The organism is Parviterribacter multiflagellatus, assembly GCF_056863265.1.
Genome location: NZ_JBXPIZ010000003.1, coordinates 331,363 through 388,613, shown reverse-complemented (window position 1 = coordinate 388,613; position 57,251 = coordinate 331,363). Strand labels below are relative to the sequence as shown.

The 57,251-nt window shown below is 75.9% G+C and carries 47 protein-coding genes and 1 pseudogene (2 of these 48 only partly in view); 17 read left to right on the top strand and 31 right to left on the bottom strand.

The window, feature by feature from the left end:
- The 4 genes in view from AC1UE5_RS08740 to AC1UE5_RS08725 are tightly spaced (at most 5 nt apart) and all read right to left on the bottom strand, a layout consistent with a single transcriptional unit that may run on beyond the window.
- On the bottom strand, positions 1-2,509 hold the 5' portion of the coding sequence (locus AC1UE5_RS08740; RefSeq protein ID WP_482922196.1) for a hypothetical protein. The gene continues 1,931 nt to the left of window position 1, outside the view; only the first 2,509 of its 4,440 coding nucleotides appear in the window; its start codon is at positions 2,507-2,509; its stop codon lies beyond the left edge, outside the window.
- On the bottom strand, positions 2,506-4,242 hold the full coding sequence (locus tag AC1UE5_RS08735; protein WP_482922194.1) for a hypothetical protein: 1,737 nt from the start codon (positions 4,240-4,242) through the stop codon (positions 2,506-2,508). The genes AC1UE5_RS08740 and AC1UE5_RS08735 overlap by 4 nt, the downstream gene beginning before the upstream one ends.
- Positions 4,239-6,275 (bottom strand): hypothetical protein, encoded by a 2,037-nt coding sequence (locus AC1UE5_RS08730; protein WP_482922192.1) that lies wholly within the window; start codon positions 6,273-6,275, stop codon positions 4,239-4,241. The genes AC1UE5_RS08735 and AC1UE5_RS08730 overlap by 4 nt, the downstream gene beginning before the upstream one ends.
- A 5-nt stretch (positions 6,276-6,280) precedes the next feature.
- A complete protein-coding gene (locus tag AC1UE5_RS08725; RefSeq protein WP_482922190.1) occupies positions 6,281-9,559 on the bottom strand; it encodes a hypothetical protein in 3,279 nt (1,092 codons plus the stop codon).
- A gap of 195 nt (positions 9,560-9,754) precedes the next feature.
- Between AC1UE5_RS08725 and AC1UE5_RS08720 the strand changes: the two genes are divergently transcribed.
- The 3 genes from AC1UE5_RS08720 to AC1UE5_RS08710 all read left to right on the top strand — a co-directional run bounded on the left by AC1UE5_RS08720 (position 9,755) and on the right by AC1UE5_RS08710 (position 13,887).
- Positions 9,755-11,698 carry a PKD domain-containing protein gene (locus tag AC1UE5_RS08720; protein WP_482922188.1) on the top strand — a complete coding sequence of 648 codons (1,944 nt, stop codon included), beginning with the start codon at positions 9,755-9,757 and terminating at the stop codon, positions 11,696-11,698.
- A gap of 243 nt (positions 11,699-11,941) precedes the next feature.
- Positions 11,942-13,264, top strand: a complete 1,323-nt coding sequence (locus AC1UE5_RS08715) for a substrate-binding domain-containing protein (protein WP_482922186.1) — start codon at positions 11,942-11,944, stop codon at positions 13,262-13,264.
- Positions 13,265-13,425: 161 nt separating this feature from the next.
- Complete coding sequence (locus AC1UE5_RS08710; RefSeq protein WP_482922184.1) at positions 13,426-13,887, top strand: hypothetical protein; 462 nt, start codon at positions 13,426-13,428, stop codon at positions 13,885-13,887.
- A gap of 1 nt (position 13,888) precedes the next feature.
- Here AC1UE5_RS08710 and ftsH read toward each other — a convergent pair whose 3' ends face one another.
- The 5 genes from ftsH to AC1UE5_RS08685 all read right to left on the bottom strand — a co-directional run bounded on the left by ftsH (position 13,889) and on the right by AC1UE5_RS08685 (position 18,584).
- Positions 13,889-15,781 (bottom strand): ATP-dependent zinc metalloprotease FtsH, encoded by a 1,893-nt coding sequence (gene ftsH, locus AC1UE5_RS08705; protein WP_482922182.1) that lies wholly within the window; start codon positions 15,779-15,781, stop codon positions 13,889-13,891.
- A 12-nt stretch (positions 15,782-15,793) separates the two neighbouring features.
- The gene (locus AC1UE5_RS08700; RefSeq protein ID WP_482922180.1) at positions 15,794-16,468 is read right to left on the bottom strand and encodes a hypothetical protein; all 675 of its coding nucleotides are present in this window, start codon (positions 16,466-16,468) and stop codon (positions 15,794-15,796) included.
- A complete protein-coding gene (locus AC1UE5_RS08695) occupies positions 16,465-17,010 on the bottom strand; it encodes an RNA polymerase sigma factor (protein WP_482922178.1) in 546 nt (181 codons plus the stop codon). Before AC1UE5_RS08695 ends, AC1UE5_RS08700 begins: the two co-directional genes overlap by 4 nt.
- A 36-nt stretch (positions 17,011-17,046) precedes the next feature.
- Positions 17,047-18,030, bottom strand: coding sequence for a hypothetical protein (locus tag AC1UE5_RS08690; RefSeq protein ID WP_482922176.1), 984 nt, complete (start codon positions 18,028-18,030; stop codon positions 17,047-17,049).
- 62 nt (positions 18,031-18,092) lie between these two features.
- Positions 18,093-18,584: a helix-turn-helix domain-containing protein gene (locus AC1UE5_RS08685; RefSeq protein ID WP_482922174.1), complete on the bottom strand. Its 492-nt coding sequence runs from the start codon at positions 18,582-18,584 to the stop codon at positions 18,093-18,095.
- A gap of 218 nt (positions 18,585-18,802) precedes the next feature.
- On the opposite strand from AC1UE5_RS08685, the gene AC1UE5_RS08680 reads away from it, so the two are divergent.
- The 3 genes from AC1UE5_RS08680 to AC1UE5_RS08670 all read left to right on the top strand — a co-directional run bounded on the left by AC1UE5_RS08680 (position 18,803) and on the right by AC1UE5_RS08670 (position 20,975).
- Complete coding sequence (locus AC1UE5_RS08680; RefSeq protein WP_482922172.1) at positions 18,803-19,018, top strand: RNA-binding S4 domain-containing protein; 216 nt, start codon at positions 18,803-18,805, stop codon at positions 19,016-19,018.
- Between the two features lie 110 nt (positions 19,019-19,128).
- Complete coding sequence (locus AC1UE5_RS08675; RefSeq protein ID WP_482922170.1) at positions 19,129-19,869, top strand: phosphocholine cytidylyltransferase family protein; 741 nt, start codon at positions 19,129-19,131, stop codon at positions 19,867-19,869.
- A complete protein-coding gene (locus AC1UE5_RS08670; RefSeq protein ID WP_482922168.1) occupies positions 19,866-20,975 on the top strand; it encodes an iron-containing alcohol dehydrogenase in 1,110 nt (369 codons plus the stop codon). Before AC1UE5_RS08675 ends, AC1UE5_RS08670 begins: the two co-directional genes overlap by 4 nt.
- Here the strand turns inward: AC1UE5_RS08670 and AC1UE5_RS08665 are convergent.
- Positions 20,950-22,032 (bottom strand): CDP-glycerol glycerophosphotransferase family protein, encoded by a 1,083-nt coding sequence (locus tag AC1UE5_RS08665; protein ID WP_482922166.1) that lies wholly within the window; start codon positions 22,030-22,032, stop codon positions 20,950-20,952. The genes AC1UE5_RS08670 and AC1UE5_RS08665 overlap by 26 nt on opposite strands.
- 90 nt (positions 22,033-22,122) lie before the next feature.
- On the opposite strand from AC1UE5_RS08665, the gene AC1UE5_RS08660 reads away from it, so the two are divergent.
- The gene (locus tag AC1UE5_RS08660; protein WP_482922164.1) at positions 22,123-23,568 is read left to right on the top strand and encodes a mannitol dehydrogenase family protein; all 1,446 of its coding nucleotides are present in this window, start codon (positions 22,123-22,125) and stop codon (positions 23,566-23,568) included.
- Positions 23,565-24,346 (top strand): annotated as a pseudogene (locus tag AC1UE5_RS08655) (HAD family hydrolase); the annotation flags it as partial. The gene AC1UE5_RS08660 and the pseudogene AC1UE5_RS08655, both read left to right, overlap by 4 nt.
- Here AC1UE5_RS08655 and AC1UE5_RS08650 read toward each other — a convergent pair.
- The 5 genes from AC1UE5_RS08650 to AC1UE5_RS08630 form a co-directional block, all read right to left on the bottom strand.
- The gene (locus AC1UE5_RS08650) at positions 24,313-25,020 is read right to left on the bottom strand and encodes a glycerophosphodiester phosphodiesterase (protein WP_482922162.1); all 708 of its coding nucleotides are present in this window, start codon (positions 25,018-25,020) and stop codon (positions 24,313-24,315) included. The pseudogene AC1UE5_RS08655 and the gene AC1UE5_RS08650 sit on opposite strands and share 34 nt — an antisense overlap.
- Positions 25,021-25,091: 71 nt before the next feature.
- Complete coding sequence (locus AC1UE5_RS08645) at positions 25,092-25,847, bottom strand: endonuclease/exonuclease/phosphatase family protein (protein WP_482922160.1); 756 nt, start codon at positions 25,845-25,847, stop codon at positions 25,092-25,094.
- The gene (locus tag AC1UE5_RS08640) at positions 25,844-27,163 is read right to left on the bottom strand and encodes a DUF4153 domain-containing protein (protein WP_482922158.1); all 1,320 of its coding nucleotides are present in this window, start codon (positions 27,161-27,163) and stop codon (positions 25,844-25,846) included. The genes AC1UE5_RS08645 and AC1UE5_RS08640 overlap by 4 nt, the downstream gene beginning before the upstream one ends.
- Positions 27,160-28,182: a sensor histidine kinase gene (locus AC1UE5_RS08635; protein WP_482922156.1), complete on the bottom strand. Its 1,023-nt coding sequence runs from the start codon at positions 28,180-28,182 to the stop codon at positions 27,160-27,162. The genes AC1UE5_RS08640 and AC1UE5_RS08635 overlap by 4 nt, the downstream gene beginning before the upstream one ends.
- Positions 28,179-28,859: a response regulator transcription factor gene (locus tag AC1UE5_RS08630; RefSeq protein ID WP_482922155.1), complete on the bottom strand. Its 681-nt coding sequence runs from the start codon at positions 28,857-28,859 to the stop codon at positions 28,179-28,181. The genes AC1UE5_RS08635 and AC1UE5_RS08630 overlap by 4 nt, the downstream gene beginning before the upstream one ends.
- A gap of 179 nt (positions 28,860-29,038) precedes the next feature.
- On the opposite strand from AC1UE5_RS08630, the gene AC1UE5_RS08625 reads away from it, so the two are divergent.
- Together AC1UE5_RS08625 and AC1UE5_RS08620 are read left to right on the top strand one after the other, a co-directional pair.
- Positions 29,039-30,484 (top strand): RNA polymerase sigma factor, encoded by a 1,446-nt coding sequence (locus AC1UE5_RS08625; RefSeq protein ID WP_482922154.1) that lies wholly within the window; start codon positions 29,039-29,041, stop codon positions 30,482-30,484.
- Between the two features lie 182 nt (positions 30,485-30,666).
- On the top strand, positions 30,667-31,653 hold the full coding sequence (locus tag AC1UE5_RS08620) for a Glu/Leu/Phe/Val family dehydrogenase (RefSeq protein ID WP_482922152.1): 987 nt from the start codon (positions 30,667-30,669) through the stop codon (positions 31,651-31,653).
- Here the strand turns inward: AC1UE5_RS08620 and AC1UE5_RS08615 are convergent.
- The 4 genes from AC1UE5_RS08615 to AC1UE5_RS08600 form a co-directional block, all read right to left on the bottom strand.
- Positions 31,643-32,842: a hypothetical protein gene (locus AC1UE5_RS08615; protein WP_482922150.1), complete on the bottom strand. Its 1,200-nt coding sequence runs from the start codon at positions 32,840-32,842 to the stop codon at positions 31,643-31,645. The two genes, AC1UE5_RS08620 and AC1UE5_RS08615, sit on opposite strands and share 11 nt — an antisense overlap.
- Before the next feature lie 97 nt (positions 32,843-32,939).
- On the bottom strand, positions 32,940-33,719 hold the full coding sequence (locus AC1UE5_RS08610) for an MBL fold metallo-hydrolase (protein ID WP_482922148.1): 780 nt from the start codon (positions 33,717-33,719) through the stop codon (positions 32,940-32,942).
- The gene (locus AC1UE5_RS08605) at positions 33,716-34,969 is read right to left on the bottom strand and encodes a PQQ-dependent sugar dehydrogenase (RefSeq protein WP_482922146.1); all 1,254 of its coding nucleotides are present in this window, start codon (positions 34,967-34,969) and stop codon (positions 33,716-33,718) included. The genes AC1UE5_RS08610 and AC1UE5_RS08605 overlap by 4 nt, the downstream gene beginning before the upstream one ends.
- 10 nt (positions 34,970-34,979) lie before the next feature.
- Entirely contained in the window at positions 34,980-35,651 is a 672-nt protein-coding gene (locus AC1UE5_RS08600; protein ID WP_482922144.1) for a hypothetical protein, read from the bottom strand.
- Between the two features lie 88 nt (positions 35,652-35,739).
- On the opposite strand from AC1UE5_RS08600, the gene AC1UE5_RS08595 reads away from it, so the two are divergent.
- The 3 genes from AC1UE5_RS08595 to AC1UE5_RS08585 are packed head-to-tail and all read left to right on the top strand — an operon-like array spanning position 35,740 to position 37,711.
- Positions 35,740-36,411, top strand: coding sequence for an AAA family ATPase (locus tag AC1UE5_RS08595; protein ID WP_482922142.1), 672 nt, complete (start codon positions 35,740-35,742; stop codon positions 36,409-36,411).
- Positions 36,294-37,073, top strand: a complete 780-nt coding sequence (locus tag AC1UE5_RS08590; protein ID WP_482922447.1) for an SDR family oxidoreductase — start codon at positions 36,294-36,296, stop codon at positions 37,071-37,073. The genes AC1UE5_RS08595 and AC1UE5_RS08590 overlap by 118 nt, the downstream gene beginning before the upstream one ends.
- Complete coding sequence (locus AC1UE5_RS08585; RefSeq protein WP_482922140.1) at positions 37,070-37,711, top strand: TetR/AcrR family transcriptional regulator; 642 nt, start codon at positions 37,070-37,072, stop codon at positions 37,709-37,711. The genes AC1UE5_RS08590 and AC1UE5_RS08585 overlap by 4 nt, the downstream gene beginning before the upstream one ends.
- Before the next feature lie 20 nt (positions 37,712-37,731).
- Here the strand turns inward: AC1UE5_RS08585 and AC1UE5_RS08580 are convergent, their stop codons facing one another.
- Entirely contained in the window at positions 37,732-40,932 is a 3,201-nt protein-coding gene (locus tag AC1UE5_RS08580; RefSeq protein ID WP_482922138.1) for an HtaA domain-containing protein, read from the bottom strand.
- A gap of 90 nt (positions 40,933-41,022) precedes the next feature.
- On the opposite strand from AC1UE5_RS08580, the gene AC1UE5_RS08575 reads away from it, so the two are divergent.
- From AC1UE5_RS08575 to map, 3 genes are read left to right on the top strand one after another with little or no spacing between them, the layout of a single operon-like run.
- Positions 41,023-41,565, top strand: coding sequence for a 2-hydroxychromene-2-carboxylate isomerase (locus AC1UE5_RS08575; RefSeq protein ID WP_482922136.1), 543 nt, complete (start codon positions 41,023-41,025; stop codon positions 41,563-41,565).
- Positions 41,562-42,623 carry a nitronate monooxygenase gene (locus AC1UE5_RS08570; RefSeq protein WP_482922134.1) on the top strand — a complete coding sequence of 354 codons (1,062 nt, stop codon included), beginning with the start codon at positions 41,562-41,564 and terminating at the stop codon, positions 42,621-42,623. The genes AC1UE5_RS08575 and AC1UE5_RS08570 overlap by 4 nt, the downstream gene beginning before the upstream one ends.
- Entirely contained in the window at positions 42,604-43,350 is a 747-nt protein-coding gene (gene map / locus AC1UE5_RS08565) for a type I methionyl aminopeptidase (RefSeq protein WP_482922132.1), read from the top strand. Before AC1UE5_RS08570 ends, map begins: the two co-directional genes overlap by 20 nt.
- 121 nt (positions 43,351-43,471) lie before the next feature.
- Here the strand turns inward: map and AC1UE5_RS08560 are convergent, their stop codons facing one another.
- The 10 genes from AC1UE5_RS08560 to AC1UE5_RS08515 all read right to left on the bottom strand — a co-directional run bounded on the left by AC1UE5_RS08560 (position 43,472) and on the right by AC1UE5_RS08515 (position 55,310).
- Positions 43,472-44,464: a glycosyl hydrolase family 8 gene (locus AC1UE5_RS08560; RefSeq protein ID WP_482922130.1), complete on the bottom strand. Its 993-nt coding sequence runs from the start codon at positions 44,462-44,464 to the stop codon at positions 43,472-43,474.
- Positions 44,461-46,020, bottom strand: coding sequence for a glycosyltransferase family 2 protein (locus AC1UE5_RS08555; RefSeq protein ID WP_482922128.1), 1,560 nt, complete (start codon positions 46,018-46,020; stop codon positions 44,461-44,463). Before AC1UE5_RS08555 ends, AC1UE5_RS08560 begins: the two co-directional genes overlap by 4 nt.
- A complete protein-coding gene (locus AC1UE5_RS08550; protein ID WP_482922126.1) occupies positions 46,017-48,836 on the bottom strand; it encodes a glycosyltransferase family 39 protein in 2,820 nt (939 codons plus the stop codon). Before AC1UE5_RS08550 ends, AC1UE5_RS08555 begins: the two co-directional genes overlap by 4 nt.
- Positions 48,833-49,954, bottom strand: coding sequence for a polysaccharide pyruvyl transferase family protein (locus AC1UE5_RS08545; RefSeq protein ID WP_482922124.1), 1,122 nt, complete (start codon positions 49,952-49,954; stop codon positions 48,833-48,835). The genes AC1UE5_RS08550 and AC1UE5_RS08545 overlap by 4 nt, the downstream gene beginning before the upstream one ends.
- Positions 49,914-51,104: a glycosyltransferase gene (locus tag AC1UE5_RS08540; RefSeq protein ID WP_482922122.1), complete on the bottom strand. Its 1,191-nt coding sequence runs from the start codon at positions 51,102-51,104 to the stop codon at positions 49,914-49,916. The genes AC1UE5_RS08545 and AC1UE5_RS08540 overlap by 41 nt, the downstream gene beginning before the upstream one ends.
- Positions 51,097-51,798 (bottom strand): glycosyltransferase, encoded by a 702-nt coding sequence (locus AC1UE5_RS08535; RefSeq protein WP_482922120.1) that lies wholly within the window; start codon positions 51,796-51,798, stop codon positions 51,097-51,099. Before AC1UE5_RS08535 ends, AC1UE5_RS08540 begins: the two co-directional genes overlap by 8 nt.
- A 184-nt stretch (positions 51,799-51,982) precedes the next feature.
- Positions 51,983-52,498, bottom strand: a complete 516-nt coding sequence (locus AC1UE5_RS08530) for a TetR/AcrR family transcriptional regulator (protein WP_482922118.1) — start codon at positions 52,496-52,498, stop codon at positions 51,983-51,985.
- Positions 52,498-52,869, bottom strand: coding sequence for a DUF4260 family protein (locus AC1UE5_RS08525; RefSeq protein WP_482922116.1), 372 nt, complete (start codon positions 52,867-52,869; stop codon positions 52,498-52,500). The genes AC1UE5_RS08530 and AC1UE5_RS08525 overlap by 1 nt, the downstream gene beginning before the upstream one ends.
- 237 nt (positions 52,870-53,106) lie before the next feature.
- Entirely contained in the window at positions 53,107-53,982 is an 876-nt protein-coding gene (locus AC1UE5_RS08520; protein ID WP_482922114.1) for a MaoC/PaaZ C-terminal domain-containing protein, read from the bottom strand.
- Positions 53,979-55,310, bottom strand: a complete 1,332-nt coding sequence (locus AC1UE5_RS08515; RefSeq protein ID WP_482922111.1) for a 3-oxoacyl-ACP reductase — start codon at positions 55,308-55,310, stop codon at positions 53,979-53,981. The genes AC1UE5_RS08520 and AC1UE5_RS08515 overlap by 4 nt, the downstream gene beginning before the upstream one ends.
- A 39-nt stretch (positions 55,311-55,349) precedes the next feature.
- On the opposite strand from AC1UE5_RS08515, the gene AC1UE5_RS08510 reads away from it, so the two are divergent.
- Positions 55,350-56,618 (top strand): acetyl-CoA C-acetyltransferase, encoded by a 1,269-nt coding sequence (locus tag AC1UE5_RS08510; protein WP_482922109.1) that lies wholly within the window; start codon positions 55,350-55,352, stop codon positions 56,616-56,618.
- Between the two features lie 63 nt (positions 56,619-56,681).
- Here the strand turns inward: AC1UE5_RS08510 and AC1UE5_RS08505 are convergent, their stop codons facing one another.
- Positions 56,682-57,251, bottom strand: partial view of a Calx-beta domain-containing protein gene (locus tag AC1UE5_RS08505; RefSeq protein WP_482922107.1) — the 3' portion only. It continues 333 nt past the right edge of the window; the window shows 570 of its 903 coding nt (coding positions 334-903); its start codon lies beyond the right edge, outside the window — the gene reads right to left on this strand; its stop codon occupies positions 56,682-56,684.

Genomic DNA, 57,251 nt, shown 5'->3' with positions numbered 1-57,251 from the left:
CGGTGGCCCGCGCGCCGGGGGCCGCGGGCAGCTCGCCGCTCGCGGCGTAGCGGCCGACGTAGGCGGTCACGGCCTCGCTGTTCTGGCTGAAGCCGCGGCCCGCGCTGTCGGTGGCGTTGGCCGCGCCGCCGACGAGCCATCCGTCGCCGGCCGGGTTCAGCGCCATCGCGAGCACCGGGTCGCTCTTGTACGGCTTGTCGTGCGTCGGCGACCGGACCGCCGTGCGCTGCTCGTCGCGCCAGCCGGCGGCCGTCTCGCGCAGGACGTAGCCCTCGGGCGCGAGCCCCGCGCTCGGCGTCAGCGGCTGCGGCGCGCCCGGGACCGGGATCGGGAGCGTCTCGCTGTCGCCCGGGTGGAGGTCCGCGTCGGCGGCGGCGACGACCGCGCGCACCCGGCCACCGTCGCGGAACGGCGCCGCCACGACGGCGGTGAGGCGGCTCAGCGGCTGGTCGGTCGCGCGCCAGGCCGCGCCCACCCCGTCGCGCGTGATCACGATCTCCCGCCCGGCCGCGACCGCGCCGCCGTCGGGCAGGCCGGCGACGGTCCGCAGGCCCGCGCCGCCGAGCGCCGACGCGTCCGTGTCGACGCGCCACCCGGAGCCGTCGTTGACGAGCAGCCACGCCTGCTTGTCGCTGCGCGCGACCGCCAGCGCCTGGCTGCCGGCGAACGCGATGGACGTGATGTCCGGGTCGTGCCCGAGCTGGCCCTGGCCGCGCAGCTCGGCGGGCAGCGGCTCGGGCTCCCACGACTTGCCGTAGGCGAGGATGACGCCGTCGCGCCCGACCGCGTACCCGCGCTCCGGGTCGCCGGGCTGGAACGCGATGCCGGTGAGCTGCCCGACGAAGTCGTACGGCGCGCCCGGGTCGGGCTCCCACAGGCCGGTCGCGGCCCGCCAGCGCCACATCGCGCCGTCCTCGCCGACCGCGTGCGCCCGGCTGGGGGCCGGCCATGCGACGCCGCGCAGGTCGGCGCTGGAGACGCCGCTCGAGCCCTGCAGGAACTCGGTGTCCCAGCCCTGCCCGGGCGTGTAGCGCACGACCGCGCCGCCGAGCCCGACCGCGAGCGCCCCGCTGGACAGCTCCCCGACCGGCTTGCCGGGCGCGGTCGCGATGGCGGTCAGCGGACGGCGGACGGACAGCGGCCACGCCGAGGTGCGCACCGGCTGCGGCGCCGCGCGCGTGACGTGCTGGTCGCCCATCCAGCCCTCGTCCGGGGACGCGAACGTCGCCGCCGCGGAGCCCACAGGAAGCTGCCGGCGCGTGAAGGCGTCGCCCTCCAGCACGGCGCGGCCGACGCCCTCGGCGAGCGTCGTCAGCACCCGCCGGCGCCCGCCGGGCCCGTCCCAGGCGAACGACCGCGTGGTCTCCGTGAACCCGATGCCGAAGCCGTGGTCGCAGAGGGACGTCCCGGTGTCGCACCACGTCTCGACCGACCCGTCGGCCGCGACGTGCACGGTGGCGTCCCAGCGCCGGACGTCGGTGAGGACCTGCGCGTCGAGCCACACGCCGTCGCCCGCGGCGGTGGCGGCGGCCGCGGCCGTCCGGCCCGGGCGGCTCTCGATGTCCAGCACGGCGGCGCTCTGCCCGTCGAAGAACGGGTGCGCCAGATCGCGGTAGCGCCACCTCGGCGTGCCGCCGTCGGTGACGCGCTCGAACAGGACCAGGCCGCGGTCGGCGGCGTCGGCGGCGTCCGCGAGCAGCCAGGCGTGGCCGTCGGCCGCGGAGATCGACCGGATCTCGAGCCGCTCACGCGACCCGGCGAGCGTCTCGGCGGCGCTGCAGCCGGCCGGCGGGGTCCCGGCCGCATCGGCGGCGACGCAGACCGGCTCGCGCGTCCAGCCGCCGGCGGCCGCCGGGTCCTTGCCGTCGAACCGCGCGACGGCGTCGGTCCGCGTGCGCCCTGACACCGGCACATACGCGACCGTCGCGTCGCCCTCGGCGAGCGCGGCGACGAGCGTGGACGACAGCTGCTCGGCGGGGACGCTTCCCGCCGCGGGCAGCAGGACGTCCGGGCCCGGGGCCGCGACCGCCGTCAGGCGCCCGCCGGGCGGCCGGTGCAGGAGCGAGACGGTCGGCCCCGAGCGCGCCATGAGCGCGAGCCCGCCCTCCGGCGTCGAGCCGGCGAGCACCCCGCTGAACGCCCCGTCGTACGGCGTGCCCGCCGCGTCGACGGCCGTGTCGATCCAGCGCCAGCCCTCCGCCTGCGTGTAGCGCATCAGCGCCACCGGCGCCGGCTCGAGCGTGCGCCCGTCGGCCACGACGCGGTGCTTCAGCTCGCCGATCCCCCACGCCTCCTGCGGGTCGCCGGTGCGCCCGCGCGGGGCCGAGACCAGCAGGCCGGCGGCCCGGACGGCGCCGAGCTCGGCCTCGACGCGCACCGGCCCGCCCTCCTGACCGTCCGCGCGGTCGCCGCCGCCCGTCAGCAGGACGCCGACCGCGCCGCAGAGCCCGAGCACGGTGGCGAGGCCGACGGCTCTGCGCCGGCGGATGGTCGCGCGGCTGACGCTCATCGCGTGGTCACGACGTCGTCGGGGCTGGCCGCGGGCGCGTCGCCGCCGCCGTCGTCGTCGGCGCACGGCACGACGACCGCCTTGGGCTTCGGACCGCGGACGTCGAGCTCGATCTTCGTCGGCCAGCGGCGGGTGCTCAGGCGGACGCTCAGCGTCCGTGCGCCCTTGCGCAGGCGGCGGAGCTTCGTCTTCGCCACCACGCGCGTGCCGCGCTTGGCGACCAGGCGAACGCGCGCCGTCGTGGTGAGCCGGAACGACACCACGAGCTTCGTGCGGTCGCGGACGCGGCGCTTGACGTTCGAGTACCGCGCGGGCGTGCGCCGGCAGACACGCTCGGGCGCGGCCTGCGGCGGCTCGGCCGGTGGCTGCACCTCGAGCGGCGGCGGCGCGAACTTCGCCGAGTCGTCCTCGGGCGGGTTGTCCGGGATGAACGCCTCGGCGCCCTCGTCGGGGCGGAAGGTGATGAGGTTGGCGAACGCCGGATCGACGTCGAGCGCGTAGCTCCCACCGCCCAGGCGGAAGAAGAAGCCCTGGTCGGTCACCGCCCAGCAGTCGCTGGCCGTCGGGCAGGCGATCTGCATCGCGTTCCCGCGCAGGAGGCCGTCGCGCCCGAGGACCGTGACGCGCCGCAGCTGCGTCCCGGACGATCCGTCCGCGTCGAGGAAGACGAGCTCCGTCGGCCGGGGCTGCGAGTCCGGGTGGTTGCGATCCGGCGCGCGCAGGACGCCCCACGCCGTGTCGGTCCCCGGCACCGGCGCGACCTGCGTGATCGCCAGGTCGGTCGGGGCCGTGCCCGTCCACGTCGTCAGCTCCCGCCACGTGCCGGCGCTGAGGACGGCGGCATACGGCGGACGCCGCGCGAACCCGCCGCTGGACGCGGGTCCGGACGCGGCGCCGCCGCCAACCGCCCAGAGCGAGGTCCCGTCGCTCTCGAGGTCGCGCAGCTCGGTGGCGTTCTCCGACAGGCCCGGAAGCGCCGCCGGGCGGAACGCGTCCACGTTGACGAAGCTCGTCCCGTCGAAGCGGTGCAGCAGGCGCGGGTAGCCGGTCTCCGGCTCGGCGAGCACCGGGGGCTCGCGCCTCTCGGGCGCGCTGCCGACGAGCGTGCTCTCGTAGAGCGTGCCCTGGTGGTGCTCCAGCGCGCTGATGCCGCGCCCCTGCCGCCCGTGCACCTGGGTCAGCTGGGCGCCGTCCCAGTGGAGGTGGAAGGCGCCGACGCCGCGCGCGTCGTTGACGGCCTCGCCGGCGAACCAGCAGTCGTTCGGGCCGTTGCACTCGGCGGCGTACATCCGCCGGTGCGGCGCGGCCGCCGTGTCCGGCGTGCTGTACGAGCCGACCACCTCGCCGTCCTTGACGTGGCACAGGCCGCCGGAGCGGCCGAGGCGGACCGCCTGGCTGATCACCCAGAGCTCGGTCGGGCCGGCCCACGCGACGCGTGAGCCCTGCGTCACGTTGGGGTCGATGCCGCAGACCGTGGCGAGCTGCCGCCACGCGGCCCCGTCGAACACGAAGATCCCGGCGCTGTAGGCGTTCGTCGCCGTGGTGGTGAGCACGCCGCGGTTGGGCGCCCAGAACTCGAGGTCGCCGGCGAACCCGACCGGCGCCGTGACCCGGGCGCCCGGCGGGGTCGGGTTCGGGACCTCCTGCCACGTCTGCGCGGTGGCGGGCCCAGCGGCCGCGAGCGTGAGCAGGGCGCCGCAGACCGCGGCGCGCAGGGTCGTCGTGCGCCTCATGACCCGCTCCCCGCTGCTCGGGCCTGGCTGCCGGCGAGCGTGTAGGTCCGGGTCACCTTCGTCGCGGCGCCGCGCGCCGGCTTGAACGTCACCGACAGCTGGACCTTCAGCGTGTAGGGCCGCCGGCGCAGGAGCGCGCGCGCACGGCGGCCGGCGGGAACGCGGATCGTCACGGACGACGCGCGGCGCGGACGCAGCCGCGCGCTCCCGACGGCGACCTTCTTCTTGCGCCGGGTCGCTTTCGCGGAGGCCGAGAGCGTCCCGGCCGCGGGCACGCGGACGCGGAGGGAGACGCTCAAGTCCTTGTTGACGCGCAGCGCGCCGAAGATCGGGAAGCGCGCGGGCGGCGAGGTGACCGGCCGCGCGATCTCCGCGAGCCCGGCGCCGCCGAGCGTCGGCGGCAGCACGGGCGGGACGGGCGGCGGCGGCGCCGGAGCGCGCCGCACGAGCACGATGTCGTGCATGTCGTTGCCGTCGCCGGCGAACAGGTTGTTGTCCTCGGTCTGCAGGGCGACGGCCGAGCCGTCCGCCGACGGGGCGACGAGCCCCACGCCCGTGCGCACGTCGCTGCCTGCGGGGCTCCGCGTGATGCGCTCGACGCTCTCGGCGGCGAGGTCGATGAGGTAGGCGTTGGCCGGGTTCCCGCCCGGGCTGAGCGGGATGTCGCCGACCGGCCGGAGGCCGGGGAAGATCGTCTGCGAGGTGCGGATCGCGATGTGCCGGCCGTCTCCGCTCAGGGCGGCGGTGTCGATGCCGCCGCCCGCCGGGTACGTGAGCAGCAGGCGGGTGCCCGCCTTGCGCGTGACGCCGGGGCGCATGTCGGCGACGAACAGCTCGTGGCTCCGGATGTCGGTCACATCGGTCCGGCTCCGGATCCCGGCGCTCGACGTGTACACCACGGTCTGGCCGTCGTCGCTCACGCTCGGCCCCCCGAACATCGACGCGTTGTAGTGGCCGGGGCTGTCGAACGTCTCGACCAGACGCAGCGGCCCGTAGCACGGTCCCATCCGGCCCACGGCACCGGGGTCGAAGAGCGCTGTGCGGTCGCACTCCGGGTCGTCGAGGTCGCTGGCGCCCGTGATGCGCCGAGCCGGACCGGGGTCGCCGACCGTGCGCCAGAGCATGTGCGTCTCCGCCTCGTCCTCGCCCTGGAGGAACGGCGTCTGCTCGCTCGCGTCACCGCCGGTCCACACCACGACGGCGCCGTTGCCGCTCAGGGCGACGGTGAGCGGGCGCTCGGTCCCGGTGATCGGGCCCCCGTCGGCCCTGCGCCGCGTGACGAGCGTCGTGGAGCGCCGGTCGAGGTCGCGGACGAGGATCTGGTTCGCCGGGGTCGTGACGGCGCCGCCGTCGAGGACGTTCGAGACGGCGCGGGTCACGAAGGCGACGCGCCGGCCGTCGTTGCTGAGCGCGTTCGGGTACACGGCGCTGCCCGGCTCGCTCGTGTAGGCCGGCGCGCGGTCGCGCGCGTCGATCGACGACGCGAGCTCGTACGCCGTCGCCGGGTCGCTGAGCGGCCGCGTCATGTCGCGGACGTAGACGTCGGACGCCGTGTTGCGGTCGGTGTCGAGGAGCGCCTGCGGGGTCGCGAACGCGATCCGGCGTCCGTCGGCGCTGACCGACGCGTTGAGGGCCGGGTCGGCGGCTACGACGACGTCGTTCGCGCGGTTGCCGTCGCCGTCGTCGCGCTTGCGACCCGGCGGCGCGACGAGCGCCAGCGCACCGGTCGTGGTGTCGCAGCGCATCAGGCCGCCCGAGTGGTACTGGTCGGGCTGTGCCGGACGGCCGAGCAGGTTGCTGGCGCTCGTCCAGAACACGACGTACCGCCCGTCGTCGGAGATCGCGGGCGACTGGGAGCCGCTCGATCCGAGCTCGGCGCTGCCGGGCGCCGCCAGCGCGCAGTTCGTCGCCGACACCGGCACGCCGCCCGGCCCGAAGGCCGCGGCGGCGGTGCCGGTGGCGACGGCCCCGCTCGAGACCGTCAGGGCGGCGGCGACCGTGGTCGCCGCCGCTGTTGCCCGACGAGGCGCCACAGGCCCTACCGGCGAAGCGTGACCGAGGCCGCCGAGCGCTCAGCCGCGCCGCCGCCCGTCGGGGTGAGCTGCGCGCTGATCGACGCCGCCACCTTCCGGCCCTTGCGCCGGACCGCCGCGCGGCCCGCCTTGGTGAGCTTCAGCTGCACCACGACCTTGCCCGCGCGCCGGACCGTGACCGTCCCGGTGGCGAGCGTCGCGCCCTTGCGGACCGAGCCGACCTTCTTGGTCGCCTTCACGGTGATCGTGAGCTTGCCGGCCTTCCCGACCGTCACCTGCAGCGCGAGGCGCGAGCCGGAGATCTTGGTCGTCCGCGCGATCGTGACGACGTCCTTCGGCTGCGGCTGCGGCTGCGGCCCCGGCTCGGGCTTCGGCGCGGGCGGGTTCGGGTTGGGGCTGGGATTCGGGTTCGGGTTCGGATCGCCGCCGGGCGGGCGGTTGTCCGGCGGCGGGTTGTCGACGGGCAGCTTCTTCACGGTCACCGCGGAGCTGGTCGCCGGGACGCCCGCGCCTCCCTGGTTCGACGCGATCACGCGACACGTCAGCTGCTGGCCGCCGAGCGCGGCCGTGAGCTCGAGCTTGTCGCCGGTCGCGCCCGCGACGGGCTGACCGTCCGCCAGCCACTGGCGGGCGTACGAGATCGGCGCGTTGCTCCAGGAGCCGACGGTGCACTCGACGGTCTTGCCGACGGTCGCGTCGCCGACGATCTCCGGTGCGACCTCGTTCGCGGGCGGCTCCAGCTCGACGTCCACCGCGGCCGACACGTCCGACGTGGCGTCCCCGGCCGCGTTGGACGCGGTCGCCCGGCACGCGACCTTCTTCCAGGCGTCGTCCGGCGTCAGCGTGTAGGTGTCGTTCACAGCGCCGGCGATGGGCTGTCCGTCGCGGAGCCACGTGTACGTGATGTCGAACGGCGCCGTGCCCGACAGGTCCTCGACAGCGCAGGTCAGCGTCCGCGGGACGATCGGTTCGCCGTCGATGATCGGCGATGCACCCCACGAAGGCTGCTGCGCGTCGTCGAACGCCACGAGTCCCTGCGCCGGGGCACCCGCGATGAGGCGGGGGGAGAACGTCTCGCCCATACCGGCGAAGACCTGGCCAGCGGACCCGAAGCTGATGGCGTGGCTGGCGAACACGGTGCTCGACGGAGCCGTGTAGCCGACCGGCCGCCAGTTGGTCCGGTTCCCCGTGGCGCCGTCGTACGACGTCAGCCCGACTCCGAGCGCGTACACGTCGCCGTCCGGGCCGACAGCGACCTCGTACGTCTCCTCGTCCCGGTCGCCGGCGTTCCAGCCCGCAAGCGCCTGCCCATCGGTGGCAGAGACCGCCGCGAGGTTCTCGCGGACCTGGCCACCGATCTCCGTGAAGACGCCTCCCACGAAGACCCGGGCGCCATCGACGGCGACCGACGTCGCCCATGCCTGAGCCGGCGCCGGGCGCGACGGGCCGGGGTTCCACCCTTCGACGGTCGCGGTGGCGCTCGTCGTGACCGCTGCGAGACCGCGGCGCGTCTGACCGCCGAGCTCCGAGAACTGCCCGGCCACGTAGAGGCGGCTCTCGTCGGCGCTGAGCGTGACGTCCGAGACGGCGCCGGCGTTGTCCGTGTCCGCCGTCCACGCCGTCGCGTCGCCGTCGGCGTCGATCGCGGCCAGCGTCTTGCGCGTCGCCGCGTTCTCGCCGATCGTCCAGAACAAGCCGCCGACGTAGAGCGTGCCGTCCGCCTTCGCCGCGAGCGCGTGGACCCAGTTGTCGGGCGCGGGATCGAAGTCCGCCACCAGGGCGCCGCTCGTCAGGTCGAACGCCGCCAGGTAGGAACGCGGCTCGCCCGCGACCTCGTAGAAGTCGCCGCCGAGGTAGAGCCGGTCGCCGTGCGCCTCGAAGTCGAAGACCTTCGTCTCGCTCGGGAGAGCGGGACCCCAATCGGTCAGGGCGTCATCGTCGAGGTCGATCGCGGCAAGACCGGCACGAGAGACGGCGTTGACGGACTGGAAGATGCCGCTCGCCACGATCTTGCCGCCGACGAGGGCGGCGAGATCGTCCACGCCACCGGTGTTGATGCCGGCCTTGAACGCCGTCTGCAGCGCGCCCGTCGCGCGCGACACCCGCGACAGCCTGCCGAACTCCGAGTTGGAGGCCGTCGTGGTGAACCCGCCGCCGAGGTACACCCCGTCGTTCGTCGCGAGGACCGCCGACGGAGGGTTGTCCACGTTGGGGAGGAACGTCGGCACGAGGGTCCCCGAATCCGGGTTGAGCGCTGCCACGTGCGAGCGGGAGCCGCCGCCGATCTGCGTGAAGCCGCCGACGACGTACACGCGCGGACCGTCCCCGGCGATGTCGACGGCGTCGAGGTCATCGACCGCCCCACCAGCGGGAGCCGGGCTGAACGCCGTGACGAGCGCACCCGTGGACGAGCTGACCGCGGCGAGCCTCGCGCGTGCCGTCTCGTCGATCCCCGTGAAGCGTCCGCCGACGTAGACCACGCCGTTCAGCACGTCGAGCGCGTCGACCGCGCCGCCGGTGACGCCCGGGTCGAACGCGTCCGGCTTGGCCGACGCGTAGTCGAGGCGGGCGAGCGACTGGCGGGTCTCACCGCCGGCCCCGCCGAAGGAGCCGCCGACGTAGAGGCCGTCCGCGGTGGCCAGCAGGGCGTTCACCGAGGGCGTGCCCGAACCGGCCGTGAGCTTGGCGTCGAAGGGCTCGAGCACGCCCGTGTCCGCGTCGAGGGCCGCGAGGCTCGTGCGGTCGGAGCCGCGGGCCTTCGTGAACTGCCCGCCGACGTACAGGACGTCCCCGCGAAGCGCGAGGTCCGTCACCTTCCCGCCAGGGCCGCTCACCTTCAGGCTGCGGAAGTCCGGGTCGGTCGTGCCGTCCGCGAGCACGTGGACCACGGACTCCTGGCGCCGATCGGTTCCCGCGGCGTCGAACTCGCCCGCCGCGTAGTACCCGCCGTCTCCGTCCGCCACGACGGCCGTCACGCGTGACGGCAGGGCCGCCGGGTGCGACACGCCCGACCAGCGTCGCGACAGCACGTCGCGCCCGCGCTCAGCGGCACCGCTCGCCGGCGCGAACACGGCAGCCGGACCGGTGACGTACGACGCCGCGAGGAAGTCGCCGCCGACGTACAGCGTGTCGCCGACGCGCTCCGTCGCCGTCACGCCGGTCGGGCCCCAGAAGGCCCAGCGCCCCGTCGGGTTCGACGCCGGATCGGCGCTGGCCGCCGCGGGCGCGGCCAGGCAGATCGTCGCGGTGGCGGCCACGGCCGCTCGCCGGATGAGTGATCGCACGCTGGACAAGCTCCTTGAGAAGGCAGACACGGACGCGAGCACGGCAGCGCAGCTCGCGAGAGCGGCTACCGTAAACGACCCCCGCAGCGCACGTAAACATCGATGCCAAGATCTTCACACCCATGCTCGTTCCTCTTCCGCGTTCGTCACCGTTTGTTCACGAGCGCGGACGAGACGATCGCGCAGCATGGCCGGATGCCGAGCCCGCGCCTCACCGCCGCTATCGCGTTCGTCGCGTTCGCGGTGCCCACCCTGCTGACGCCGTCCGTCGCGCGCGCACACGTGGAGCCGGCGCAGCTGCTCGACGGGCCAAGCGGGGACGTGCTGGACCTCGGCGGCGTCGCGCTCGCGGAGGACGGCACCGGTGGGGCGGTGTTCCGGCGGCTCGAAGCCGGCGCGCCGCACGTCTTCGTGGCCCGGTTCGCCGGCGGCCGCTGGCTGCCCGCCCAGCGCGTCGACCAGGGACCAGACCCGGCGCATGGGTTCGACGCGTACAACCCGCGGATCGCCGCCGCGCCCGGCGGTCGGCTCGTGGTGGCGTGGATGCAGGAGGCAGGGGCGCAGGACCGGCTGTACGCGGCGCGGCTGCCGCGCGGGCGCGGCGGGTTCCTGCCGCCCCAGCTGATCGACCAGGCCGTCGGCGACGGGCAGGCGATCACGCCGTCGATCGCGCTCAACGCCGGCGGGGCGGGGCTCATGACGTACCGGGTCGTGACTGCGACGCCGAACACCGACGTCCGGATCCTTCCCGGGTTCGTCCGCGGCGACATCCGGCTCGCGCGGTTCGACGGCGCCCGCTGGTCGCGTCTGGGGCTGCCCGCGAACCGCAACCGGGCGCAGCCGCTGCGCGAGCCCACGGCAGCGAACGCGCCACGGGTCGGCGTCGACTCCTCCGGCAACGGCATCGTCGCCTGGCAGGAGCCCGACGAGCACCAGTACGACCGGGTGTGGGCCCGCCGCGTCTTCGGGTCGCGCACGGGCGCGACGCTGACGGTCAGCCCGACGACCACCGCGAGCGGCGCGCCGCTGCGGTCGCCGGCCGACGGCTTCGACCTCGCGGTCGGGCCGTTCGGCCGCGGCACGATCGCGCTCCGCCAGGAGGCCTTCCCGGCCGCCGGCCTGCCGGCACCGCAGATGCTCGTCAGCGAGATCCCCGAGACGACGGCGCCCGAGTCGGCGAAGTTCACGGCCGCGAAGCCCGTGCGCACCGGTGCGGTCGGGGCGCCGGACGTCGATCTCGCCGGCAGCGAGTCGGTGGCCGGCGTCGACGAGGGGAGCACGGCGCTCCTCCTACGGGGGAGCGAGACCGGGAGCTGGGCCGCCGGGCTCGGCCTCGGCGCGGGGAGCGCGGAGCCGCGCACGCAGGTCGTGGGCGGGGCGAACGGCCGCAGCGTCGCGGCCTGGCGCAGCGACGACGGTGGAGGGCGCGTCGTGGTCCGCGAGCACGACGGCACGGAGACCGGGCCTGCCGTGCCGCTCGCGGGACCGGCGGGTGGTCCCATCGCCGAGCTCGACGCCGCCGGCAGCGGGCGCGGCGACGCGCTCGTCGCCTGGATCCAGGGCGGTGACGGAGGACGCCAGGTCGTCGGCGCCCTGGTCGATGCGCCGCCGGTCCCGTTCACGCTCGACCTCCCGCCGGACTGGACCAGGGTGCGCTCGCCCGTGCTCGAGTGGTCGCCGGCGCGCGACTCCTACGGCCCCGTCACGTACACCGTGCGGGTCGGCGGACGCACCGTCGGCCGGACGACCTCGACCAGCCGCCGCCTCGCGGAAGGCGCACTGCGCGACGGCAAGCACGCCGTGACGGTCACGGCGACCGACCGGTTCGGGCAGACCGTGGAGACCGCGAGCCAGGACTACCTCCTCGACCGCACCCCGCCCCGGGCGCGGGTCTCGCGGAAGGGGCGCGAGGTCGTCGTGCGCATCGACGACGGCAAGGCCGGGACGCGCTCGGGCCCCGCCGAGGAGGGATCGACGGTGCAGTGGGGCGACGGCCGGGAGAGCGACTCGGTGTCGGACTCGGCGTCGCACACCTACCGGCGGGGCGGCCGCTATCGCGTCACGGTCCGCGCGGTCGACGCCGCCGGGAACGTCGCGCGCGAGACGCTGCAGGTCGTCGCGCCAGGCGCTCGACGCTGAGCGCCAACGCGCCAACTCATCGCGCCGCGGGCCGTCGATCGAGCGTTGCCGAACCGTGAAGATCGGCAACTCGCTCGACCGCGACTGAGATCTACACCCGACCGGAGTGTTTACGTCCTGTCACCGGCGCACGTGACGTGAACACGCATCACAGCCGCGTAACTGGTGGCCCTGCTGACGAGCCGTAGCGTCCGCCGCGTTCGACCAACCACCTCCCAGGAGCGGGAGAAAGGAGTGGTTCCCTTGCGGAACTTCAAGTCGCGGTGTGCCACCGCGATCATCGGCGGTGCCATCGGCATCGCCGCCCTGGCGCCGGCCAGCGCGTCGGCCCAGGTGGGCTGCAGCATCACGGGCCCGGACCAGATCGACGGCATCGGCGCGACGTTCCAGGCCGACGCGCAGACGGGCTGGGGCGCGATCGTCAACACGACGAACCCGCAGCCGGTTCCGCCGGCCGCGGTGTCGCCCAGCAGTGTCTCCGGCGCCGTCCAGGCCCAGTCCGGCTGCAGCAACCTCTCGGTGTCGTACGCGTCCCTCGGCTCGGGTGCGGGCCGCACGGCGTTCGGCGCCAACGGCGGTGCCAACGCGGGCGTCCGCAACTTCAACTACGAGTACGGCGGCACCGACGAGGCGCCGACCCAGACGCAGATCGATCAGGCGAACCTCGGCGCCGACCAGGCCGCGGGCGGCTCGGGCGCCAACGGCGACGGCGTCCTCCACACGATCCCGGTCGCGGCCTCCGCGATCGCGGTCGACGTCCAGCTGCCGTCCGGCTGCTCGGTCTCGGCGGCCAACCGCCGTCTGAGCGGCGCGGCGATCGAGGGCGCCTTCGCGGGCTCCACCTCGTACGACACCTGGGGCGAGCTGTTCCCGACCATCACCGCCAGCTGCGCCGGGCGTCCGTTCGCCAAGGTCGTCCGCTCGGACAACTCGGGCACGACCGCGCAGTTCAAGGGCTACCTGAACATCTACTCCAGCGGCACGCCCTGGACGACGATCGGCAACACGACGTGGCCGACCGCTGTGACGGCGGCGCCGGGCAACGGCGGCGTCGCGGCGGCCCTCCTGGCCACGGCCAGCGCTGACGGCGGCATCGCCTACACCGACCTGGCCACCGCCCGCAACAACGGGTTCGGCCACGACGGCACGGCCACCGACCCGACGTTCTGGGTCGGCGTCCAGCGCCCGAACGGCGGCGCGCAGAACGTCAGCCCGGCCGTCAGCAACAGCCAGACCGGGACCAAGGGCGCGAACTGCACGAACGTCTCGTTCTCCAACACCCCGTCCGACACGACCCAGAGCTGGTCGTCCGTCAACGGCTACCAGACGCAGTTCGGCTACCCGATCTGCGCCCTGACGTACTCCCTGGCGTGGCAGGACTTCAGCGACGTCGGCTACACCGACGCGCAGGAGGCCCAGGCCACGGCCGACTTCCTCGAGTACGCCACCGACTCGGCCACAGGCCAGGCGCAGCTCGCCGCCCGCGACTACTCGCGGCTGTCGGCGGTCCTGCCGGCGAACGTGGCCACCAAGGCCGCGACCGGCGCCGGGACGATCGGCTTCTAGCCGCGCGCCACAGCACCGCAGGAACCGCAGGACCCGGGGCCGGGCGGAGCACTCCGCCCGGCCCCGGCCGCTGCGCGAGTTGTGAACATCTTGGTTCGCTCGGTCACAACACGCCGCGTCGGTGGCTCCCTGTCGTGAGGACGCTGTAGGCTTGCGTCAACATGAGCGCCGTCATCAACGACCTGCGCCTCGCGGCCGAGCGCCGGCTGCGCGAGCTGGACGAGCAGGCCCGCGAGATCGAGCTCGAGGCGGCGCATCTGCGCGGGGTCCTCCGGGCGCTCGAGACACCGACCGAGCCGGCCGGGACCGCGCCGCGCAAGCGGCCGGCGAAGCGCTCGACGTCCTCGTCGCGCGCGTCAACACCCGCGCGAGGGAAGAAGACGGCGCGGCGGGCGCCGCAGGGCGCCAACAAGCTCCGCATCCTCGAGACGGTCGCCGGCAACCCGGGCATCACCGCGGCTGCGGTGGCCCGCGCGATCGACCGGCCGCGCACCGTGATCGCGTCGACGATGACGCGCATGAAGAGCCGCGAGGGCCTGCTCGAGCCGCACGGCGACGGGGTCAGGCTCACCGACAGCGGGCGCGCCGAGCTCGAGCGCCTCGCCGCCGGCGCCGCAGCGTAGCTCAGACCACCGGGCGCACCGAGGCGAGCACCGCCTCGAGCTGCACGCCCGTCAGCGTCTCGTGGCGCAGGAGCGTCGCCGCGACCTCCTCGACCGCCGGCCACTCCGCCCGCAGCAGCGCCTCGGCCCGCGTCGCCGCGTCCGCGACGAGCCCGCGCGCCTCGGCGTCGACGAGCTCCAGCGTCGCCTGGCTCAGGGTCGACAGCTCCTGCAGCTGCGCGCCGAGGAACACGTCGCCGCCGTCCTCGCCCACGCTGAAGAGCCCGAGCCCGTCGCTCATCCCGTACGACGCGACCATCACGCGTGCCAGCCGCGCGGCCTCCTGCAGGTCGTCGCGCACGCCGGTCGACGTCTCGCCCGTCGCGATCCGCTCGGCCGCCGCACCCGCCAGCAGCAGCGCGAGCCGCGCCCGCAGGTCCTCGCGCCCGCGCACGACCTGGTCGCGCTCGCCGTGCGCCACCGCCGCCGTGCCGAGCGTCCGCCCGCGCGGCAGGATCGACAGCTTCTGCGGGCCGGCCGCGACGCCCAGCGCCCGCCCGGCGACCGCGTGCCCCGCCTCGTGCACCGCGACGAGCCACCGCTCCTCCTCGCTGAGGATCCGGTTGCGGGTCGCGGGCCCGGCGACGACGCGCTCGACCGCCTCGTCGAGCTGGTGCTGCTCGACCGCCCCGCCGCCCTCGCGCACCGCCAGCAGCGCCGCCTCGTTGATCACGTTCGCCAGCTCGGCGCCCGTGAACCCGGGCGTCCGGCGGGCGATCGCGGCGAGGTCGACGTCGCGGTCCAGCGGCGTCCCGCGCGCGTGCAGCTGCAGGATCTCGAGCCGCCCGTGCACGTCAGGCGCGTCGATCGTCACCTGGCGGTCGAACCGGCCGGGCCGCAGCAGCGCCGGGTCGAGGATGTCCGGGCGGTTCGTCGCCGCGATGACGACCAGGCCGGCGGACGCGTCGAAGCCGTCCATCTCGACCAGCAGCTGGTTGAGCGTCTGCTCGCGCTCGTCGTTGCCCTGCCCCACGCCGGCGCCGCGCTTGCGCCCCGCGGCGTCGAGCTCGTCGATGAAGACGATCGCCGGCGCGACCTTGCGCGCCTTGCCGAACAGGTCGCGGATGCGCGCCGCCCCGACGCCGACGAGCAGTTCCACGAACTGCGCGCCGCTCACGCTGAAGAACGCCGCGTCGGCCTCGCCCGCGACCGCGCGCGCGAGCAGCGTCTTGCCCGTGCCCGGCGGCCCGACGAGCAGCACGCCCTTCGGCGGCCGCGCCCCGAGCGCGACGTACCGCGCCGGGTCGCTGAGGTAGTCGCGGATCTCTGCCAGCTCGGTGATCGCGTCGCCCGCGCCCGCGACGTCGGCGAACGTCGTCGCGCCCTCCGTCCCCGCGTGCCGGCGCCCGTGGCCGCCGAACTGGGAGAACGCCGCGAAGCCCGCCGCGCCGGCGTCCTGCCCGACCCGGACGAAGAACGCGAACAGGCAGACCAGGATGAGGACCGGCAGGAGGAACTGCACGACGACCTCGCGCGCCGCCTTGCCCGACTGGTGCTCGACGGTGACCTCCGCGCCGGCGTCGCGCAGCCGCCGCAGCAGCGCGCCGGTCTCCGCGTCCGACGACGGGTAGGCCGCCGACACCTCGACGCCGCCGGTGGTGACGGCCACGACCTGCTTGTCGTGGTCGAGCAGCGTCGCCGTGCGGAGCCGCTCAGCCCGAGCGAGCGCCTCGACGGTCGAGATCGCGACGGACCGGCCGCGGACGTCGGGCCCGGTCGCCTGCAGCAGGAGCGCGAACGTCGCGCCGAGCGCGAGCGTCAACACGAGGAGGATCACCGCGAGCGGGTCGCCGAGAACGCGCGTGACCCCCTTGAGGAGCGCGTTCGCGGCCGCCTGTGCGGTGCGGGTCAGCACGGAGCGCGGATGCTACCCGCGGCCCACCGGCCGCGCGCGCGGGACGTCGTCGACGTCGCCCCTCCCCAGCGGCAGCTCGGCGACGAAGAACCCGACGCCGGGCGGGAGCGCCGCGTCGAGCAGCAGCCGCTCCGCGCGGATCCGCCGCACGCGCACGGTCCTCCTCGTGCCGCCGGCGTCGACGCGCACGCGCACGACCTCCTCGCCGGCCAGCCCGAACACGTAGCGCCGCTCGGCCCCGGCCGCGCTCTGGAGCACGACGCGCTTGGACGCCGGCGGAGCGACGCACCGCTGCACCTCGGTCGCGCCGGCCTCCAGCGCGAGGCACAGGCGCCGCGCGTCGGCGCGGGCGCGCAGCTCCCAGCGCTCCCCGGCGTCGCGCGGGGCGCGCGCGAGGACGACGGCCGGCGGCGGCTCGCCCGTCGCGCGCGGGACCGGCACCGGCCCGCCGTCGACGAGCCGGGTCGCCACCGCCGTGCCGGCCACGAGCGCCACCAGGCCGCCGAGCACCGCGACCCGCCGCACCCGGCGCGCGCGCCGCGCCCGCGTCCGGGAGGTGGTGCCGCGACCGAACCGGCCGCGCCGTGCCGCGGCGCCGCCCACCAGGCCGCGCTCGGCCGCCTCCGCGTGTCGCGCCACCGCCTCCTCCAGCTCGCGGAGGATCGGCAGCCCGGGGTCGTAGCTCACGCCTCCGGCCTCCAGCCCTCGTGCTCGGCCGCGATCACGTCCGCGAGCGCCCGCAGCCCGCGCGACACCCGCGCGCGCACCGCCGCCTCGTTGACGCCGAGCCGCGCGGCCACGACCTCGTACGGCAGGTCGTCGACGACCCGCAGCCGCACTGCCTCGCGCTGGTCGGCCGGGAGCGTCTCCAGCGCGATGGCGACCGTCTCGCGCACGTCCGCGATGCCGGCCAGCTCCTCGATCCGCTCGACCTCCTCGTCGGTGAGCCCGCGGCGCGGCAGCGCCTGGCGGCTGCGCGCGTCGAGGTCGGCCCCGGCCCGGCGCCGGTGGCCGTTCAGCACGGAGCGCGCGACGCCCCACAGCCACGCGGCCAGCTCGTCGTGGCCCGCCCCGCGCACCTGGTGGCGGTCGGCGATCGCACGGACGAACGTCTCGGCGACGAGATCGGTGGCCGCCTCAGGATCGAAGAGCCGACGCTGGAAGAACACCAGGAGCTGCTGTGCGTGGCTGCGGTAGAGGCGGGTGAAGTCGTCAGGATCCGGAGCCACGGTGGGCGGCGCGCATCATAAGCAGATCGATCGGCGTTAACGTGAACATCTTGCTGCGCACGTCCGCAGCAGCAGCGCGAGCGAGGCGCGTTCACGGACGACCGCCTCCTCCGCCCCTCCCGCCGGGACCTCCGCCGCGGTCAGCCGGCGCGCCCGCAGCCCCCGCCACCAGCCGGCCGACGCCTCGGTCGCGCGCTCGAGCACCGCACCGACCAGCCGCCGCTGCTGGTGCGCGACGCCCGGCGGGGCGACCACGACCGTCCACCGCCGCAGCTCCAGCGCCGGATCGTCGCGGCCCGGCGCCGACGCGAACATCGGCACGGCCCGCCCCGCGACCGTGACCGGCTCGCCCCGGCTGACCGCGAGCACCCGCGCCCGGCCGTGCACGACCGCGGGCCGTAGGCGCGAGAGCCGGTCGACCGCCGCGTCCGCCCGCCCCGACGCCACGGCCGCCGCCGGCCGGGCGACCCGGAGCACCCGCAGCGCGCCGGGGCGGGCCCGTGCCGCGCGCGCCGCACCGGCCAGCGTGAGCCGGTCGAGCGTCGCGCCGCGTGCCACCGCGACGGTCGTCGGCGTCCCGGCGCGCAGCCGGGCGTAGAGGGCGTCGAGCGTCGCCACGCCGTCGTCGGGCGGGGCGACCACGGCCACCCGGTCGGTCGTGAGCACCGCGACAGCCGGGACGTCCAGGTCGCCGCCGCGCCGCGCGAGCACGTCCGCGCCGGCCACCAGCACGTGCGTCCCGTCGCCCGCGTGCGCCCGGGCGAACCGCGCGATCGCCGCCCGGCCGCGCGGCGCGCGGCGCACCGCCACGCGCACCGGCGTCTCGGCGTCCTCGCGCACCGCGGCCGCGGCCAGACGGGCGATCCTCTCGCTCTCCGCGTCGACGCTCCACAGCGTGAGCGCCCGGTCGGGCAGCTCGGCCCGGCTCGTGGCGTCGTGCGGGCCCGCCAGGTCGACCGCGAGCGCGAGCACGACGAGGGCGAGCAGCGCGCGCCATCCGTTTCGCTCGAGGACGTCCATGCGTGGGGGCGGTCAGGCCGCGCGACGACCGTAGACACGCCCGCCTCCGAGCGCAACCGCGGTCACGACCTGGCAGCGAGTTCGGGCTCCTCGCGGTCGCAGGGAAGCAGGAACGCGTCGAGCGAGACGCCGAGCGCGCGGGCGATGCGCGCCATCTCGACGAACGGGACCGACGGACGCCGCCCCGCCTCGAGCTCCTCGAGCATGCTCGCGCCGACGTCGGCGAGCTGCGCGAGCTCCTCCAGCGGCATGCCCCGCTCCCGCCGGCGCAGGCGGACGTTGACGGCGACCGTCGCGTTCCCGCCGTCGGTCCCGGCGGGCGGGTCGGCCGGCGGCGCGTCGTCCCACTCGGACGCGAGCGACGTGACCGCGTCCGCCCACGAGCCGCCGAACGCCTTCGCGACGCGCTGCGCCGTCCACGCCCCGCGGACCGCGGCGGGCGCCGCGTCGAACGCCGCGGGCGTGAGCGCCTGGCCCGTCCGGTGCGGGATCTCCAGCTCGTCCGCCACGCACGCGAGCACCGCCAGCGCCAGCTGCCGCTCACGCGACGCCACCGGGCGCCTGGCGGCACGCCTCACCGCGTCGCTCCCGACAGCACAGCGCTCATCTCGCGTCCCTGCACCGTCCTGGCCTCCCTGACCGCACGTCAACCCACGGACCTGCGGCAACCTACGGTCCTTGTTGACACGCGGATGTAAACAGATCGCGATGCTGCACACAAGCACGGCTCTCTATGGGTCGGCAGACTCCGAGCGGCTAGGCTCGGGCGGCGATGCGCGACGTCGAGATCCGCGGCGACATGATCCGCCTCCAGCAGCTCCTCAAGCTCGCCGACGTCATCGACGCCGGCGCGGAGGTGAAGGCGCTGCTCGCCGAGGGCGAGGTGCTGGTCAACGGGGAGCCGGAGACGCGGCGCGGCCGCCAGCTCCACCCCGGCGACGTGGTGGTCGCCGAGGGCGAGGAGCTGCGGGTCGTCGGCATGCCCTGACGCGCGGCGACGTGGGAACGCAACGTCCTGGCGCGTCGCCGGGGTGAGCGCCGTGGCGGCCGGGGAGTGTCAACGCCCTGTTGCCTGCACGTTCTCTCCATGTCGTCGTCTTGGCCGCCGGCCGGGGCAGCCGCCTCGGCGCGCTGGGCGACGACCGGCCCAAGTGGCTGCTGCCCGTCGGCGGCCGCACCATCGCCGACCGCCACCTCGAAGGCATCCGGGCCGCCGGCTCCGCGGTGGCGACCACCACGGTCGTCGTCGGCCACGCGGCCGACGCGGTGGCCGGGGCCCTCGCGGCGCGCCCTGCCCAGGAGCCCGCGGTCCGGCTCCTCCACAACCCGGAGTACGCCGAGCTGAACAACTGGTGGTCGGTGCTGCGCGCCCTCCGCGCGCTGCCCGACGACGGCCGCACCGTCGCGTTCGTCAACTCCGACCTGTGCCTCGACCCCGAGCACGTCACCGCGTTCCTCGAGGCGGTCGCGGCGGGTGACGAGGCCGAGGCGCAGCTCGCAGTCGACCTCGAGCGCGAGCTGACCGACGAGTCGATGAAGGTCGCCCAGGCCCCGGACGGGACGCTCGCGCGCATCGGCAAGGTCGGCGTCGACGACCCGGCCGGCGAGTACGTCGGGATGCTGGCCGCCCGCGGCAGCGCGCTGTGCGCCCTGCGCGCGCGCCTGGAGACGTTCGTCGGCGACGACGCGCGGGCGGACGAGTGGTACGAGGGCGCCGTCGGGCGCACCGCTGCCGAGGGCGTTGCGTGGCACGTGTGGCCCATGCCGAGCGGCGTCTGGGTGGAGATCGACGACGACGGCGATCTCGCCCTCGCCGAAGGGCTGGCCGGCGTGCGATGAGCGCGCGGGCGATCGAGATCCCCCGGCTCCTGCACGTCTCCAGCGGCTGCCTGCGCGAGGTCGCGCCGCTGCTGGACGCGCACGCCTTCGACCTGGGCTGCGTGCTGGTCGGCAGCGGGCCCGGCCCGTCGCGGCTGCTGGCCGAGCAGGTCGCGGGCGGCCTGCGCCTGCACGGCGTGCGCGTGATCGTGCGCCCGCGCCTCACCGGCCGGCTCGACCAGGCCGCCGCGCTGGCGAGCACGGTCATCGAGGAGGGCGTCACGACCGCCGTCGCCGTCGGCGGCGGCCGCGTGCTCGACACGGTCAAGCTGGCCGCCGCGCGCACCGACGTCGAGTTCGTCAGCGTCCCCACCGCCGTCTCGAACGACGGCATCAGCTCCCCCGTCGCGTCGCTGGCCGGCAAGGACGGCACGCGCGCAAGCCACGCCGCACGGATGCCGTGCGGCCTGGTCGTCGACGTCGAGGCCATCGGCAGTGCGCCCGCGCGGACGATCCGCGCGGGCGTCGGCGACCTCGTCTCCAACCTCACCGCGTGCCTGGACTGGCGCCTGGCGGACGAGCGGGGCCACGACCGGTACGACGCCTACTCGGCGCTCATCGCGGAGTCCGCCGCCCGCCCCGCGCTGGACCTCGCGGACGTGACGTCCCCCGCCGCCCACCAGGTCGTCGCCGAAGGGCTGCTGCTGAGTGGCCTGGCGATGGCCGCGGCGGGCACGAGCCGCCCGTCCAGCGGCGCCGAGCACCTGATCTCCCACGCGCTCGACGCGCGGCTGGGCGCGCATGCCGCGCTCCACGGCGAGCAGGTGGCGCTCGGGGCGCTCGTCTCCTCCGCCGCGCACGCGTCGCCGCTGCTCGGCACGCTCACCCGCCTCTTCGACCGGCTCGGCCTGCCGCGGGCGCCCGAGGCGTTCGGCCTCACGCGCGCCCAGCTCGCCGATGCCGTCGTCGCGGCCCCCACGCTGCGGCCGGATCGCTGGACGGTCCTGTCGGACGACCGGTTCCGCGATCCCGCCGAGGCGGCGGCGCTCGTCGCCCGCGCGCTCGGCTCGGCGGGCCCCGCGGCGGCCGCCACGGCGGCGCCTACGCCGGCCGAGCTGGTCCGTTGAGGACCCGCTCGACCACGCGCGCCGTCGCCCGCCCGTCCTCGAGGTGGCAGAAGCGCTCGTGGAACGCCGCGTAGCGCTCCGCCGACCCCGCCACGACCGCGTCGAGGTCTCGGAGCGCGCCGATGAGCTCGTCCGTGGTCTCCAGCAGCGGCCCGGGCGCGATCGGCGCGAAGTCGAAGTAGAAGCCGCGCAGGCTGTCCCGGTAGGCCGCCAGGTCGTAGGTGTAGAAGAGCAGCGGCTTGCGCGTGACGGCGAAGTCGAACATCGCCGACGAGTAGTCGGTGACGAGCACGTCGGCGGCCAGGTACAGCTCGCTGATGTCGGGGTGGAAGGAGACGTCGCGCACCGCCGGGTGGTCGATCGCCTCCAGGCGCCCGGTCAGCATGTAGTGCAGGCGCAGCAGGACCGTGTGGTCGGCGCCGAGCTGCTCGGCGACGCGCCGCACGTCGAGGTCCAGCGCGAGCGCGCCTTCACCCCCGCCGAAGACGACGTCGTCCCGCCACGTCGGGGCGTAGAGCACCGCGCGGCTGCCGTCCGGGATGCCGAGCGCCCCCCGCACCCGTGCCCGGATCGCGTCGCGGTCGGGAGCGAGCAGCACGTCGTTGCGCGGGTAGCCGGCCTCGAGCACCTCGCCCTCGAAGCGGAACGCCTGCCGCAGGAAGGGGGTGCTCGCGTGGTTGGGCGAGACGAGCACGTCCCAGCGGTCCACGTCGTGCTGCAGGCGCTCCAGCCGCCCCTCCGGCGCCCACAGCACGTCCCAGTGGATGCGCTTGAGCGGCGTTCCGTGCCAGGTCTGCAGGTAGAGCGTCTCCGGCCGCTTGCGCCACTCGACCTCGGTGTGGGTGTTCGCCACGACGACGTCGGCGGCCTCGAGCGCGGCGACGCCCTCGGGGCTCGCCAGCTCGACGGTCTCGACGTCCGCGGGGAACGACGCGGCGTGCGCCGGATCGGCGAGCCACACGTGCTCGTGGCCGGGGGCGTGGCGCAGCAGTGCGGCGTGGATGGCGCGCGGGCTGTCGGAGTAGCGCCCGGCGAGGCTGTTGAAGACGAAGCGCATCGGCTGTGGCCCGTCCTTTCTCGCCGCGCCGCCGTCCTAAACCAACGAGCGCGGTGACATGACTCCCAGTCAGGGAGAGGACCGGCACCCGTGATCGCACCGCTCCCCCTGCGGGCCAGGACGCTCCGCGCGCTCGCCGCCCGCGGCGTGGCCGTCCCCGCGTACGACCGTCCCGCCGTCACGCCCAGCGTGGTCCATATCAGCGTGGGCTCGTTCCACCGTGCGCACCAGGCCCTGTACTTCGACGAGCTCGCCCAGCGCGGCATCTCCACCGGCTGGGGCGTCGTCGGCGTCGGGCTGCACCGGCCGGAGATGCGCGCGGCGCTCACCGCGCAGGACGGCCTCTACACCGTGCTGGCGCGTGGCACGGGGGGCGATGCCGCGCGGGTCGTCGGCGCGATCCGCCGCTACCTCTTCGCGCCCGAGCACGGCTTCGCCGTCACCGAGGCGCTGGCCGACCCACGCACGCGGCTCGTCACGCTGACGGTCACCGGCCACGGCTACCGGCTCGACGCGGACGACGACGTCGGCGTGCCCGCGACCGCGCTCGGGTTCCTGGTCGAGGCGCTCGCCCGCCGCCGGCGCGCCGGGCTTCCCCCGTTCACCGTCCTCTCGTGCGACAACATCGCCGGCAACGGCGCCGTGGCGCGCGCCGCGGTGCTCGGCCTGGCGGGGCGGCGGGATCCGCGGCTGGCCGCGTGGATCGAGCGCTACGGCGCGTTCCCCAGCAGCATGGTCGACCGGATCACGCCCCGCACGACCGACGCCGACCGCGCGCGCCTCGCCCGCGAGCACGGCGTGATCGACCGCTGGCCGGTCGTGACCGAGCCGTTCTCGCAGTGGGTCGTCGAGGACGCCTTCGCCGACACCCGCCCGCCCCTGGACGAGGTCGGCGTCGAGCTGGTCGCCGACGTGACGCCATACGCGCTGGCCAAGACGCGGCTGCTCAACGGCAGCCACTGCGCGCTCGGGCACCTGGGCGCGCTGGCCGGTCACGCGACGATCGACGCCGCCGTCCGCGACCCGGCGCTGCGCGCGTACGTCGACGCGTTGATGGCGAGCGAGGTCGCGCCGCTGCTGCCGCCGGTCCCGCGGCTCGACCTCGCCGCGTACCGCGCGACGCTGCTGCAGCGGTTCGCCAACCCGACGATCGCCGACCCGCTGGAGCGCCTGCGCCGCAACGGGTCCGCCAAGATGCCCGAGCACGTGATCTCGTCGCTGGCCGAGGCGCGCGCCCGGCGCCGCCCGCACCCGCTGCTGACGCTGTCGGTCGCCGCCTGGCTGCGCTGCCTGCGCGGGACCGACGAGCGCGGGCGCCCGCTCGCGCTGGAGGACCCGCGCGGCGCCGAGCTGCAGGTGCTGGCCGCGGCGGGCGGGCTGGACGCGCTGCTGACCGACCGCGCGCTGTTCGGCGACCTGGCGGGCGACCCCGCGGTGGCGGCCGAGGTCACGCAGGCGGTCGCGGCGCTGGATCGCGACGGGGTGCACGCGGCGGTCCGCGCGGCGCTGTCGGGCGAGGGGCGGGTGGCCGCGTGAGCGACGTGCTGCACCGCTTCACCCCGATCGACGCGGGCGCCGTGAAGGTGCTCCTGTGCGACGCCGACGGCAACCTCTTCCCCTCAGAGGAGCCGGCGTTCGAGGCGTCGACGCTCGTGACGAACCGGCTCCTGGCCGACCTGGGGATCGCGCGGCGCTTCACCCCCGACGAGTTGCGGCGCGAGGCGCTCGGGCGCAACTTCCGCGCGACCGCGCTCGACCTCGCCACCGAGCACGGCGTGCTGCTCGACGACGCCGAGCTGGAGCGGCGGGTCGCGGAGGAGCGCCGCGAGGTCACCGCGCACCTCGGGCGCGTGCTGCGCCCGGACGCGGCGGTGCGCGACCCGCTGAGCGAGCTGGCGCGGTGGTACCGGCTGGCGATCGTCAGCTCCAGCGCGCTGGCGCGGCTGGCGGCGTGCTTCACGGCAACGGGCCTCGACGGGCTCTTCCCGCCGGAGGGCCGCCACAGCGCCGAGGACTCGCTCCCCGTCCCGACGAGCAAGCCGGACCCGGCGGTCTACCTCCACGCGGGCGCGCGGCTGCACGTCTCCGGGCCGGAGGGGCTGGCGATCGAGGACGCCGTCGCGGGCGTGCGCTCCGCGGTCGCGGCGGGGTTCCCCGTCGTCGGCAACGTCCAGTTCGTCCCCGTGGGTGAGCGGGAGCAGCGGATCGCGGAGCTGCGCGACGCCGGCGCGGCGGCGATCGTCGCGTCGTGGCGCGGGCTGGCCGAGCTGCTGGGCGCGCTCAGGCTGCCGCCGCGGCAGGCCGTGCCGTAGCGACCGCCGCGCACGCCACGGCGGGCACGTCGGTGATGACGCCGTCGACGCCCGCCCGCGCGACGCGCTGCAGCCCGGCCGGGGTGTTGACCGTCCACGCGCGCACCGCGAGCCCCGCCGCGTGGAGCCGCGCGACGCCCGCCGCGTCCAGCGCGCCGTGCCAGACGCCGAGGCCCTCGGCCCAGGTCGCGAGCGTGCGCAGCCGTCGCGCGCTGACGGGCGCGTGACGGACGAGCGGCGCGACGGCCAGCTCGGGCGTGGCGCGCTTGAGGCGGTGCAGCGCCGACGCGTCGAACGACTGCAGCACCGCACGGTCGACCGCGTCGTGGCGGCGCAGCGCGTCGGTGACGGCGGTCTCCCACGCCGGGTCGGGATCCTTCAGCTCGACGAGCAGCCGCGCGCGGCCGGCGAACCCGGCGAGCACGGCGGCGAACGTGAGCGGCCGGACGCGCGCGTCGAGCCGGGCGAGGTCCGCGCACGTCATCCGCGCGACGCGGCGCGGGTCGAGCGCGGTGCGCCACAGCGTCCGGTCGTGCACGACGACCAGCTCGCCGTCGGCGGTGGCGCGGACGTCGAGCTCCAGCGTCCCGGCGCCCTGGACGAGCGCCAGCTCGTAGGCCTCGAGCGTGTGCTCCGGCGCGTCGGCCGACGCGCCGCGGTGCGCGATCACGTCCATGCCCGCATGGAACCGCCGCGCGTGCGGGCAGATGTTGCCCCGGCGTCACGGCGATGTGACGATGCGGGGAACTACGCCGCTAGGTCGACGACGAGCGCGGAGTGGTCCGAGAGGCCCTCCAGCCGCCACTCGTGCACGTACGCGCGTGCGGTGACGTCGAGGCCGCGCACGAGGACGTGGTCGAGCCGCCACCCGCCGCGGTTGCGCGCGAAGGTCCACGTGCGCTCGGGCGCGTCGAGGTACGGGTCCCGCCAGCCGTGCTCGGCGCGCAGCGTGTGGACGAGCGCCGCCTCCGCCGCGTGCCACCGCTCCCCGCGCTCGGGGCGCAAGGTCCCGTTCGACTCGTGGGCGAACGTCAGCACGGTGCCGTCCGGCAGGTCGCGGCGGGGCGTGTTCAGGTCCCCCGCGACGACGATCGGGCCGGGCCGCTCCCGCAGCCATGCGTACAGCGCCTCGTGGTGGAGCACCTTGGCCAGGCCGGGCGACGGGGAGATCGGCGAGTGCGTGCACACGACCTCCACCCCGCCCACGACCGCCGCCACGGCGCGCTCCTCCCAGGGCAGCTCGGCCTCGATCGGCAGCGGCTCGAGCGGCGCCCGGGCGGCGATGAACGTCCCGAGCCTGCGCGGCTTAGGGGGTGTGAACGTGTCGAGCGGCGTGACCGTGTGCGCGAAACCCGCGTCCGCCAGCGCCGCCCGCCACAGCGGCAGCGAGTTGACCGTCACCTCCTGCAGGCAGACGACGTCCGCGCCGGCGGAGAGGACGGCCGCCGCCTGCTCAGGCTGGCGCTTGATCCGGTTCGCGACGTTCCACGTGAGGAGCCTCACCGCGCCCGGGAGCGTGCCAGGTTCCACCCGCCCCAGCCGTCCGGTCCGGGCGCGGGCGGCGCCAGGCGGGCGGGGAGCGCGGGCACGGCGTCCGCCGACAGCGAGCGCAGGTAGGACGCGTCGACCTGCGCGCCCCGCGCCGCCCGATCGAGGTTGCGCTCCGCGATCCGCCGGTCCGGGTCCGCCGCGACGAGCACCAGCAGGCCGCCGGCGACGGTCAGGACGAACGCGCGCGGCACCCACCGCAGCCGGTTCGTCGCCACGCCGGCCAGCGCCACGGCGAGCAGCGCGCCGACGAGCACCAGCGCCCACCCGGCGGCGACGCGCAGCCGCGTCCAGCCGTAGGCGTCGAGGTAGAGGTCGAGCCGGTGGAGCGCGCTCGCCAGCACCACGAACGTCAGCACGACGAGCACCGCCAGCAGCGCCCGCAGCGCCGTCCGGGCGCCGCCGGGGCCGAAGCGCAGCGCGCTCCCCACCACCGCCAGCGTCAGCGCGGCGACGACGAGCAGCTGCGCGAACCCCTCGTGCGCGTAGTCCGCGTACGTGAGCCCGTCGGTCCGCCACACGTGGTCGTCGGCGCCGAAGAGCACGCTGAGCTGTACGCCGACGAACGTCGCGAACAGCGTCACGAGGGCGCCCAGCCCCAGCAGCCACTCGGTCGCCCCGAGTCGCAGCCGCGCCGGGCCGCCCGGCGCCGCCGCCGCGCCGGCCTCGCGCGTCAGCGCCAGGCCGCCCGCCAGCGACACGACGCCCGCGAAGGCGATCGCGCGACCCGGGAGCCGATCGACGTCCCAGCCGGTCGGCAGCGCCTCGCCGGCCAGATCGGCGAACGCCTCGTCCGCCGACGCGAACAGCAGCCCGAAGACCGTCAACAGGCCCACGGCGAGCGCCGCCCCGCGGGCCACCGGGGCCACCTGCGCGGTCGCCCGCTCGGGCACCGCCGTGCGCGCCGCGCGCAGGAGCACCGCCCCGCCGACCGGCGTCCGCGCGGCGAGGCTCGTCGCGCCGACGGCCAGCTGCCGCCACGAGCGCCCGCCGGCCATCGCCAGCGCCCCCAGCACGAGCGCGCCGCCGAGCGCCGGCAGCACGACCCACGTCGCGTCGCGCAGCACCGCCGACGACGCGAGCAGGAGCGCGAGCGTCGCGCACGCGATCCGCCACCGGTCCGCCGACCGCACCGCCAGCGCGCCGCAGCCCGCGAGCGCGGCGAAGACCAGCAGGACCCCGAGCCCGAGCCGCTCGCCGGGCAGCGCCGCCGCCGCGAGCAGGCCCGCCGCCACCGCCGCGGCCAGGAACGTCACCGGATGCCGTCTCATCGTGCCCCCTTGTCCGGCTGCCCTGCGGGCAGCTCCACCACCATCCGCGCCCCGTGGGGCTCGGCCTGCTCGACGTGGATGCGCCCGCCGTGCAGGTCGACGATCCACCGCGCGATCGAGAGCCCCAGGCCCGCGCCGCCGGCCACGCCGGAGCGCGCCGCGTCGGGCCGGTAGAAGCGCTCGAAGACGCGCTCGGCCTCGGCGGGCGGGATGCCCGGGCCGCCGTCCTCGACCTCCATCACCGTCCACCTCCCGCGCGCCCGCGCGCGAAGCGCGACGACGCCGGGCACCGGCGAGACGCGCACCGCGTTCTCGACGAGGTTCGCGATCACCTGGTGGATGCGGTCCGGGTCGCCGCTGGCGCGCAGCTCGGGGTCGGCCTCCACGCGCAGCTCGACCCCGTCGGCCGCGTGCAGCCGCGCCTCGCGCGCGACGTCCTCCAGGACGTCGGCGACCGCGAACGGGCGGCGGTCGAACGGCTCGGCCTGCGCCTCCAGCCGCGACAGGTCGAGGAGCTGCTCCACCAGCCGCCCGAGCCGCGCCGTCTGCGCGAGCATCGTCTCGACCGTCTCCGGGTCGGCCTGCTCGACGCCGTCGGCGACGTTCTCCAGCTTCGCCCGCAGCGCGGTGATCGGCGTGCGCAGCTCGTGCGACACGTTGGCCACCAGGTCGCGCCGCTGCCGGTCGACCTCCGCAAGCTCGCGCGCCATCGCGTTGAACGCACGCGCGAGCTCCCCGATCTCGTCGTGCCGCTCGTCGCTCACCCGCACGGTGAAGTCGCCGCGACGCATCCGCCGGCTGGCGGCGACCATCTCCCGCAGCGGCGCCGTCAGCCCGCGCGCGAGCACCTGCACGAGCGCGAGCGCCAGCGCCGCGGCGAGCAGCGCCGCCGGCACGACCGGGATGCCGTTGCGCACCGCCGTCAGCCCCGCCACGTCGCTCACCGCCACCCCGACGACGATCACGACGCCGAGCTTGAGCTTGATCGAGGAGAGCGGGTCGAGCGGGCGCGAGATCACGACTCGAACGCGTAGCCGACGCCGTGGGCGGTCCGGACCCAGCGTGCGCCGATCTTGCGCCGCAGGCCGGCCACGTGGGTGTCGACCGTGCGCGCGCCCGAGCCGTCGGCGTAGCCCCAGACCTCGGTCAGGAGGCGCTCGCGCGAGAAGACGACGCCGGGCCGGCGGGCGAGGTGGAGGAGCAGGTCGAACTCCGTCGGCGTCAGCCGCACCTCCTCGCCCTCCACGTGGACGCGGCGGCCCGCGACGTCGATGACGAGGTCGCCCGCGTCGATCGGCGCCTCGGCCGACTCCTCCGCCCAGCGGTCCGCCCGGCGCAGCAGCGCGGTCACGCGCGCGACGAGCACGCGGGTGGAGAACGGCTTGGTCACGTAGTCGTCGGCACCGGCGTCGAGGCCGACGAGCTCGTCCGCCTCACCGTCCCGCGCGGTCAGCATGAGGACCATGGGAACGGGGTCGAGGTCCGCGTGCAGACGCCGGCACACCTCGAGCCCGTCGAAGCCCGGCAGCATCACGTCGAGGACCACCAGATGCGGCTTGATGCGATGGCACAGGGCGACGCCGGAAGGCCCGTCCCCGGCGGTCTCGACGGTGTGTCCTTCGGCGCGCAGGCGGGCCGCGATGGCGTCCGCGATGGCCTGCTCGTCCTCGATGACGGCGATGGTCCGCGGTGTCATTGGCGCGACACTAGATCCCGGTCAAGTGCGCTTCGTGCGAGGATTGTGGGCATCCGGTGAAGAAAACTACGGAACCTTCCCACCGCCAGGACGGTTAAGGTGGACACGCTCCGTACCTCGAGGGAGACACCGTGGAAGCCTCCGCACTCAGAGCCCCAGCAGGACTGACGCGCCGCAGCTTGCCGTCGCCGCTCCTGCGGCTGCGGTCGGACGAGCAGCTCGTGGCGCTGTTCCGTGCGGGCAGCGACGACGCGTTCCGCGTGATCCACGACCGGTACCGCGCGCGCCTGTTCGCCTACACGCGCCAGATGCTGGGCGGCTCGCGCACCGACGCGGAGGACGCGCTCCAGGACGTCTTCCTGCGCGCGCACACCGCGCTGCGCCAGGACGAGCGCCCGATCATCCTCAAGGCCTGGCTGTACCGCGTCGCGCACAACCGCTGCATCGACCAGATCCGCCGCCCGACGCCGGCGGCCAGCGAGGTCTTCGAGATGTCGCGCACGCCGCTGCCCGACCCGCTCGAGCAGGCCGAGCGCCGGGAGGACCTGCGCCGCCTGGTCGAGGACGTGCAGCGGCTCCCCGAGCAGCAGCGCTCCGCGCTCCTGATGCGCGAGATGGAGGGGCTCTCCTACGCGGATCTCGCGCAGGCGCTCGACACCTCCGTACCGGCCGTCAAGTCCCTGCTGGTCCGCGCCCGGATCGGGCTCGTCGAGGCGGCCGAGGCGCGCAACACCGCGTGCTCGGACATCCGCGACGACCTCGCGCTGTCGTTCGGCAAGGGCGTCCGCGCGAGCGCGAAGGCGCGCAAGCACATGCGCGAGTGCTCGAGCTGCCGGGCGTACCGCAAGGAGCTGCGGACGGTCTCCAACGGCCTCGCCTCGCTCACCCCGCCCGGGCACCCGCTGCTCGGCCTCTTCGCGAAGCTGCTCGGCATCGGCGGCGGCGCCGGCGGTGCGGCCGCGGGCGGCAGCGCGGCGGCGGGCGGCGCGGCCGCGGTCGGCGGCGGCGTGGTCGCCGGCACGACCGCGAAGGTCGCGGCGGTCGTGTGCTGCGCGGCGGTCGTCGGCGGCGGCGCGGTGGAGATCAAGCGCCACGCGCCGCAGAGCACGGGCACCGCCCAGGCCGAGAAGCAGGAGTCGTCCAAGCGGGCCGCCGGTGAGGACCGGTCGCCCGCGCGCGCCGTCGCGGCCGCCGCCGCAGCCGCGAGCGCCTCCGGGCCGCGCGCCACGGCGCCCAACCGCATCGCGGCTGCCGCGGTCACGTCGAAGGCCGTCAAGACCAAGAAGGCGAAGGCGCGCACGATCGCGAAGGTCGCCATCCCGGTCAACGAGGAGCCGATCTCGCCGCACGTGCGCGAGGCCGAGGCGCCGTCGCTCACCCCGGCCCCGGCCGGTGACCCGACGACCGGCGGCGCGATGGCGCCCTCGGAGCCGGCCGCCGCGACCCCGGCCCAGCAGGAGCCCGCGGGCGCCGCCACCGGCACGACCGCCCCGGCGAGCACACCGGCCGCGTCGCCGGACGGCCAGGCCGTCGCGCAGGCCCCGGCGACGAGCCAGCCCGCCACGGGCACGTCGGGCCAGACCGGCGCCAACCCCGGGCCGTCCGCGCAGGCGGCGTCGCAGTAAGCCACGGCCCAGACGGCCGCGGCTTGCTAGATCTCGCTAGCGCTCGGGCTAGTACCCCGCCACGCCGCCGCCCGGCTCCTGGCGACCGACCGCCGGCGCGCCAGCACGTCCGCGGCGCGCTGCGCGGGTACCTTCCCGGGATCGACCGCTACCTCGCCACCCTCGAGCACGAGGATCTCCTCGTGCACCGCGGGCGCCGCTCCGGCGTCTACTGCATCGTCGCCGTCCACTCGACCGTGCGCGGCCCCGCGCTCGGCGGGTGCCGGATGTGGACGTACGACGACGCGCGCGCCGCGATCCGCGACGCGATGCGCCTGTCACGGGGCATGACCTACAAGTCCGCCGTCGCGGGGCTCCCCCTCGGCGGCGGGAAGGGCGTGATCATGCTCCGCCCCGGCCAGGCCGTCGCGAGCCGCGAGGACGTGCTGCGCGACTTCGGCGACGCGGTGGAGCGGCTCGCCGGCGCGTACGTGACCGCCGAGGACGTCGGGACGTCGACCGCCGACATGGACGTCATCGCCGAGCAGACCGCGCACGTGAGCGGCCGCGCGCGCGAGCACGGCGGCTCCGGGGACCCCAGCCCGTGGACGGCGCTCGGCGTCGTCACCGCGATCGAGGTCGCGTGCGAGCGCCGGTTCGGCACGGCCGACATGGCGGGCCGCAGCGTCGCGGTCGTCGGGCTCGGGAGCGTCGGTCTGCGCGTCGCGCAGCAGCTCGCCGCCGCGGGCGCGCGCGTGGTCGCCGCCGACATCGACGAGGGCAAGCGCGCCGCCGCCGAGGCGCTCGGCGCCCGCTGGCTGCCGCCCGCGGACGCCGCGGTCGCGCCGGTCGACGTCTACGCGCCCTGCGCGCTCGGCGCGGTGCTCGACGACGAGACGATCCCCGCGCTCCAGGCGCCGGTCGTGGCGGGCGCGGCGAACAACCAGCTCGCCGACGACCGGCACGCGGCGATGCTCGCCGAGCGTGGCGTCCTCTGGGTCCCGGACTTCGTCGCCAACGCCGGCGGCATCATCAACATCGCGGTCGAGCTCGAGCCCGGCGGCTACGACGAGCGGGTCGCCGAGCAGCGCGTGCGCGGCATCGGCGACACCGTGCGGCAGATCTTCGACGCCGGCGGCGACCCGCTGGCCGCCGCCATGGCGATCGCCGAGCGCAACCTCAGCGCCTGACCGTCACCGTCGTCGCCTGAGGCACGACCTTCCCGCCGCCGACGCTGATCGCGTAGGTGAGCGTGACCTTGCCCGCCCGTCGGGCCCGCCTGCGGTCGGCGCGGTCGAACCGCAGCTTGGCGGCGACGCGGTAGGAGCCCTTCTTGCGGGCCGCGCTCGCCTTGCCGACGGGGCGGAACGTGCCGCGCGAGAGGGTCGTCCTGCCGGCCTTCGCGGTGACGGTGCCGGTGCAGGCGCCGGGGCACGACAGCTCGACCTTCGCGGACGGCGCGCCCCCGCCTCCGAGCACCCTGCGGATCGTGTCGGCGATGCGCTCGGTGTCGAGGTAGTCGCGGATCGCCTTGCTCGCCGCGTCGACCTTGGCCTGGTCGGCGCGCTCCTGCCGGCGGCGCCGCTCGAGCTCCCGCGCGATGACCTCGGCGGCGTTCTGGGCGAGCGTGTCGTTCGTCCCGGCGGCGGGCGGCGCCGGCTGGGTGATCGGGTCGACGTGGTCGGCGACGTCGCTGCGCACGAAGCTCACCGTGGCCGTCCAGGTCAGCGTGCACGAGACGGTCGTGCCGGGGTCGAAGCCCGGGCAGTGCTCGCCCTGCGCCCCACCGGAGACGAACTGCGCGATCAGCTGCGGCCCGAGCGCGCTCGCGGGCAGGTCGAAGACGGCGTCGAACGGCCCACCGGTGGGGTCGTCGACGTCGCCGTCGAGCTTGGCGATGGTGGCGCCGGGGCTGCGGCCGTCGTCGCACGTGCCCGTCACGTCGAGCAGGTCGGTCACGCGCACCGCGACGTGCGACGAGTCCGCGAAGCCGGCCGGGGCGATGCTCGCGCGGCCCCACGCGTTCGGCTGGCCGTCGGCCAGGCACTCCAGCCGCGTCGTGCCGGTCCACGTGTCCTCCTCGACCGACCGGTAGCGGCCCGCGATCCGCTCCTCGACGATGCCGTTGCCCGACTCCTCGACGCGCCCGTCCACGAAGCGCACGAGCGGCAGCGTGCCGCGGAGCTTGCCGGCCAGGTGCCAGGTCTGGTCCAGGCTGTTGTCGCGCGAGCCGCTGTGCGACTCGGCGTGCTTGACGTGGTCGTACGCGACGTCGGCGTCGATCGTCACGTCGTAGGTGTGCGTGGCGGCGGTGGCGGTGCCGGCGCTCAGCGCGAGAGCGGCGAGCAGCGCGGGCGGGAGGAGGTGGAGCCGGGGCATGCGACCACCCTGCGCCACACCCGGCGATCCCACATCAGGGACACCCCCGCGACTTCGCCCCGAGCGCCCGCCGAGCCACCCCGAACGGGTCGGGGGGTCAGGGGGCGCGCAGGCCCTCGGGCAGCGTCACGCGCTCCACGCCCTCGGGGAGCCGCCCCTCGCCCGCCAGCTTCCCGAGGTGCGCGTCGAGCGTCACCGCCGCGGCCAGCCGCAGCGCGGCCGGCGCGTCGGCCCACACGCGGTCGAGCAGCTCGTCCACGCCCCGCAGGCCGTCGTCGAGCGCCGCCACCAGCGCCCGCTCGCGCTCCAGCCGGTGCGCGATGTAGCCGTCGATGTGCGCCGCCGGATCGGTCACCACGGGCCCGTGGCCGCACAGGAGCAGCGCCGGCCGGGCGTCGCGCAGGCGGGTCAGCGCGGCGAGGTAGTCCGCGAGCTGGCCGAGCACGAAGACGCTCCCCTCGCCCAGCACCGTGTCGCCGGTGAACGCGACGCCCGCGCCGAGGAACGCGAGGTGGTCGGGCGCGTGGCCCGGCGTCGCGAGCACGGTCAGCGGGCCGAACGTGTCGCCGTCGGCGAGCGTCACGTCCACGTCGCCGTGCGCCGCCGCCACCGGCGCGCCCGTCGCCGCGCGCACCGCCGGGACGCCGTCCGCGTGGTCGTGGTGGTCGTGCGTGAGCAGGATGCCGCCCGCGCCGCCCCGCGCGTCCACCTCAGCCAGCACCGCCGACCGGTGCGCGTCGAGCGCGGGGCCGGGGTCGATGACCCAGCACGGCTCGCGCCCGACGACCCACGTGTTCGTCCCGGTCAGCGTGAAGGGTCCGGGGTTGCCGGCCCGCAGCAGCGCGACGTCGTGCGCCTCGAGCGCGGCCGCGCTCATCGCTGCTGGGTCAGGCGGTGGATGTCCCCCTCCAGCGACACCGCGTACACGCGCCCGCGCCCGTCCTCGCCGAACGTCGAGATGCTCCCCACCTGCGGGAGATCGAGCTGGCGGTCGTTCTCCGCCCCCGACGCGGTCAGCCGCGCCGCGCGGATGCGGCCCAGGCAGAAGTCCGCGTAGACGTACTGGCCGCGCAGCGCCGGCAGATCGGGCGCGCGCACGACGTAGCCGCCGGTGATCGAGCACCACCCGTCGTCGTGCGACTTCTCCACCACCGGCGGGACGTGGCCGGGCGCGTCCTCGTCGGGGTAGAGGCGCTGCGTCCCCTCGAACGGCCGCCAGCCGAAGTTCGCGCCGCTGCCCCGGTCCTTGGCGACGAAGTTGACCTCCTCCACCGCGTCCTGCCCGACGTCCGCGATCGTCAGGTCGCCGGTGGAGCGGTCGAACGAGAACCGCCACGGGTTGCGCAGGCCGTAGCTGTAGATCTCCGCCCGCGCGCCGCCGCGGCCCACGAACGGGTTCGAGGTCGGCACGCGGTACGCACGCCCGCCGCTGCGCCGCGGGTCGATGCGCAGGATCTTGCCGAGCAGCGAGCCGAGGCTCTGCCCGTTCCCCCGCTCCCCGTGCGGGTCGCCGCCGCCCCCGCCGTCGCCGGTGCCGATGTACAGCAGGCGATCGGGCCCGAACGCGAGCTGCCCGCCGTTGTGGTTGGCCTCCAGCCCCGGCGCCTTCAGCACGAGCCGCGCGCTCGCCGGGTCCGCGACCTCGAGGTTCGAGCGGCGCGTGCGGAACTCGACGATGCGCGTGTCGCCGGCGCGGTCGGTGTAGTTGACGTAGAAGCGGCGCGACGTCGCGTAGTCGGGCGCGAACGCGAGCCCCAGCAGCCCCTGCTCGCCGCCGGCCTGGATGCGGCCGCGGATGTCGAGGAACGGCCGGGCCACGAGCCGCCCGCCGCGGATGACGCGGATGCGGCCGGGCTGCTCGGTGACGAACACGCGGCGCGTGTCGCCGGGCGGGGCGGTGAGCGCCGTCGGCTGGTCGACCGACGCGACGCGGGCCAGGCGCACGGGGCCGCTCGGGCTCTGCGCCTGCGTCGCCGTCGTCTCGCTCTCGGTCCGCGCCGGCGTGGTCTGCGCGGGGGTCGTGGTTCCCGGCGTCGTCGCGCGCTCCCCGCCGCCGTCGTCGTCGGAGCCGCAGCCGGTGGCGCTCACCGCGAGCGTGCAGGTGAGCAGGAGCGAGCGAGCGAGCATCTACCGTCCTTCAGAAGAGGCCGTTGGGGAGGCTCGCGCGCAGCAGATCCACGTCGCACGCGGCCGGGTCGTCGAAGCAGTCGACGGCGCGGGCGCGCGCCGTCTTGGTGATCACGCGGCGCTCCACGAGGTGGCGGAGCCCGTCGATGAGCTCGGCCCGCACCGCCGCGAGGATCGCGGGCGGCTCGACCTTCAGCTCCATCCCGAGCCGCGACGCGAAGCGGGTCTGGAGCGTCGCGAGCTCCTTGCCGGTCGCGGTCCGCGGGTCGATCTGCGCGGGATCGTCGCGCAGCGAGCCGTACGCGCGCCGGATGCCACGCCGGATCTCGACGTTCGTCACGCCGAGGCGCTCGGCGAGGTCGTCGAGGAAGTACGCGCGGAAGCGGGCGCGGCGCGTGTCCTCGCGCATCCGCTGGCGGAGCTGCACGCCGCCGCCCTCGTGGGTCGCGCGCGGCCGGTCGTACGTCCGCGGGACGTCGCGCTGGCTCGGCGACTCGGGCCGCGTTGCCGCGAGCGCGAACGGCCCGTCGGTCGGCGTGGCGGGCGCCGAGCGCTCCTCCTGCTCGTCGTCGGCAGCCCGCTCGGTGCGGACGTCGGGCGCGTCGCCCGCCGATCCCGCGGCCACGACCACGAGGCCGACCGCCAGAGCGGCGACCGTGGCGAGGAGCAGCACCCGCGACATGAGGCCAGTGTGGCAGGCGGCCGGCGACTTGAAGTCCGCTTGACGTCGACCTCATGCCGGCTTGAGGTGCGGGCGTCAGAGTGGTCGTGTGCTCCTCCGCTACCCCCCAGGCTCCGCGCTCCTCGTCGCCGGTGTGCCCGGGGCCGGGAAGAGCACGCTCGTCGCGCGTGCGGCGGGCGACGACGACGGCGTGCGGGTCCTGGACACCGACCCCCTGCGCGCGCGTTGGGCTCGGGTGCTGCCGCTTCCGTATCCCCTGTGGCGCCCGGCGCTCCACGCGTTCCACCTGGCGCGGGCGTGGTACCTGCTCGGGCGCCCGCGCGCCGTCGTGGTCGTCGAGCCCGGGACCCGTCCCTGGGTGCGGCGCGCGTTCCTCCGGCGAGCCGCTGCGGCTGGCCGGCCGCTCCACCTCCTCGGCGTCGAGGCGAGCGTCGGGGAGGCGCGAGCGGGCCAGCTCGCGCGCCGCCGCACGATCCGCCTCGCGTCGCTCGAGCGGCACGCCACGCGGTGGGCCGAGACCCGCGCGCGAGCGGCCGACGAGGGCTTCGCGTCGGTGCGGATGCTCACCCGCGCGCAGGCCCGCTCGGTGGAGACGCTGGCCGTCCCGGCATCATCTGCGGCATGGAGCTCGCGGAGAAGGTCGTGGTGGTCACCGGCGGCGCGTCTGGCATCGGCCGGGCGATGGCGCTCAGGTTCGCCGAGGAGGGCGCAGCCGGCGTGGTCGTCGCCGACCTCGACGGGGCGGCCGCCGAGCGCGTAGCGGGCGAGATCGGCTCCGGCCAGGCGCTCGGCGTCGCGTGCGACGTCGGGTCGAAGGCGGCCAACGACACGCTGATCGACGCCGCCGAGGAGCGGTTCGGCCCGGTCGACGTGTTCTGCGCGAACGCCGGCATCACCGGCGGCACCGGGATGGAGGGCGGCTGGGAGCAGACGCTCGCCGTCAACACGATGGCCCACGTCCACGCGGCGCAGCGGCTGGTGCCCGGGTGGGTGGAGCGTGGCTCGGGCTACTTCCTCTCCACCGCGAGCGCGGCCGGGCTGCTGACCCAGATCGGGAGCGCCCAGTACGCGGTCTCCAAGCACGCGGCGGTCGCGTTCTCCGAGTGGCTGAGCGTGACCTACGGCGACCAGGGCGTGCGTGTGAGCTGCCTGTGCCCGATGGGCGTCAACACGCCGCTGCTCAACGAGGGCGACCAGGTCGGCGGCATCGGCAAGGTCGCGTCCGAGGCGGTCCGCAGCTCGGGCGCGGTGCTGGAGCCCGAGCAGGTCGCGGACCTCGTGGTCGAGGTGATGCGCTCCGAGCTCTTCCTGATCCTCCCGCACCCCGAGGTGCTCGACTTCTTCCGCCACAAGGGCACGGACTACGACCGCTGGCTGCGGGGCATGCGGCGCCTGCAGGCGGCGCTGCTCGCGGGGGCGTGAGCCCGGCGGCGACCACGACGCGCGACGCCGCCCGCTCGCGCGAGGCGCTCCTCGCGGCGGCCGAGGCGCTGTTCGCCGCGCGCGGGTTCGACGGGACGTCGCTCGCGGCGGTCGGCGCGCAGGCCGGGCTCTCGCGCGGCGCGCCCGGCTACTTCTTCGGCTCGAAGGAGGAGCTGTACGCCGCGGTCATCGCGCGGGTGTTCGCCGCGCGCGAGGCGGCGCTGCGCCCGGCGGTGGAGCCGGTGATCGCGTGGGCCCGCGACGGCGCGCCCGGCACGCTCGAGTCGGTCCTCGCGGGCGCGGTCGACGGCTACCTGGACTTCCTCGCGACGCGGCCGACGTTCGTCGCGCTGGTGGAGCGCGAGGCGGTCGACGGGGCGCGGCGGCTGCGCGCGACGCCGCACGCGTCCACGGCGCTGGAGGAGGCGCTGCTCGCGCTGCGCAAGCACCACCGCGCGCGGGGCCTGCGGGCGTTCGACCTCGAGGACGCGCTGGTCTGCTGGGTCTCGCTCTCGTACTTCCCGCTCGCGCACCGCGCGACGTTCCTGGCGAACCTCGGGGTGGTGGCGGACGAGGCCTTCCTCGCCCGCCGCCGCGCGCAGGTGCTGGAGGTGCTGCTGCACCTCCTGCGCGGCTGAACCACTCGGGGGGCCCGCGGCTACCGGCGCAGCGCCGGCCGCACGACCTTCACCGTCCGCTCGGAGCCCGCCGTCGCGACGATGCGGACGCTCACGGTGACGCGGCGGCCGCGCAGGCGCTGGTAGGCCGCCTGGGTCAGCCGGACGCGGACCGCCGCGGTGCGGCCGCTCGCCACCGTCTTCGGGGCCAGCACGGCGAGCGTGTACGTGCGCCCGCCGATCCGCACGCGGACCTTGCGCGGCGCCGTGATGCGGCACGGGCCGGCCGGGCATGCGACCCGCGCGACCGTCACCGTCCGCGTCCGCCCGACCCGCAGCAGCCGCGCCGGCGTGGTGAGCCGCGGCGCCACGCGGGCGGCAGGCGCAGTCGTGCGGGAGGGCAGGGTGGCGAGCGGTGCCGGCGCGGGGCCGACCGGCGCGGGCGCGGGCGTCTCGGGCGTGCCGCCGCCAGGCGGCGGGATCGGGAGCACCGCGCCGCCGATCGTGAGCGTGAGCGGGTCGAGCTCGGTGCCCTCGGCGTAGAAGCCGGCGAACGCGGGCGCGCCGGCGGCGGTCAGCGTGGCGGGGATCGACGCCCACGTGGTGGTGTCGCCGGCGGTGACCGGCTTCCCGCGCATGTCGAGCTCGGCGAGCGCGACGTCCGGGTAGTCGACGACGCTCGCGCCGGGGACGTTCGGCCGGCTCGACACGTCCGCGTGGAGCGTCGCCCGTCCCGCCGCGTCGACCGCGACCTGCGGGTCGGCCACCCGCACGATCAGCGCCGGCCCGGTGCCCGGGCCGAACGCGTCCTGGTGGCCGGTGAACAGCACGTCGCCCGCGAGGTCGACCCGCAGCTCGCCGGTGTCCGCGTCGTACCGGCCGCCGGTGACCGGGAAGCGGATCGTGCCGTCGGCGTTCTCGGTGGCGCCGCCGCCGGTGGTGAAGTCGCCGTGCGCGACGGGGCTGACGATGTACCGCCGGAACGAGGCCTTCACGCCCCAGTCCAGGAAGCCGCCGGTCACGGTCACCGGGCCCGTGGCGCGGCGCTGCACGGTCAGGGTCACGGCGCGCGTGTGGACGGTGCCGAGCGTGTTGGCCAGGCGGGCGCGCACCTCGGTGCCCGACATCGCCTCGGTGACGTCCTGCAGCGTGAGGAAGCCCTCGTCGGCGCCGTCGATGGCGGTCCACGCGCCGCCCGCGTCCCGGCGCTCCCACTGGATGGCGGGGTACGGGTTGCCGGTCGGCATGACCTTGAAGACCGCGTCGTCGCCGGCCGTGACGGTCAGCGGGTCGGGTTGCGCGGCGACGCCGGGCGCGGCCTGCACGCGCAGGCCGGCCGCCTCGGTGGCGATCCTCCCGGCCACGCTGGAGAAGACGGCGCGGACCTGCAGGCCGTCGTCAGTGACGGTGGCGGGGAGCGTGAGCGTCGTGTCCGTCGCGCCGTCGACGTCGTGCCAGGCGCCGGCGTCGCCCGCCCGGGTCTGCCAGCGGACCGCGGGCGCGGGCGTGCCGGTCGCGGCGGCGGTGAAGGTCGCGGGCTTCTCCGTCTCGCCCACGCCAAGCGTCACGGCCGCGTCCCGCGGCTGATCGGTGATCGTCGGCGAGAAGCCGACGCGGGTGAGCTTCAAGAGCCCGTCCGTGTTCGACTGCGCGTAGACGCTGTGGTCGCGGTCGGCGCCGATGGCGAGTGGCCGGGTCGTCGTGCCGAGCCCGAACGCTGCGACGCGGGTCTGGCCGGATAGCCTCCCGTCGGCGTACTGGAGGATCGCGTCGCCGCCGTGGGCGGCGAGCAGGAACGTCCCGTCGGCGGGGTCGCTCGTGCCGCGCAGGACGTTGCCGGTGCGGTGCGTCACCGCGGATCCGGACGCGGCGTAGCGCCCGTCCGCGCCCTTGACCGCGCGCTGGACGCGGCCGAGGTACCAGCCGAAGAGCGCGGTCCCGTCCGGGGCGATCTCCACCTCCGACGGCCCGTCGAGCTCGCCGGGCTGGATGGCGTCCGGATCGACGAAGTCGCCCGCCAGGTCGGTGTACGTCGCGGTCGCGCGGCTGAGGTCGACCTGCCGTGGCGCGCCGGTCGCGTCGGTGAGCAGGAGCGTCCCGTCGTCGTCGATCGCGAGATCGGGGAGGAGCGCGCGGCCGGGGCCGGGGTGGTCCTCGCGCGTCCAGCCGCCGCCGTCGCGCCGCCACACGGTCAGGGCCGACTCGTCGACGTGCGCGAGCGTGTCGCGCTTCTCGTTGTACGCGAGCGCGACCATGTCGCCGTCGACGCCCGCGCCCGGGAGCACGGTGTCGTCGTAGCGGCCGGCCGCGGCGTCCCAGCGCAGCTCGTGGACCGCCGGCCCGCTCTGCACGAGGAGCGCGCCGCGCTCGCGGTCGTAGACGCTGGCGCTGGGGGTCGTCAGGCGCTGCTCGGCGGTGACCGGCGCCGCGGCGCCCTTCGGCTCGAGCGTGTCGGGGTCGAGCGCACGGATCGTGCCGTCGGCGAGCACGACGTGGACGACGTCGCGGGCCGCGTCGGGGTGGATCGAGGTGGCCCGCAGCGCCGCGTTCGCGACCGCCTGCTCGTGCTCGAGCGTGTGCGGCAGATCCCACGTGTCCGCGATCGGGACGGGCTTGCCGCCGGGCCCGTCGTAGGCGAACGCGACCGGGTCGAGCGTGGTGCCGACGGGGTAGAAGCCGGCGAACGGCGGGGCGGCGTCCGGCGTCAACGACGTCGTGAGCGGGGGCCACGTGGTGGTGCCGGCGTCGACGACCGGCGTCGTGCCGGTGAGGTCGAGCACCCCGACCGGGATCTCTCCGTACGCGACGATCTCGTCCGTGTCGAGCGACCGGCTGCTCACCGTCGCGTACAGCGTCGACTCGCCGCCGGTGATGACGACCTTCGGCCGCGCGATCGTCAGGTCGAGCGCGCCGCCGTGGGCGGAGAAGTGCACCGTTCCCGCGAACTGCAGCGTCGTCGCCTTCGTGGCGGTGTCGTGCGTGCCCGCCTCCAGCGGCCAGCTGAAGCCGGGCACCGGGAGCTCGGACGTCGCGTCGTCGGTGCGCGTGACGCCGCCGGCGACCGTGATGCCGGCCGCGCCGACGTAGCGGCGGAACGAGGCCTTCACGCCCCAGTCGAGCGCACCGGAGGTGATCACGACGGGGGCGGCCGGCGGGTCGTCGGCCTGGGCGGCGTGGCCGCCGGCGAGCAGCAGCGCCAGGGCGGCCAGGGCGCTGGGGAGCACGGGTCGGGGGAGCGCCATCAGTTAGGTGACCCTAATACACCGCCGCCCCACTTGCGGTCACCGCCGCGCGGCGGCTCATCCATCCGGTAACTTGCTGGCTGACAAGCAATGCGCTTCTTCTACGACCTCGGCTCCCCCTACGCGTGGCTCACCGCGGAGCGGATCGGCGCCGACGCCGAGTGGGTGCCGGTGCTGCTCGGCGGCATCTTCCGCGCGACCGGCCGGGCGTCGTGGGCGCGCACCGACGCGCGGGCGGACGGCATCGCGGAGATCGAGCGGCGGGCGGCCGCGCGCGGGCTGCCGCCGCTGGTCTGGCCGGCGCCGTGGCCGAACGACGGCCTCCTCGCGATGCGGGCTGCGACCGCCGCGCACGCTCTCGGGCCGGAAGAGGGCCAGGCGTTCGCGCTCGCCGCGTTCCGCCTCCACTTCACCGAGGGCCGCGCGCTGTCCGAGCCGGAGCACGTCGCGGAGGCCGCCCGCCGCGCCGGGCTCGACCCCGCCGCGCTCCTCCCGCCGACGCAGGCGACCAAGGACGCGCTGCGGGCGGCGACCGAGGAGGCGCTCGCGCTCGGCGTGTTCGGCATCCCGAGCGTCGTCACCTCGGCCGGCGAGGTCGTCTGGGGTGACGACCGGATTACTGTCGGAGCGTGAGCCGCTTCGACCTCTCCACCCTCGCGGCGCCCATCGTGCAGGCGCCGCTGGCCGGCGGCCCGTCGACCCCGCAGCTCGCCGCCGCGGTGGCGCGCGCGGGCGGGATCGGCACGCTCGCCTCCGGCTACCGGACCGCCGCGGCGCTGCGCGAGGACCTCGCCGCCCTCCGCGCCCTGAGCGACGCCCCGTTCGCCGTCAACCTGTTCGTCCCGCGCCCCGGCGAGCAGCCGGACGCGGCGGCGGTGTGGGAGTACGCGAGCCTCCTGCGCGGCACGGCCGACCGGCTCGGCGTCGAGGTCGGCACGCCGCGCGACGACGATGACGACGACTACCCCGCGAAGGTGGCGGTGCTCGCCGAGGAGCGCCCCGCCGCGGTGAGCTTCACCTTCGGACTGCCCGAGCGCGACGTGGTGGAGGCGCTGCAGGCGGCGGACGTCGCGGTGTGGGTCACGGTCACCACGCCCGAGGAGGCCGAGCAGGCCGCCGCGGCGGGCGCCGACGCGCTGGTCGTGCAGGGCGCCGAGGCCGGCGGCCACCGCGGAGCGTTCCAGGACGACCGGCCCGGCGACGTCGGGCTCCTCGCGCTCCTCCAGCTCGTGGCGGCACGGACGCCGCTCCCGCTGATCGCCACGGGCGGCATCGCCACCGGCGCCGCGGTCGCCGCCGTCCTCGCCGCGGGCGCATCGGCCGCCGCGATCGGCACCGCGCTGATGCGCACGCCCGAGGCCGCGACAGCCGACGCCCACCGGGAGGCGCTCGCGGAGCCCGGCCGCACGGCGGTGACGCGCGCGTTCTCGGGCCGCTCGGCGCGCGGCATCGTCAACGCCTTCCACGCCGCCCACACCGACGCCGCGCCCCGCGCGTACCCGCAGGTCAACCACCTCACCGCGCCGCTGCGCAAGACCGGCGACCGCGACGCGATGAACCTCTGGGCCGGGCAGGCGCACGAGCTCGCCGAGGCGCTCCCGGCCGAGGACGTCGTCCGGAAGCTGACGGCCGATGCGCGCGCCGCACTCGCCCGTGCGGCATCCTCGGTGCATGTCGATCGAGACGGTTGAGGACGAGCGCGGCCTGCGGAGGGCCGGCGCGGTCGTGGCGGAGACGCTCCGCGAGATGCGCGCCGCCGCGCAGCCGGGCGTGACGACCGGCGAGCTGGACGACGTCGCCGCCCGTGTCTTCCGCAAGCACGGCGCGCGCTCCGCGCCGCAGGTCACGTACCGGTTCCCGGGCGTGACGTGCATCTCGGTCGACGACGAGATCGTCCACGGCATCCCGTCGCGCAAGCGACGGCTGCGCAGCGGCTCGCTGGTGAAGCTCGACGTGTCGCTCGAGGTCGGCGGCTACTTCGCGGACGCGGCGGTCACCGTGCCGGTCGGGCCGAGCGGCAAGCAGGCGACGAAGCTGACGAAGGCGACCCGCGCGGCGCTCCAGGCCGGGCTGAACGCCGCGGTCGCGGGCCGTCCGGTCTCCGCGATCGGCGCCGCCGTCCAGGCCGAGGCCGCCCGCCACGGCGCGCAGGTCTTCCCCGAGCTGACCGGCCACGGCATCGGCCGCCGCCTGCACGAGGAGCCGACCGTCGCCAACGTCCCGACCCGCGAGGGCGACCGCTTCGTGCTCACGCCCGGCCTCGTGCTGACCGTCGAGCCGATGACGTCGCTGAGCACCGACCGCTTCGTCGACGGCGGCGACGGCTGGACGCTCCGCACGCGCGACGGCTCCCCCTCCGCGCACTTCGAGCACACGATCGTCATCACCGAGGACCGCCCGATCGTTCTCACGAACTGACGTCGATGCGAGAGGCCCGCATCGTGGTCGTGGGCGCCGCGCGATTTCGAGCCGATCCTGGTTGGATCGGTGAGGAATCGCGTGGCGATCCACGGGCGCGAGGCGTCCCTCTCGCGCGACGTCAGCAGTCCGGGGACCAGGCGGTCTCGGCGAGTGCGATGAGGGCGGAGCCGAAGTACGTCGGGTGCTCCTCCTCGCGGGCGTTCGCGTGCGCGAGCAGGTCCTCGCCGGTGCCGGCGTCCCCCGCCGCGTAGGCCGCAGCCGCCGCCGCAGCCAGCCCCGGCGCGGTCTCCTCGCCCTGCGGCGTGCCGTCGAGCCCGCGCGGCAGGCGCCCGTCGCCAAGCCGCTCGTGCATCCCCGCCGCCAGCTCCCGCCACGGCCCCGCGCAGGCCGACGCGAGGCGCAGCGGGAGCCGGACCGCCTCGTAGCCGTAGCGCGGCGGGTCGCCGGCGTTCGGCGGGGACGCAGCCTCCAGCGTGCCGTCGTCGCGCAACCGCGCCCAGTCCGGCGGCAGACCGCCGGCGAGCAGCCCGCGCAGGGCGACGGCGGAGCGGGTCCCGACGTCGCCGAGGCCGAGCGCCCGCAGCGCCGACGGCGCGACGTAGGACGGGTTCACCACGCCCTGGTCCCGCGCCCACGGCCCCGCGACGACGACGCCGTCGCGGACCTCGGAGCGCTCCACCGCCGCGCCGATCCGCCGTGCCTCGCGGGCGAGCTCCGGCCGGTCGAACCGCTCCGCCGCGCGCAGCAGCGCGTCGGCGGCGTCGAGGTCGGCGTCGGCCGCGGGCTGCGGATCCACCACGCGGCCGTCCTTCCACTGCCACGACAGGAGGCCGTCGTCGCGCTGCAGCGCGCGCCGCGTCCACCGCCAGACGCGGTCGAACCGCCGCTCGTCCCCGGTCGCCGCGGTGACGAGCAGCGCGTACGCCTGACCCTCGCTGACCGTGTCGCCGCCCTGGTCGTGCCGCACGACCCGGCCGTCGGCGGCGACGAAGTCGTCGAGGAACCGCGCGGCGGCGGAGCGCGCGGGCGGCTCGGGCGCCTCCTCCCCGCCGCCGCAGCCGGCCACGACGGCGAGAAGGAGCGCGAGGGCGACGAGGAGCGCGCGCGTCACGCCGCGAGGCGCCGCAGCGGCTCATCCACCACCGTCTCGCGGGCAGGCCCCGCCGCGGCGCGCTCGGGGGCGGGCGCCTGGGGTGCGAGCGCGCCCCACACGCCGGCGGTCAGCACCGTCACGTGCAGCAGCGCGAACGCCACGTTGTTGAGCGTCGACGGCGAGAGCGACATCGCGACGCCGTACGCGGCGCTCCCCACCAGCAGCACGAGCATGACGAGCGCCGGCCACACCGGGCGCAGCTGCCGCTCGCGCGTCCCCTGCTTGGGGGTGACGACGAACCGCCCGCGCCGCCCGAGCAGCGTCAGCAGCGTGGCCTGGACGTGGATCCAGAACGACGCGGTCTGCAGCGCGAACGCGGAGAACGTGTACTGGCCACCGCCGACGAGCGCGACGGTCAGCAGCGCCCAGCCGAAGTACGGCGCGAACACCGCGAGGAACTGGTCGGCGGTCGCGTCGGCCAGCGGCTGCTCCCCCGTCGCGATGCGGATGATCGGCATCGCCATGTAGACGAGCACCGTCCAGCCGGACAGGAAGAACATCGACGACAGCAGGTAGTGCGCGCGCACCCGCATCGGCAGCCCGCGCGCGCGGATCGCGGTGAAGATGCCGCGCAGGCACCCGCGCGCCCACCGCTGCTGCTGCGAGACGTACGACGCCATGTCCTCCGGGCCGAGCCCGCGCGTCAGCACCTCGGGCACGTACGCCGTCCGCCAGCCGCGCTGCTGGAGGTGGATCGACAGCTCGAAGTCCTCGGTCAGCGAGCCGGTCGGGAAGCCGCCGGCCTCCTCCAGCGCGCGGCGGCGGAACACGACGTTCGTGCCGCAGCAGAACATCGCGCCGTGGCCGTCCTTGCCGCACGCGATCGGACCGAAGAACAGCGCCTGCTGGGCCCACGCAGCGGACGCGATCCGGCCCTCGCGGGCGTTGGCGTAGTACTGCGGCGACTGCACCATCGCGACCTGCTCGTCGGCGAGGTGGCCGAGCGTCGCCTCCAGGAAGCGCTCGTCCGGCACGTGGTCGCAGTCGAGCACGACGACGTACGGCGCGTCGGTGCGCCCGAGCGCGTGGTTGATGTTGCCGGCCTTCGCGCCGACGTGCTCCTCGCGGGTCACCCAGTGCGCACCCCACCGCGCGGCGAGCATCCGCATCTCCGGCCGCGCGCCGTCGTCGAGCAGGTGGACCGTGACGTCCGCGCCGCGCATCCGCGTCGCCGCGATCACCGTCGGCTCCACCACCTCGACCGGCTCGTCGTAGGTGGGGACGAAGACGTCGACGCGCGGCGAGGGCCCGCCGTCGGCGAGCGGCAGCGGCGGGCGGGCGCGCATCCGCGAGCCGGTCCACCAGAAGCCCATCGCCTGGACGACGTTGAACAGCTCGGCGAGCACCAGCGCGACGTACAGCGCCGGGTGCCCCATGCGCTCCGGCTGGAGCAGCCAGCTGAAGTAGAGGACTGCGAGCGGGAGCGCCACCAGTGCCAGCAGGCGCACCTTCAGCCGTGCGCGCGGCCCGGGCCGGGCGCTCCACGTCGGGGTCTCGAGGCGGACGTCCTTCATCGCGGGGCCTCCTTGCGCTCGAACACGTAGACGCGGATCTGCGGGCGCTTCTCGACCTTGACGAGCCGGTGCGTCCGGCGCAGCTCGTTCGCCGCCTTCACCACCGCGTCGCGGTGACGCGGCTGGTCCTGGAACGACGCGAGCAGGTAGACGCGCCTGCTCTGCGTGGGGACGCCGTCGGCCACGGGCGCGGTCTTCACGCCGGGGTCGTAGTAGCGGACGACGTCGCGCAGGTACGACGGCTCGTAGGCGACGACGTCGCCCGGCCGCTTCTGGGACGCGACCTCGTCCAGCGCGCCCTCGAAGTCGTACACGCGCGGGTTGGAGCCGTTCACCTGCTGGTCGACCGCCGCGACGCCCAGCGCGCCGACGAGCACCGCCATGACCGCGAGCGTCGCGGTCCGCCCGCGGGTCCACCCCGTCGCCGCGCGCGCGAAGAGCACCAGCAGCAGCGGGACGGCGCCGGCGAAGTAGCGGATCTCGAACAGGAACGGCTTGAGGACGCCGAGCGCGGCGAGCAGCAGCGCGGGCACGAGCGCGCACGCGACGACGTAGAGCGTCAGCGGGCGGCCGCGGCGGCCGAGCGCCAGCAGCGCGCCGAGGATGCCGATCGGCCACAGCGACGTGATCGCCGCCATGACGGCGTTGGCGTGGTAGCCCCAAACCGCCCACACGAGGTTCGTGAGCGCGAGGTACACGCCGGGCTGCTCGCGGGTCGCGTCGACGCCGCCGGCCTGCTTGGGCGCGTTGAACCCGCGGCCCGCGGCCTGGTTGGCCTGGAACTGGTCGAGCGCGAACGGGATCAGCGGCGCGAACGCGGCGACGACGGCGAGCGTGGCCGCGATCCACGGGAGCAGGAAGCGCCGGTCGAGCCGGCCCGCGCGGTGGAGCCCGAACGCGGCGACCGCGAACCCGGCGACCTGCACGGCGGTGAAGAAGACGCCGAAGTACTGCGTCCACAGCAGGCCGATCGTCGCGCCGCCCCACAGCGCCCAGTCGCGGTGGCGGCCGCGGCGCAGCGCGCGCAGCTGCCCGAGCATCGCCAGCGCGGCGAACAGCATGAAGAGCGCGTACATGCGCGCCTCCTGCGAGTACCAGACGAGGAACGGCGCGAAGGCGGCGAACGCGGCGGCGAGCGTCGCGGCGCGGCGGTCGTACAGCTCCCGCCCGAGCAGGTAGAGCGTCGGGACGAGCGCGGTGCCGGCGAGGATCGACGGCGCGCGCATCGCCAGCTCCGACACGCTGCCCGTGCCGTGGGCGATCGCCCACAGAAGCAGGTGGTGGAGCGGCGGGTGGACGTCGCTCGTGCGCAGGCTCTCCAGCAGGTCGCCGAGCGGGAGCTGGGCCTGCGTGATCGAGGTCGCCTCGTCCAGCCAGATGCCGCGGGTGATGACGAGCCGGACGGCCAGCGCGGCGAGCGTGAGGCCGGCGACCGCGAGGAGGACGCTCCGCCCGTCCGACCGCGGCGTGCCCTCCCGCGGCCCCTCGGCCGGCCCGCCGGTGGCGGCGCGCGCGGTGCGCCGGGGCGCGTGGAGGACCGGCGCGGGGAGCGCGGTCGCGGCCAGCGCGACCGCCGCGAGCACCGCGGTGGCGGCCAGCGTCACGAGCATGACGTCGCGCGCGGTGTCCGCGCCGGCGACGATGCCGGCGGCCTGCGCGAGCGCGACGGCCGTGACCGCGACGACGAGGCCGCGGCCCGCGCCGGTGGCGGCGCGGTGGGCGACGAGCACCCGGGCGACGCCGAACAGCGCCATCGCGGCGACGTACGGCACGGCGAGCGGGGCGACGCCGGCGTAGTCGTCGCCGAACGCGCTCGTGATGAAGGTGTCGGGGAGCAGCGCGATCGCGCCGACCGCCCCCGCGCCGAGCAGCGCTGCGAGGCCGACCGCGACGGCGAGCGCGTGGCGCTCCCCGCGCGCGGCGCGCGGCAGCAGGACGAGCGGGACGGTCGTCGTGGCGAACGCGGCGGCGCCGCCGAGCGTCGAGAGCACGGCGAACTTGCCCGCCTCGCCCGCGTCGAGCAGGCCGTTGGCGAGCACGACGTCCTGGTTCTGCACGATCGCGAGGGCGAGGAACGCCAGCGTCGCGAGCAACACGCCCGCGCCGCCGGCCACCCCGGGCGCACGGGTCGCGCCACCGCGCGCCTCCACCTCACCGCGCGCCTCCACGCGCGCGAGCGGCCTCGTGACGGCGAGCGCGGCGGCGCCGCCGAGCACGACGGCGATCGCGCCGCCCACGGCACCGGCGGCGAGCAGGAGCGGGATGCCGAGCGCGAGCCGGACGACCGGCTCGATCGCCAGCGACGCGGCGGCGCGCCCGTGCTCGGCGGCGCCGTACAGGCGACCGCGCTCGAGCGCGAGCCAGCCCGCGGCGGGCACCGCGGCGGCGAGCACGAACAGCAGCGCGGGCGGCACGCCGGCCGGCCCGCTCAGCGGCACCGCGGCGAGCGCGACGGCCGCGCCGATCCCGCCGCCGACGAGCACCGCGCGGCGGCGCTGGCGCTCGGCCAGGCCGGGCGCCAGCGCGCTGCCGGCCGACAAAGACGACGCGGGGACGTGCACGAGCAGGTACAGCGCGAGGAAGGCGGCGAGCTGCGCGAAGCCACGCGGCTCCAGCAGCCGGGCCGCGATGAGCGCGAACGCGAGGTTGCCGATGCCCGCGGCGAGCTGGCCGCCGGCGACGAGCGCCTGCTCGAACGCGACGCGGCGCCCGGTCGCGGGCTCCGGCGCGCGGCCGCCGCGCGCGAGATGCGCGCGGACGGCCTCGTCGTGCTCGCGCTCGGTCCGGGCGCGGGGGATCTCGACGGTGGCGGTCACGCGGTCCACTCCACGGGCCGCAGGGGCAGCGCGCCGATCGCGTCGGCCTCGCCGGACGCGCCGCCGCTCAGCAGCAGCCTCAGCAGGCGCATCCCCTCCTCGGCCCGCGCCACCTCCGCGCGCACCGCGGCGGGCGCGGGCGCGGTCGGCTGGCGCGCGGCGGCGAGCAGCACCTGCGCGGCGGCGTCGACGGTGGCGCCGGGCGTCACCGCGGGCTGCGCGAGCCGGCGCGCGACGGCGGCGAGCTTCGGCTCGTGCGCGTAGGCGACGAACGGCGTGCCGGCGGACGCGGCCGCGACGAGCGCGTGGAAGCGCAGGCCGACGACCAGCCGGGCGGCGGCGAACACCGCGCGCGCCTCGGCCAGGTCGGCGGGCGGCAGCAGCACCTCGGCCGCGCCCCCGAGCTGCGCCTGGACGGCGCGTGCGAGGTCGAGGTCATCCGGCCGCACCGGGCCGCCGACCTGCCAGGGCTGGAGCGCGACCTCCAGGCCCGCGGCGAGCACCGGGACGAGCGCGGCGGCCAGCTCCCCCACGAGCCCGTCGCCGCCGGCCTCGTGCGAGACCGCGACGACGACGCGATCGCCGTGGCCGTTGCGGCGCGGCGGGGCGTCGAGCAGCGTCCACGCGGCGTCCGCGCCGATGCGGAACGGCTGCGGCGCGCCCGCGTCGGCGAGCACGTCGGCGGACTCCTCGTCGCGCAGGACGAGCAGGTCGGCCTGCCGCACGAGGCGGCGCGCGATCAGCTGGCCGCGGCGCGCGCGGATCGGCGCCGCGCCGACGCCGACCATCGCCAGCGGCTTGCCGAGCGCCTTGGCCCCGTACGCGACGGCGAGCGCCTTCTGGAGCAGGTCGAGCGGGGCGCGGCCGGTCTTGGGCGACAGCTCCTTGAAGATCGTCCCGCCGGCGAAGACGACGGCGTCCGCGGACGCCACGCGCCGCGCGACCCGGGTCGGGTCGCCGGACGGCACGCCGGCGGTGTCGCCGTCGTTGAACGGCGGCGTGGAGGTCGTCGCGACGACGTCCCACCCGTCCGGCAGCGCGTGCACGAACGCGTCGAGGAGCGCCTCGTCGCCCGGGTTACGCTGCCCGAAGGCGCCCGCGAGCAGCGCGGTCGGCACGGCCCACCTCCTCGTAGATGTCCAGGTGGCGACGGGCCACGGCGGGCCACGTCCGGTCGCGTCCGAGGTCGGCCGCCGCGGCGTGGAGCACCGCCAGGTCCTCCTCGTGCGTGGCGAGGTGGCGCAGCCGCGCCGCCAGCCGCTCGTCGTCGTCGCGCGGAGCCACGAGCTCCTGCGGCGCGCCGATCGTCCGCGCCATCTCCGGCGAGAGGAGGAACGGCGTCCCGTGCGCGAGTGCCAGCGCCAGCGCGCCCGAGCTGCTCACCGGCTGCGGGTAGAGGAAGAGCGCGAGGTCCGCCGCGGCGAACCAGTCGGCGACCTCGGCGTCGGGCACCCGGCCGGTGAACCGCGCGTGCGGGTTCGCGCGCTGGAGGCCCTCGAGGTACGTGTCCCCGCTGTCGCGCAGGCGCGGGTGCTCCCCGCCGGCGACGACGAGCTCCACCGCGTCGCCCAAGATCTTCGAAGATCCGAGCGCCGGCTCCAGCCCCTTGTAGGGGGCGATGAAGCCGAAGCACAGCACCGTGAAGCGGTTGAGGTTCAGCCGCTTCCGCGCCTCGTCGCGGGCCGGCGTCGGCGTCGTCTCGATGCCGTGCGGTACGACCGACGCGCCCGGCACGGCGTCGGTGAACGCGGGCTCGTGGACGATCACGCGGTCGGCCAGGCGCTCGATCGACGCGCGCACGACATCCAGGCCGGCGCGCGCGACCGGTGCGGGCGCGGCGACGCGGTGGAGCTTGGTGAACCGCGCGTCGACCGACCCGGCGCCGACGACGTGGTGCATCGTCACGACGGTCGCGGTGTCGCGCGCGTTCAGCAGCCCGGCGACGAGACCCGGCACCGAGCCCGGTCCGCCGTAGAGGAACGTCTCGTGCTGGAGGTGCACCGCGGGCGCGCCGGTGCGGCGCGCGGCCCTCAGCGCGCGCGGGACGGCTTTCGCACCGCGCTCGAAGCGCCGCTCCACGCGTACGTCGCCGTCGCGGGTGGTGGTCGGCTCGCCGTCCTCGTGGGGCGCGACGACGGTCACCTCGGCGCCGTGCGCGGTCAGGGCGTGGGCGAGGTTGGCGGTGTACGAGGCGACGCCGCTCGCGCCGCCGTGCCGCTCCCCCGCCCGCGGATACGGGGAGATGAGCGTGACGTCCGGGCTATGCACGGGCGACCCCCTTGACCCACAGACGCATCAGCGAGACGCCCATGCGGCGTGTGTCGGCGACGGGGTCTACGCGAGAGCCGTCCTGGTCGATCCACACGGTGGGGACCTCGACCACGCGGTGGCCGGTGTCGCGCGCGGCGAGCAGGAGGTCGACGTCGAACATGAGGTCGGTCGCGGCGATGCGCGGGACGATCCGCCGGGCGGCGTCGCGGCGCAGCACCTTCGCGCCGCACTGCGTGTCGCGGTACGGGAGGCCCAGCAGGCGGCGGACGCCGAACGCGAACCCCGCGCTGGTGAGGCGGCGGACGCGCGAGCGCCGGCGGGGCAGGACCGACGCGGGATGGTGCCGGCTGGCGATCGCGCCGTCGGCGTGCTCGGTGGCGTGCGCGAGCCGCAGCATCTCGGCCGGCGGCGTGGCGCAGTCGGCGTCCACGAAGCCGACGAGGTCGGCGTCGGAGCGCTCGAACGTGGCGGCGATGACGCCGCCCTTGCCGAGCTTGGGGTACTCGAAGAGCCGGACACGCGGGTCCTGACGCGCGTGATCGCGGACGATGTCGACGGTGCGATCCGTGCAGGCGTCGGCCGCGACGAGGAAGCGGACGTCGCCGGAGCCGCACCCCGCGCGGTACGCGGAGAGCGTGCGATCGATCCGGTGCTCCTCGTTGTGCGCCGGGATGACGATGTCGAGCCGCAAGGGACCTCCCTGAGCGGGTCGGGTGCAGAAGCAGTGAGACAGCGCGCGATCCCGATGCCCCGTGGCTTGTCCTTCTGCCCCGCCGCGGGGCGCGTCCTCTCCAGGCCGCGCGTTGGTGTGTCTGCTCTCCAGGCTCGGAGGCCATGCGCGATCGGTCTGTGACCCCGGTCACGCGCTGCCCGATTCAGGACAACCGGTCCAGGCCGGCGAGCAGCCGGTCGAAGGACTCGTTCACCGATTCCGGCAGCCCGAACCCGCCCGTTGTCTCCAGGCTGACGAACCCGTGGAGCGCCGCCCGGATGGCGCGGGCGCGGTGCACGTCGTCGCCGACCAACGTCAGCAGGGTGGCCAGGATCGCCTCCGCCGCGGCCGCCATCTCCGCGTCACGCTCGTCCGGGGCAGCGATCGTCGCCGCGTACAGCCCCGGGTACGTCTTCGCGAACGCGCGGTACGCGCGTCCGAGCGCGACGAGGTCGCCCGCGCCGTCGACGGCGATGCCCATCCGCCGCAGCCCCTCCAGCCGGAGCCGCCGCCGCAGGTCCCGCAGACCGCCGGGCACGTGCTTGTACAGCGACGGCGTCTTGATCTCGAGCCGCTGCGCGAGCCGCCCGAGCTGCAGCGCCTCCCACCCCTCCTCGTCGACCAGCCTGGCGGCCTCCTCGACGACCGCGTCGGGCGTGAGCGCCCCGCGCCGCGGCATCACGCGACCGCCGCGGCATGCCGCTGGTAACCGTCGGGGGTGCGAAGGCCGTAGCCGAAGGTGCGATCCATCGCGACGTGGATCGCCCAGCCGAGCGCGACGGGCTCGAGGACCGGCAGCACCGCCGCCGCGCCTGCCACCACCAGCGGCCCCCACCACGCGTGCACGGCGTTGTAGCGCGGCACCGCCCGCGCGTGGAGCTGCCCCGGCCCGCCCGCGAACCCGCCGACAAGCGCGAGGTCCGGCGCGACGACCGCGACCCAGAACAGCACCTCGTCCGCCACCCCCTCCCGCGCGGCGGCGACGATCAGCCCGAGGAGCACGACGGCGTGCATGAGGCGGGTGACGGGCGTGATGGGGATGGCGGGCATGGCGGCGACCTCCGCGGCGAGTTCAGCTAACGCGATTAGCTTAGCTAAGGGCGTTAGCCACGGTCACGCCTCACCGGTTCGGTGCAAGCAAGGCGACCAACGGAAACCGTCATCTCGTCGCGCACAACCGCGCGAGATGGCGGGAACCGTCGCTCTGCGACGGTCAGCGACATCTCGCCGCGGTGGGCGGCACGAGATGTCACTTTCGGCGGGCGCGGCGCAGGCGCGCCCGCCGCGCTACAGCGGCGCGACCGACCCGACGACGTGCGGCTTGCCCGACCGCGCGTCGTGGACCGCGAACTCGCGGACGCCCTTCTTCTTGCCCGCCCTCGACGAGAAGGCGGCCTTGGCGGGCAGGACCATCGGCTTCTTGAACGCGACCTCGGCGACGTACGCGCCCGACGCCGGGAGCTGGCCCTCGAGCGCCGCGAGGCAGCGGGCCTTGACCCACATCCCGTGTGCGATCGCGCCCGGCATCCCGAACGCCTTCGCGGTCAGCGGGTGCAGGTGGATCGGGTTGCGGTCGCCGGAGACGGCGGCGTAGCGGCGGCCGATGTCGCCCGGGACGCGCCAGATCGCGGCGGGCCGGGGCGGCTGCTCGACCCTGCGCGGCCCCTTCTTCTCGGCACCGTCGGACGAGGACGACGAGCGGCCGGGCCGCAGGTACGTCGACACCTCACGCCAGACCACCTCGCCGCCGGCCGACGCCTCGCTCACGAGGTCCACCGCGCGGCCGGCCGGATGGTCACGGAGATCCTCGGCGTGCACGGCGACGTCGTACGTCTCGTCGACCCCACACGGCCGCCGGACCTCGATCCGGTTCTCCAGGTGCACCAGCCCGAGCACCCCGAACGGGAACGAGCGCGCGGTCATCAGCTCCATCTGCAGCTCGAAGGCCGGCATGTGGAGGTACGTCGGCGGGAGCACGGACCCGAACCGGAAGCCGCACACCCGCGCGTACTCGGCGAGCCGCGCGGGGTCGACCGAGACGCCGTCCCGGGTCAGCGTGGTCTCCGGCAGGGTGCGGGAGCGCCGCACCCCGACGACCGGCACGAACCCCGGCACCGGCAGCGCGCCCGTGACGGCGCGCGCGTACGACCCCGCGAGGCTCACTTGCCCAGGAGCTGCTGGCCGCAGACCCGCACGACGTTGCCGTTGAGGCCGCCCGACGCCGGCGCCGCGAACCACGCCACCGTCTCCGCGACGTCCACCGGCTGCCCGGCCTGGCTCAGCGAGTTGATCCGCTTGCCGACCTCGCGCGGGCCGAACGGCATCGCCGCCGTCATCTGCGTCTCGATGAACCCCGGCGCGACGGCGTTGATCGTCCGGCCGCCGGTCCCGAGCTCGCGCGCCAGCGCCTCGACGCGCCCGATCACGGCCGCCTTCGACGTCGCGTAGTTGACCTGCCCGCGGTTGCCCGCGATGCCGCTGATCGACGACACGCCCACGATCCGCCCGTCGGCGGCCAGCACGTCCTTCTCGAGCAGCGTCAGGTCGAGCCGCTCGGTCGCGGAGATGTTGATGTCCATCAGGACGTCCCACTCCTTCTCGGACATCCGCCCGAGCGTGCGGTCGCGCGTGACGCCCGCGTTGTGGACGACCGCGTCGACCCCGCCGTGGCGGTCGGTCAGGTAGCTCGCGAGCGTCGTCGGCGCGTCGGCCGACGTGATGTCGAGCTGCAGCGCGCTGCCGCCGATGCGGTTGGCGACCGACGTCAGCGCGTCGCCCTGGCCCGGCACGTCGAGCGCCACCACGTGCGCCCCGTCCCGCGCGAGCACCGACGCGATCGCCTCGCCGATGCCGCGCGAGGCGCCGGTCACCAGCACGGTCTTGCCCTCGAACGGCTTCTCCCAGGACGCCGGCGCCACGACCGCCGCCGGCGCCACGCGGACGCCCTGCGCGCTCACGTACGCGGAGCGGGCGCTGAGGAAGAAGCGCAGCGTCGACTCGAGCGCGGCCTCGGCCTCCGGCTCGACGAGCACCAGGTTGACCGTCGCGCCGCGCCCGACCTCCTTGCCGAACGCCCGCACGAAGCCCTCCAGCGCGCGCTGCGCCGTGGCCTCGGCGACCGAGCCGCAGGCGTCCGGCGGCGTCCCGAGCACGAGCACGCGACCCGAGGACACGACGCGCCGCGCGACCGGGTGGAAGAAGTCGTAGAGCGCGCGCAGCCCCGCGGTGTCGGTGATGCCGGTCGCGTCGAACACGAGCGCCCCGAGCTTCTGATCCTCCGCCTCGGGCGCCTTCTCGACCGGCGTCGCGCCGGCGTCCTTGACGATCTTCTCGACCGTCTTCAGCAGCCGGCCTCCGGGCGCTCCGCCGATCAGCGCGGGCGCGGTGAGCAGGGGCGCGCCGGCCTCGTGGCGGCGCAGCGGCGTCGGCGCGGGCATGCCCGCGACCTTGAGGACGCGATCGATGGGGAGGTTCAGGTTCAAGTTCAACATGGCTCTATGTCCCACGGAATGGTGCCACAATCAGGGCCTATGCCTCAGCCAGTGATCGTCGGCGGCAACCGGATCCCGTTCGCTCGTTCGGATACCGCGTACGCCGAGGCTTCGAACCAGGACATGCTCACCGCGGCCGTCGACGGCCTGGTGGCCCGCTACGGACTTCAGGGCGAGGCGCTCGGCGAGGTCGTCGCCGGCGCGGTCCTCAAGCACTCGCGCGACTTCAACCTCACGCGCGAGGTCGTCATGGGCTCCGCCCTCTCCAGCTCGACCCCCGCGTTCGACATCCAGATGGCGTGCGACACCGGCATCCAGGCCGCGCTGCTCGTCGCCAACCGGATCGCGCTCGGCCAGATCGACGCGGGGATCGCGGGCGGCTCGGACACGACGTCCGACGCCCCGCTCGGCGTCAACGACGAACTGCGCCGGACGCTGCTCGAGGCCCGCCGGGCCAAGACGCTGCCGGAGCGCCTCAAGCTCCTCGGCCACCTGCGTCCCGGCCAGATCGTGCCGGACATGCCGCGCAACGCCGAGCCGCGCACGGGCCTGTCGATGGGCGAGCACCAGGCGCAGACGACGGCCCAGTGGGGTGTCTCGCGCGAGGAGCAGGACGAGCTCGCCGCCGCCAGCCACCAGCGCGCCGGGAAGGCGTGGGAGGAGGGCTTCAACGACGACCTCGTGACGCCGTTCCTCGGCCTCACGCGCGACAACAACCTGCGTCCCGACTCGAACGTCGAGAAGCTCGCGAAGCTGCGGCCCGTCTTCGGCGACCCCGAGACCGGCACGATGACCGCCGGGAACTCGACGCCGCTGACCGACGGGGCGAGCGCGGTGCTGATCGCGTCGGAGGAATGGGCCAAGGCGCGCAAGCTCCCCGCGCTGGCGCGCATCACGCACGCCGAGACCGCCGCGGTCGACTACATCCACGGCGACGACGGCCTGCTCATGGCGCCGGCCTACGCGGTGCCGCGGATGCTCACCAAGGCGGGCCTGACGCTCCAGGACTTCGACATCGTCGAGATCCACGAGGCGTTCGCGTCCCAGGTCCTCACGACGCTGAAGGCGTGGGAGGACCCGAAGTGGTGCAAGCAGCACCTCGGCCTCGACACGCCGCTCGGGTCGATCGACCGCGAGAAGCTCAACCCGAAGGGCTCGTCGCTCGCGGCCGGCCACCCGTTCGCGGCGACCGGCGGCCGCATCCTGGCCTCCGCCGCCAAGCAGCTCCACCAGCGCGGCGGCGGCAAGGCGCTGATCAGCGTCTGCGCCGCCGGCGGCCAGGGCGTCGTGGCGATCCTCGAGGCCTAGACCCCGCCGGCAGCGCAGCGGCGGGCCGGGGCATGAGACGCCCCGGCCCGCCGCTCCCGCGTGTCAGTCGGTGACCGTCACCATCGCTTCGGCCGGCGCGCCGAAGCGCGAGATGTGGCCGGGGATGGACACCATGAAGGTCTCGTCGGGCTCGTCGACCGCGTCCGCGACCGTCGGGATCTCGATCGTCGCCGTCTTCTCACCGACCGGGAACGTGACGTCGCCCGCGGCGGCAGCGTAGTCCCCAGGCGTCGTGGCGGTTTGGGCGGTGGCAGCCCAGTCGAACGTCCGCGGCGTGCACCGCCGCTCCGGCGACAGCGTCACGGTGATGACCGCAGTCTCGCCCTCCAGAACCGTCGCCGGCTCGAGCTCGAGCGTGGGCGCGATGTCGTCGCAGAGGGACGCCTGCGGCGGCAGCGGCGCGACGTCGTTCCCGGGAGGAAGCGGCGTCACGTGCGTCAGCAAGGCGGTGCCGACCGGACGCGGAGGAGCCGGGACGGGCGGCGCGACCACGATCACCGCCGCCGAGGCACGGCAGTTGTCGCCCTCACGGCGCTCCGCCACCCGCCCGGCGCCATCCGCGCACGCGAGGACGAAGTAGCGGCCCGGACGGACCGACGCGGGGATGGTGAG

Excerpts from the sequence above, each read along its gene's own strand:
- AC1UE5_RS08640 (WP_482922158.1), bottom strand. The coding sequence starts at position 27,163 with ATGAGACGGCATCCGGTGACGTTCCTGGCCGCGGCGGTGGCGGCGGGC.
- AC1UE5_RS08605 (WP_482922146.1), bottom strand. The coding sequence starts at position 34,969 with ATGCTCGCTCGCTCGCTCCTGCTCACCTGCACGCTCGCGGTGAGCGCC.
- AC1UE5_RS08720 (WP_482922188.1), top strand. The coding sequence starts at position 9,755 with ATGCCGAGCCCGCGCCTCACCGCCGCTATCGCGTTCGTCGCGTTCGCG.
- AC1UE5_RS08515 (WP_482922111.1), bottom strand. The coding sequence starts at position 55,310 with ATGTTGAACTTGAACCTGAACCTCCCCATCGATCGCGTCCTCAAGGTC.
- AC1UE5_RS08510 (WP_482922109.1), top strand. The coding sequence starts at position 55,350 with ATGCCTCAGCCAGTGATCGTCGGCGGCAACCGGATCCCGTTCGCTCGT.
- AC1UE5_RS08650 (WP_482922162.1), bottom strand. The coding sequence starts at position 25,020 with ATGGACGTGATCGCGCACCGCGGCGCGTCGGCCGACGCGCCGGAGCAC.
- AC1UE5_RS08710 (WP_482922184.1), top strand. The coding sequence starts at position 13,426 with ATGAGCGCCGTCATCAACGACCTGCGCCTCGCGGCCGAGCGCCGGCTG.
- AC1UE5_RS08630 (WP_482922155.1), bottom strand. The coding sequence starts at position 28,859 with ATGACACCGCGGACCATCGCCGTCATCGAGGACGAGCAGGCCATCGCG.
- AC1UE5_RS08610 (WP_482922148.1), bottom strand. The coding sequence starts at position 33,719 with ATGAGCGCGGCCGCGCTCGAGGCGCACGACGTCGCGCTGCTGCGGGCC.
- AC1UE5_RS08690 (WP_482922176.1), bottom strand. The coding sequence starts at position 18,030 with ATGGACGTCCTCGAGCGAAACGGATGGCGCGCGCTGCTCGCCCTCGTC.
- AC1UE5_RS08600 (WP_482922144.1), bottom strand. The coding sequence starts at position 35,651 with ATGTCGCGGGTGCTGCTCCTCGCCACGGTCGCCGCTCTGGCGGTCGGC.
- AC1UE5_RS08735 (WP_482922194.1), bottom strand. The coding sequence starts at position 4,242 with ATGAGGCGCACGACGACCCTGCGCGCCGCGGTCTGCGGCGCCCTGCTC.
- AC1UE5_RS08670 (WP_482922168.1), top strand. The coding sequence starts at position 19,866 with ATGAGCGCGCGGGCGATCGAGATCCCCCGGCTCCTGCACGTCTCCAGC.
- AC1UE5_RS08575 (WP_482922136.1), top strand. The coding sequence starts at position 41,023 with ATGCGCTTCTTCTACGACCTCGGCTCCCCCTACGCGTGGCTCACCGCG.
- AC1UE5_RS08615 (WP_482922150.1), bottom strand. The coding sequence starts at position 32,842 with ATGCCCCGGCTCCACCTCCTCCCGCCCGCGCTGCTCGCCGCTCTCGCG.
- AC1UE5_RS08580 (WP_482922138.1), bottom strand. The coding sequence starts at position 40,932 with ATGGCGCTCCCCCGACCCGTGCTCCCCAGCGCCCTGGCCGCCCTGGCG.
- AC1UE5_RS08665 (WP_482922166.1), bottom strand. The coding sequence starts at position 22,032 with ATGCGCTTCGTCTTCAACAGCCTCGCCGGGCGCTACTCCGACAGCCCG.
- AC1UE5_RS08530 (WP_482922118.1), bottom strand. The coding sequence starts at position 52,498 with ATGCCGCGGCGCGGGGCGCTCACGCCCGACGCGGTCGTCGAGGAGGCC.
- AC1UE5_RS08525 (WP_482922116.1), bottom strand. The coding sequence starts at position 52,869 with ATGCCCGCCATCCCCATCACGCCCGTCACCCGCCTCATGCACGCCGTC.
- map (WP_482922132.1), top strand. The coding sequence starts at position 42,604 with ATGTCGATCGAGACGGTTGAGGACGAGCGCGGCCTGCGGAGGGCCGGC.
- AC1UE5_RS08555 (WP_482922128.1), bottom strand. The coding sequence starts at position 46,020 with ATGAAGGACGTCCGCCTCGAGACCCCGACGTGGAGCGCCCGGCCCGGG.
- AC1UE5_RS08680 (WP_482922172.1), top strand. The coding sequence starts at position 18,803 with ATGCGCGACGTCGAGATCCGCGGCGACATGATCCGCCTCCAGCAGCTC.